Source organism: Thermoanaerobacter sp. A7A, from assembly GCF_000445185.1.
GTDB lineage: Bacteria > Bacillota > Thermoanaerobacteria > Thermoanaerobacterales > Thermoanaerobacteraceae > Thermoanaerobacter.
Window position 1 is genome coordinate 1 of sequence record NZ_AVAF01000087.1, and the last position, 57,671, is coordinate 57,671.

A 57,671-nucleotide genomic window follows, 5' to 3' on the forward strand; every position below is an offset into this window, starting at 1 on the left:
CTGGTACATTTTTACCATTAGTTATGACAGGTTTGCATCAGGGTTTGACACCTATCCATGTGCAATTAATTGAGTCGACAGGAGTTACTATATTACTTCCTATTTTAGCGATGGCGGGAGCAGGTCAAGTTGGAGCTGCATTAGCAGTATATGTGAAGACCAAGAGCAAACAACTTAAAAAAATTATAGAAGGCTCAATACTTGTTGGTATTCTCGGCATTGGAGAACCATTGATTTACGGTGTTACTTTACCACTTGGGAGACCTTTTATAGGGGCATGTATAGGAGGTGCTTTTGGTGGAGCTTTTGAAGCCCTTAAAGTAGTTGGTGCAAGAGGATTGGGTATCTCCGGTGTACCATTAGCTGTATTAATTGAGCCAAATAAAATTATTTATTATGTTTTAGGATTATTGATATCGTATACTGCAGGATTTATAGCTACCTATCTATTAGGATTTGAAGATCCAGTTGATGAAGAAATAGAAAATTCACAACCATTTACTTTTAATGTTTGATACAATTAAAAAGGGGCGTTTTGCCCCTTTTTAGGAGGAGATGATGAGGTGGCTGTTGGTATTTCGGTTTATACTACAGAAGACTTTCCACATCAAAAGAACAAGGAATATATAAAAATGGCAAAAGACAATGGGATAAATATGGTTTTTACGTCGATGCATATGCCTGAGGTTGAATATGATAAAAAATTAAATGAATTTGAAGATTTAATTGAATATATTAAATTACTAGATATGAAATTAACTATTGATATTTCGCCTGTAACAATGAATATATTAAATTCCTCAATAACAGATTTAAAACCTTTTTATGATTTGGAAGTAGATTGTTTAAGGCTTGATTATGGTTTTACTGCAGAGGAAATAGCTGAAATGACAAACAACAAATATGGAATTAAAATAGAGTTAAATGCCAGCACAATAACAAAAGAAGAAATAGAGAAATTGATAAAGCTAAAAGCTAATATAGATAATTTGACAACTTGCCACAATTATTATCCTAAACCGTATACAGGTCTTTCCTATAAGTTTTTTAAAGAAAAGACAATGATGATAAAAAATTACGGACTTAAGGTATCGGCATTTATTCCTTCTTTGGAAGGTAGGAGAGGGCCAATATATGAGGGATTGCCGACGCTTGAAATGCATAGAAACATAAAACCTTACACAGCAGCGAGACATTTAATTTATTCTGGGTTGATAGATGACATATATTTTGGGGATGCATATGCATCTATAAATGAAATAAGAGATGTTATCTCAATAAATAAAGATGTCATTGAATTAAATATCAATCTTATTATGGATATAACAGATTATGAGAAAGACATAATTTTTGCTGGTATTCATACAAATAGGTCTGATTCTTCTGAATACATTATAAGATCAGAGGAGTCAAGGGGTTATGCAAAGATAGGGAAAGCAATAAAGCCGTATAATTGCATTGAAAGAAAGAAATACAGTGTTACAATTGATAATTACGGTTTTAAAAGATATTCGGGAGAGCTTAATATTTGTTTGATTGATATGCCTCAAGATGAAAGAGTAAATGTGGTAGGACATATACCTGAAGAAGAACATATATTGGTAGATTTAATTAGACCGGGGACAAAATTTAAATTTAGAAAGGGTTGATACAATGGATTTAGATAAACTTATAACGGAAGGAAGAAACCCTGATACACTTGATATTGATAGATTAAGTACAGAAGATATGTTAAAAAAAATAAATAATGAAGATAAAAAAGTTCCAATAGCTGTTGAAAAAGAAATACCTAATATAGCAAAAGCTGTTGATATTATAGCAGAAAAATTAAAACAAGGAGGAAGGCTTATATACATTGGTGCTGGTACAAGTGGAAGGCTGGGAATTCTCGATGCATCCGAATGCCCACCAACTTTTGGAGTAGATCCAGAAATGGTGCAAGGGATTATTGCAGGTGGAGATGTTGCAATAAGAAGGTCAGTAGAAGATGCGGAAGACAAAGAAGACCTTGGTAAAGAAGATTTAAAGAAAAAGAATTTGTCAAGTAAGGATGTTGTAGTAGGTATTGCAGCCAGTGGCCGAACGCCTTATGTATTAGGAGCACTTAGATATGCTAAAGAAGTTGGTGCACATACAGTAGGGATATCCTGCAATCCGGATAGTGAGATGAAAAAAATAGTTGATATAATGATAGCGCCTGTTGTAGGGCCAGAAGTAATTATGGGTTCTACCAGAATGAAAGCAGGAACTGCACAAAAATTAGTATTAAATATGCTATCTACAGGTGCTATGATAAAACTTGGTAAAGTTTACAGCAATTTAATGGTGGATGTAAAAGCTACAAATGAAAAATTAATTAACAGAGCAAAACGCATTGTAAAATTAGCAACGGATGCAGATGAAAAAGTAATTGAAAAAATACTTAAGGAAACTAATTATAATGTTAAATTAACAATTTTAATGATATTAACAGGACTTAACCAAAATAAAGCAAAAGAACTTTTAGATAGGTCTAATGGTTATATTGCAAAGGCATTAATGCTTAATGAAAATAAGTCTTAAGAATAAATTTGAAGAGAAATTGAATTTATTAGGAAGTTTTATCTAAACTGAAAGGTGAAAGGCGGATTAGTTTCCGCCTTTTATAAAAAATTTTTCGAAATCATATTGACACTGATGAATTAAAATGCTATATTATAAATGTACAAAATATTGTATATTGTCCGGGTGATTGAATGATTAAAGATCTATTAACTAAAAATGGGATTGCCGTTACGATGTTGGCACGAGAAATGCTTTCTTTAAAATGTGGAGATAGAATTGAAACGATAGGAGAATATGCCAAAAAATTTGACCTCGGGCGTGGGACAATACAAACTGCTTTAAAGTATTTAGAAGATAATGAAGCAATTGAATTAGAGCCACGAGGGCATTTAGGTACGTATATAAACAATATTGACTACAAAAAATTATGGGAATATGCGGGACTTACTATTGTTTCAGGGGTAATGCCTCTTCCGTATTCAAAAAGATATGAAGGGTTAGCTACAGGTTTATATAAAGTATTTGAAAAGGGGAAAATACCTTTTAATATGGCATATATGAGAGGAAGCGAAAGAAGGTTAGAGGCATTGTTGAATGGAAAATATGATTTTGCCATAATGTCGATGTTGGCAGCAAAATTGTATATTGAATCTGGTAAAAATTTAAAAATAGTAGTCGATTTTGGACCAAATACGAACGTAAGTACTCATCGTATAATATTTTCAAATAATGCGAAAAATGCGATTGAAGATGGAATGAAGATTGCCATAGATCCAACTTCATTAGACCAATTTATATTGACTTACTATGAATGTGAGGGAAAGAATGTAGAGTTTATAGAATTACCGTATAATCAAATTATACCTCATATAATGGAAGGAAAAATAGATGCAGCTGTATGGAACTATGATGAAATAGTTGACAGAGGACTGTCTATTAAAAATGAACCGCTTAAAAGCGAAAAATCGAAAAAAATTAGTGAAGATAATACACGTGCTGTTTTAGTAGTTAAAAGAGATAATTGGGGTGTTGATAAAATAATAAATAGAATTGTTGATAAAGAAGAAGTTATAAAGATTCAGGAACAAGTGTTGTTGAATAAAATATTTCCAGAATATTGATTTATAATTATTCATATATTATTTTTGGAAGAGTTGAAAAATAACCTTTATATCACAGTACAAAATACTGTATAATGTTTGGAGTGATTTAAGTGAAGGATAATGTTGTAAATAGAATAGATTTGTTAGTACAAGGTAATGTGATTGATTTTGATACTGGAAAAGCTATTAAAAAGATTGATGAGGAATTAAAAGTAAATTATGAAATTTGCACTGAGGATGAACACTATGAGATGTTTATAACCCATTTAGCAATGTCTATAAAAAGATTAAAAGAAAAAGAAAAATTGGAGTCTACAATAGATGACGAACTTTTTAACGAAGTTAAAAATTCTCCTAATTACTATAGAGCACTTGGTATTTTGCAAAATATAGAAGATAGGATAGAAATAAAATTACCCGAATCCGAAAAAAGATTTGTGTTATTACATTTGTGTAATCTTTTAGAAAGGGGTAAAAGTACATGATAAGATTTGTTGTAGGTGGAGCTGTTGATAAGCAAAAAGTTGCTCAAATGATAAAGGAGATAGGAGGTGATAAAGTAAGTGTTGAAATAAAATCAGATATTGAAGCTGCAATGGCTGTGAAAAATGGAAAGGCAGATTACTATGTTGGTGCTTGTGCAACAGGAGGTGGTGGTGCTTTAGCTATGGCAATGGCTATATTAACAGCTCAAAAATGTGTAACTATCTCTATGCCTGGTAAGCCACCACAGGAAGCCGACGTAAAAAAAGCAGTAGCTGAAGGGAAAGTAGCGTTTGGATTTACTAATGACCATATTGAAAAGGCGGTACCTTACATTGTAAGCGCAATTTTAGAAAAATAGGGATTGGAGGATAAAAAATGAAGATAGTGTTAATTGCTTTAATTGGTGCTTTGGCAGCAATTCTTGCGAATGGTGGTATTGCTGTATTTAATGATGGGCTAAGACCTATAATGCCTGAATATCTAGAAGGTAGAATGAAAAAAGCAGAATTGGCTGCAACGAGTTTTGCTTTATCTTTTGGACTCGTAATCGGTTTTGGAATACCAATTTCAATTGGTGCTACCATATTACTTGTTCATAGTATTTTACTCGGGACAGATATTATAGGAACATGGTCACCAAAAGGTAAAATAGGATATGCTGTTGCTGGAACAATAGGAGCTCTGTGGGGAATAGGACTATTGGTAGGATTGCAATGGATTGTAAATGTATTCAAAAAATTACCTGTTAATGTTTTCAATTCAATGGGACAAATAGGTACACCTGTAATATTTGCTTTTGCAGCATTTCCTGCATTAGCAGTTGCATACCAATATGGTGTTAAAAATGGGCTTATTACTTTAACAATATCGGCATTAGTTAGAGCTGTAGTAGCAAGATTTTCTCCAATAGTTATTGGAACAAGCAAAATAGCTTTGAATCCAGAAGGTATGGCATTAGTTACTGGAATGATAGTTTTACTTATCTATGCTATGAGAGAAAAGAAAGAAGAAAATTCAACAAATATTGCTGCTTTATTTACTGAAAGAGTAGACAGGATAAAAAAGAATGTTTGGGTACTTGCTATAATGGGTGCTCTTGTAGCGGCAGCCACGTCTTTGCATATTTTAGCAGGCGATCCAATTTCTCTATCATTGGTTTCTAAAGGTAATTATACAGATGCTGCTTTAGTTGCATTAGCGAGAGCAATTGGTTTTGTACCTTTAGTTGCAACTACTGCTGTTGCTACCGGTGTATATGGTCCTGTTGGGATGACTTTTATATTCGCAGCAGCTTTATTTGCGAACAATCCACTGCTTGCAGCAATACTAGGATTTGTAATAATTTTTGCGGAAGTTTACCTGCTGGGAGGTATAGCGGCATTTTTGGATAAATTCCCAGGGATTAAAAAGTCTTCAGATAACATTAGGACAGCGATGGGACAATTATTGGAAGTGGCATTGTTAGTTGGCGGTGCGAATGCGTCTAATATGGCGTTGCCTGGATTAGGGATATTTATTGTAATTGGGTTATACCTTTTAAATGAAATTGCAGGAAGACCTATTGTGAGAATGGCAGTTGGACCCATTGCAGCAATATTAGTTGGTATTCTTGCTAACATATTGGCGGTTTTTGGACTGTATGTTCCACCGGTTAAATAAAGAGGGGAATTTCCCCTCTTCCATATAATAAATTTATTAGGGTGAATGTTATATATGAATGATAAAATAGTTATGCAAAAAATAAATGAGATGGCAAGACTCGCATATGCGATAAATATAGCACGTGATAATTTAGGTTATTCTGTTAGATATATTAATTATAAGGCAATAAAAAAAGCTGTAGAAGCGTTAAAAGTATATGATAAATTATACTTTTATGGAATAAAAAATACATCACAAATTAAACGCGAATATTTGCAAAAATTATCTAATGTTGGAAATTATATATGGCTTACCGTTGATGAGATGTCAAAAGGCGGTAGAGCAATTGATATTGAGAGGATAAACCCTGTTACTGGCAGGCCGATGACAGGCTCTACAAGTGCTGGTTGTATCAATGTGTTATTAGGAATAACTGATTTTGCTATTGGGACTGATGGTGGTGGTTCTGTGTTGGGGCCTGCGATGTCCTGTAATTTGTATTCTATCATGGCGAAAGGATTAGGCCTTGAAGGTAAAAAATTAAAAAAATCAACAGATGGTATAAATTTCATACCTGGTATTGGAATAATTGCAAAAGATTTATTCGTATGCAAAGATGTATTGAGTAATCTAATAGATTTGGATAATACAATAGATTTTCATAATTTGAAAGTTGGAATTCCACGAAAAGGCGACATAAATCTTCCGATTATTGGTGATGTTCGGGAAGATTTATATAATATTGAAAGAGCTTTATCAAAAGAGGGCATTACAGTAATTGATATTGATTTGAAGGATGTATTGAAAAGAGAAGATGCCATATATAAGATTAATAAAGCTTTTGAAGAGGTAGACATAGTGATAACAAAAGAAGGGCCTATTGATATTTTTGGTTTAGGTGATTCAGTCTTAGGTACGATGGGATATGTTGGAAGTTATATTCAAAATAGTTCAGGAAAATATTTGCTAAAAATTGCCAACATGGTAAATGCTACAGCTATTACTGTACCATCAGAGAATTTAGGCGTAGGGATTTTAATAATTGCGAAAGAGGAAAATAAATATGGTACAGCTGCTATTAAGCTGGCAGAGATAATTGATAGCAATATTAGCCATCCAAAACTATTTTATGAATATTTTAACACTAAAGAATATGATGATATTTTATTTGAGGTGAATTAAATGATTTTAGATAATAGTACCGGTTTTAAAGATATAGGTTATACTCTTATACATGAACATTTGACTATTGATTTATCAAGACTCAAAGAAGATGATGATGCCAAACTTGATGATGTAGATAGCTTAATTGAAGATTTAAAAGAACTCAAAAAAAGTGGTATAGATACTATAGTTGATGTTACAAACATAGGTATGGGTCGAGATATTGAAAGAATCAAGTATATTTCTGATATTTCAAATATAAACGTGATTTTGTCTACTGGATTTTATAAAGAACCTTTTTTGCCGGAAATAGTTTATAAGAGTTCTGTTAAAGAATTGGCTGATATATTTATTGATGAAATTATTAATGGAATCGATGGTACAAATTATAAAGCATCTGTGATTGGCGAGATAGGCACAAGTAAAGAAGAAATAAAAGAAGTAGAAGGGAAAATTTTTGAAGCTGCTGCTATTGCACATAATGAAACCGGAGTACCGATAATAACTCATACAACGTTAGGTCTTCTAGGATTAGAACAGATTAAAATTTTTAAAAATATGAAAGTAAATTTAGAAAAAGTAGTTATAGGGCATGTTGATTTAAACATTGATATGGATTACTATTTAACTTTACTTGATAATGGATGTTATCTTGCTTTTGACACAATTGGTAAAACTAATTATCAACCAGATGAGTTAAGAGCAATATCTATAAAAAAACTTATTGACAAAGGATTTATTAACAAAATTCTCCTTTCGTTGGATATTTCAAGAAAATCTTATCTAAAAAATTATGGTGGTTTTGGACATTCATATATAGTAGAAAAATTTATTCCTCTTTTAAAAAACAATGGGTTAACAGAAGAAGATATAAAGACTATATTATACAGAAATCCCTTGGACTTGATTGGAGGATAAAAAATGATTATGTATCCTATTAAACAGATTAGCTTAGAGGAAGCAATTAATTTGCAGTTTAAATTAGTAGATATCACCCAATCAGTTTTTCGAGGACATGAATTGCTCGAAGCTGGTGATTATGGTGTATCATTAGAGCTTGGACGACCTAAAACCACCGCGAAAGTTGAGAGAGTTCTTGCTAAATTTTTTGATGCAGAAGACTCTGCTTTAGTGAGAGGTGCTGGGACGGGGGCTATGAGACTCGTTTTTAATAGCTTATTAAAACCTCTTAATACATTACTTGTGCATGACGCACCTGTATATCCTACAACACAAAACCTTATGGATATGATGGGCCTTAAGCTTTTAAAAGTAAACATGAATAATTTAGATTCATTTGATATATTAAAAAATACAAAAGTTGATGCTGTATTAATACAACATTCAAGACAAAAACCTGATGACAGCTATGAGCTCGAAAAAGTAATAAAAGCTATTAAATCTATAACTAATGTTCCTATTATTACTGATGAAAATTATGTAGTTATGAAAGCTCCATATATAGGTGTTCAGTTGGGAGCAGATGTTTCAGTATTTTCTATGTTTAAATTGTTGGCACCGGAAGGAATTGGATGTGTAGTAGGCAAAAAATATATTATAGACGAAATTCGAAAATTAACTTATTCAGGTGGGAGCCAAGTGCAAGGACCTGAGGCAATGGAAGCTTTAAGGTCACTTGTATATACACCTGTTTCATTAGCTATCCAAGCAATGCAGGTTGATGAAATAGTAAATAGGCTTAACACTGGAGAAATAAAAGGGGTAAAAAAGGCATATGTAGCAAATGCGCAATCAAGAGTTGTATTAGTAGAATTTGAAGAACCAATTGCGGCAAAAGTATTAAAGTACGCTGAAGAGATGGGAGCAGTGCCTTATCCTGTAGGTTCTGAATCAAGATATGAAATTGGTGCTATGTTTTACAGAGTTTCAGGAACTTTTATTGAAAATAATCCAGATATAAAAAATTATGTAATTCGCATTAATCCAATGAGAGCAGGTGCTGATACTGTTATTAGAATTTTAAAAGAAGCTGTAAAAAAGAGTTTGACTTAGGAGATGAGGCAATGTTTCTTAATATGGTTATTGAAAGAAATCCACAACTTATTATAGAAGTTACCAAATTACACAGAGACGGTGTTATTGAACCAAATACTTATGTGCTAGATGTTGATAGTATTTATGAGAATGCAAGATTAATTAAAGAAACTGCTGATAAATATAATATTAGCTTATATTATATGACAAAACAGTTTGGAAGAAATCCTATTATTTCAAAAATCATTGAAAAGGCGGGAATTGATAAAGCAGTAGCTGTAGATTTTGATGAGGCAAGGGTATTGTTTGATAATAGTCTTAAAATAGGGCATATAGGACATTTAGTACAAGTCCCAAAAAATGACATTAAATTATCTTTACTCATGAAACCAGAAGTTATAACATGTTTTTCATATGAAAAAGCAAAAGAAATATCAGATAACGCAAAAGAGCTTGGAATTACGCAAGATATATTATTAAGAGTGATAGATGAAAATGATGTAATATATCCGGGTCAAGAAGGAGGTATATATCTTGGAAAGTTAAAAGAAATAGTTCATCATATATTAAAATTGAAGAATATAAAAATTGCTGGTATTACATCCTTTCCATGTTTTCTTTATGATTATGAGAAGAAAGAAATTACACCAACGCACAATGTATATACACTCTTAAAAGCAAAAGAAATATTGAATGAAATGGGGCTTGAAATCTGGCAAGTAAATGGGCCCAGTGCTACATGCCGTAATTCAATACCGCTTTTAAATAAGTATGGTATTACTCATGGAGAGCCGGGGCATGCTTTATTGGGGACGACTCCTTTACATGCATATACAAAACAGCCTGAAAAGCCAGCTATAGTATATGTGTCAGAAATATCTCATGTAAATAATGGGAAAGCTTATTGCTATGGTGGTGGATTTTATCCGAGGTCAAATGTTAAATATGCTTTGGTGTCAAATAATCCTGAAGATATTTTAGATAGAATATTTGATGTTGAAGAATTACCACCGGAATCAATAGACTATTATGGAACTGTACTTTTAAACAATAGAAAAGTTAATGTTGGGGACACTGTAATATATTCATTTAGAACACAAATATTTGTAACAAGAGCAAAAGTGGCTCTTCTTGAGGGTTTGTCTTCGGGGAAACCGAAATTGACATATATATTTGATTCAAGGGGCAATCTTTTAAAGGATTTAAAAATGATTTAAGGAAGAAGGGTAATAAATGAGAGCCATAATTCTTGTAATAGATAGTCTTGGGGTTGGTGAAATGGCTGATGTCCCTGAGGTACGTCCGCAAGATATAGGAGCAAATACTTTAAAACATGTTTCTGAATATAATAATAATTACAGATTAAATAATTTAGAATTAATGGGAGCAGGTCTTATAGTTGAGAGTAAGAATATAAAAAAGGTTAGTAATCCCATTGCAAGCTATGGATGTTCAAATTTAGAGCATGAAGGAGCGGACACTTTTCAAGGGCATCAAGAGATTGTTGGTTCAAAGCCTAAAAAGGCTTTGAGGCAACCATTTAAAGAGTGTATCTACAAAGTAAAAAGCGAATTGGAAAAGGAAGGATATACTGTAACCATACCTGATCCCAAACATCCATTTTTACTGGTAAATGGAATAGTCGTAGTAGCAGACAATATTGAAGCGGATATAGGTTTAAACTACAATGTTACTGCTCCTTTGAATTATATTTCATTTGAAGAAGAATTGAAAATCGGACAAATAATTAGAAATAATGTTAAGGTTGGAAGAGTAATTGTACTGGGTGGCAGAGGAATAACAGTTAAAGATATATTGAATGCCATCGAAGTAAAATCTGATGAAATAGTTGGAGTTAACAGTACAAAAGCTGGTGTGTATAATAAAGGTTATATGGTGAGACATCTTGGATATGGAATAGACCCAAATGTCCAAGTGACAACTATTTTGAAGAAGCATGGTTTTGATGTATCTCTTATTGGAAAGGCTGCAGATGTTATAAACTGTGATGGTGCAGATTATAATCCATGTGTTGATACAGAAACTGTATTAAATATATTATTGGACAAATTAAACAGTGTTTCTCATGGTTTAATAATGGCAAATGTACAAGAAACAGACCTTGCAGGGCATTCACAGGACGTAGAAAAATACGCCGAAAAATTAAAACTTGTAGATGATTATCTACCTAAAATTATTGATAAAATGAAGGGTGATGATATTTTATTTATAACTGGTGATCACGGTAATGACCCCACAATAGGTCACAATCACCATACAAGAGAAAAAGCGTTTCTACTAGTTTATGGCAAAAAATTAAAACCGGTAAATTTAGGAGAAAGAAAGACTTTATCAGATATAGGAGCTACTATAGCAAATTATTTTGGTGTTGAAAAAACAGAGAATGGAGAGAGCTTTTTGAATATGATGAAATAAGGAGATGTTCTATCTCCTTTCAGACTGTAGACAAACTTTCGTAAAGGATATTTTGCATAAGGAGCGACTTGTTACAAAGCGGTAACAAAACTTAACAAGACCGAGGGTGGAGGCAGGGCCGAAGCCATGGATGGCGAAGGCGGGCACCTTAAGGCATGGATGCCGATTGTGCCCGGTACCCTGCCGGAGCCCGAAGGTCGAGCTTTAGTTTTGTCGCTTTGGAACATCGGAGCAACGATGCAAAATATCTCCTTTTTCTATATTATAATTATATTATTCCACTTGAAGGGAGAAGTTTTTATGAAAATAATAGTTCCAATAAAGCAAGTACCTGAGACGAGCAATGTAAAAATGGATCCTATAACAGTGACAATGATAAGAGAAGTGTCAAATCCTATCAGTAGAAAATGGGAAAATTACAGTAAAAAGGCTTGTTGAATAAAGATATGAGGAAATTGAAATGATGCTTCCAGCAGTGTTAACAGTGGTCAAGTAAATAAGCGATTCAAGGTTGCCTACACTAAGAGGTAAATTAAGGGCAAAGAAAATGGGAATACCTTTATGGGATGTTCAAATGCTGGGGGTGAAAGAGCAGTAAAATAAAGAGTTACTGGAAGATATATAATAGGTTTAGAAGTAGTGACTCCAACAGGAGATATTGTACATCTTGGTGGTAAAGTGATGAAAGATGTTACTGGATATGACCTAATTCACCTTATAGTAGATTCTGAAGGGGCACTTGATTATTTGCCAATGGTGTTAGAACCACAGCATATAGAAATAATGAGAGCAATCAAAAAAGCACTTGACCCAAATCTAATACTTAATCCAGGGAAAATTATATAGAGATAACATACGTAATAAATTTAAGAAAGTCATAATTTTTGTGATATAATCAAATATAGAAGATTATATGAAATTACTCAAAGGAGTTGTTTTTAAATGAAAAGTATTCTATTAAAGCATGGTGAGATATATACAGAGAAGGAAATAATATACGATGGAGATGTATTGATATCAGAAGGTAAAATTGTAGAGATTGGTAAGGGTTTATATAATGTTGATGCAGAAGTAATTGATTTAAAAGGGAAAAAGGTGGTGCCTGGATTTATTGATATACACATACATGGTGGAGTAGGGCATGACACAATGGATGCTACTTATGAAGCATTAAATGCTATTTCAGTTCACCTTGCAAGGCATGGGGTTACATCTTTCTGTGCTACTACCATGACAATGGATATACCCTATATTTTAGATGCTCTCAGAAACATAGATGAGACAATGAAAAAGGGTATAGAAGGTGCGCAAGTTTTAGGCGCATATGTGGAAGGACCCTTTATAAGCAAAGAACACAAAGGGGCACAGGATGAAAAATATATAATACAACCTGATAAAAAGTTATTTGACAAATTTTTAGAAATTTCAGGAGGTAACATAAAAGTAATAGCATTAGCACCTGAAAAGGACCCGGATGGAAGTTTTGCAGAACATGTCACGAAAAAGGGTGTAAAAGTATCCTTGGGGCATACAAATGCCACTTATGAGGAGATGAAAAATGGAGTAGATCATGGTGCTACAATTGCAGTCCATACATATAACGGCATGAAAGGGTTACATCACAGAGAACCTGGTGCTTTAGGAGAAGTTTTTTTGGATGACAGATTATACAGCGAGTTGATATGTGACCTTATACATTCACATCCTGCGGCAGTAAAAATACTTTTAAAGATAAAAGGTACAGATAGAGTAGTATTAATTTCTGATGCTATGGCAGCTTGTGGTTTAGGAGATGGAGAATGCAGTCTTGGAGGGCAAAAAGTTTATGTAAAAAATGGAGAGGCAAGACTTGAGAATGGCACTTTGGCGGGAAGTACTCTGACATTGGATAAAGCTTTAGCAAATATAACGTCTCTTGGAGTACCACTTTTTGAAGCTTGCAAAATGGTTTCTTTAAATCCTGCAAAAGCAATTGGCATAGCTGACAGAAAAGGCAGTATAGCTATAGGAAAAGATGCTGATATAACCATTCTAAACAGTGATTTAACTGTAGATATGACAATGGTTAATGGGAAAATTGTGTATAAAGTAGCAAATAATAACCGCTGATTAAGTGTCAGCGGCTATTATTTTTAGCTACAATATTCTTTCAGCGAAGTGTTTTATTCTTTCAAGTGCTCTTTTTATTTTATCTATAGAATATGCATATGATACACGAATAAATCCTTCACCGCTTGGGCCAAATGCGTCTCCTGGCACTACAGCTACTTTTTCTTCTTTTAAGAGTTTTTCACAAAATTCCTGTGAAGTCATACCCGTCTTTTTTATTGACGGGAAAATATAGAAAGCTCCTTTTGGCTCAAAGCAGTCAAAGCCTATTTCGCGAAATCCGTTTACAATAAATTTCCTTCTCTTATCATATGTTTCTCTCATTTTTACTATGTCTTCTTCACATTGATATATACCCTTTATAGCTGCATATTGTGCTGTTATTGGAGCGCATATAGTTGTGTACTGATGGATTTTATTCATTGCTTCAATAAATCCGTGTTCTGCTGCAATGTATCCCAGCCTCCAACCTGTCATGGCGAAAGCTTTTGAAAAACCGTTTATAAGTATTGTCCTTTCTTTCATGCCCGGAAGTGAAGCTATGCTTATGTGTCTTCCTTCATAAGTTAATTCACTGTATATTTCATCAGAAATGACTAGTAAATCATACTCGATTATTATGTTTACAATTTCTTCTAATTCTTCTTTTTTCATGATAGCACCTGTAGGGTTATTGGGGTAAGGAAGAATTAATACCTTTGTTTTTGGGGTTATTTTTGATTTTAGGTCATCAGGGGTTATTATAAAATTGTTTTTTTCATCAGTAGGAACAAATACAGGGATGCCTCTTGTCAAAGTTACACATGGTGCGTATGATACGTAACTTGGTTCAGGTACTAAAACCTCGTCACCGTCATTTAAAAGAGCTCGCAGAGCAAGGTCAATGGCTTCACTAGCACCAATAGTTACCATTATTTCTTTTTCAGGGTCATAGGTTAAATTATAATGGGTCTTTAAAAAATAGGATATGGCGATTCTAAGTTCGGGCAAGCCTAAGTTTGAGGTGTATGTTGTGCTACCTCTATCTAGTGCGTCAATGCCTTCTTTTCTTATTTCCCATGGAGTTACAAAATCTGGTTCGCCAACTCCCAGTGATATTATGTCTTTTGAATTTGTGACAAGGTCAAAAAATTTTCTAATTCCGGACGGTGGTATGCTTTTTACTACATTAGATATATATTTGTCTGTGTTCATGGTGTTACCACCAGTCTTTTGTCATTTTGTCCTTCTTCGTAAAAAACGCCGTCCTTTTTATATCTTTTTAATACAAAATGGGTTGTAGTGCTTAAGACTCCTTCAATAGGTGCAAGTCTTTCAGCTACAAATAATGCTATTTCTTTCATGGTTTTGCCTTCTACTTCCACAGAAAGGTCATAAGTTCCGGAAATTAAGGAAACTGATTTTACTTCTTCGTACTGGCATATTCTGTGGGCTACTTTGTTAAATCCATGTCCTTGCTGGGGTGCTACTCTTACATCTATAAGGGCAGTTATAACTTCCCGGTCGGTCTTTTCCCAATCCACTAAAGTAGTGTATTTTAATAACACTTTTTTGTCTTCAAGACTTTTCATTGTATTTTTGACTTCTTCTTCACTAAGCCCTGTAATTGTTGCGATCTGTTTTTCTGTAAGACGACTGTTTTCGCACAAAAGGTCAAGGATTTCTATGGCTTTATCCATTTTTGACACCTCCTAAAAAGATATTTTATGCACATTATAATACAAAGATAGGTGTAATTCAATAATTTAATAAATTGAAGCATAAAATTTTAAATAAAAACGTTTGAAATTGAAATAATACAAGATTGTTGGGTTGACAGATACATGTAAAGAATGCTACAATTTTTATAGGGATATTGATAATTATTTTCAATTATGGAGGCTGCATATAAATGGGAGAAAATACTATTATAAATCTTATAGAATTAAAGGAAAATCATGAAGGAGAGATTGTATTAATAAAAGCAGGAAGAGCAGCTACGCAAAGGTTAAATGAAATGGGACTTGTCCCGGGGACAAAAGTTAAGTTGGTTAGAAAAGGTCCTTTAAGGGGCCCTGTGGAATTGGAGGTCAGGAATTCTCACCTTGTGATTGGATATGGTCTTGCTTCAAAAGTATATGTAAAAATCGTCTGACAGAAAGGGCGATATGCGATGAAAAAAGAAATAATTATAGCTTTAGCAGGAAATGCCAATGTGGGTAAAAGTGTCATATTTAATCAATTAACAGGATTGACTCAGATAATTGGCAACTGGCCAGGGAAAACAGTCGAGAGGGCAGAAGGGGTACTGCGGTTTAAAGGACGAACTATAAAAATTGTTGACCTTCCTGGTATTTATTCACTTTCTGCTTATTCTCAAGAGGAAATTGTTTCCCGTGAGTTTATAGCTTTTGAAAAACCGGATGTTGTAATAAACGTGGTGGATGCTTCTAATCTTGAGAGAAATTTGTTTTTTACAGTGCAACTTTTAGAGCTTCATGTGCCTATGGTTATGGCTTTAAACCAAGTGGATTATGCCCTTAAAAAGGGTATAGATATAGATGTAAAGAAGTTAGAAGAGCTTTTAGGTATTCCAGTTGTAGAAACTGTTGCTACAAAAGGCAAAGGGCTTCAGGAATTAATAAATAAAGTTTTAGAAGTTGTGGATTCGCATAAAGAAGTGGATGTAAAAAGGTATGATATAAAAGAGGAAAAAGTTCTTAAATACAGAAATGAAGTAAGTGAATCTGTAATGAAAATTTACAACATCCTTTTGAAACACAATGTAGACCTTATAAATTTATTTCATCCTCTGTGGATTTCACTAAAACTGATAGAAGAGGATAGCGATATAGTAGAAAAGTTAAAAAAAGAACCTAATGGAGAAAAAGCTTATGAAGAAATTCAAAAAGAATTAGAAGGTTTAAAGGCGAAGACAGATAATCCTCTTGCAACTTTAGTTACAGCAGACAGATATGATATTGCTTCTTTTATCGCAAACCAAACTGTATCAGAGATTCACCATAGAATTACTTGGACTGATTTAATTGACAATGTAGCTCTTCATAAGATATGGGGCTATATATCAATGTTCATTATTGTATTTATATCTTTTTATGGAATATTTAAGTTTGGAGAGTATTTCTCAGGTGTGCTGGAGGACTTTTTTGACGGTTTTAAGCCTTTAGTGTACAATTTGAATATTCCAAATATGTACAAAGATTTTCTCTGGAATGGGCTTGCTGAAGGGATTATTTCTGCTATAACTATAGTGCTTCCCTATATATTTCCTTTTTATGTGTTTTTATCAATACTTGAAAACACTGGTTATCTTGCAAGAATTGCATTTTTAATGGATGAGGTTATGCACAAAGTTGGGCTTCACGGTAAAGCTCTTATTCCAGTATTGATGGGGTTTGGGTGCAATGTCCCTGCAGTATTAGGCACCAAAATTTTAGAAACGGATAGAGAAATATTTATTGCGTCTTTTATGTCTACTCTTGTGCCTTGTTCTGCAAGAATTGTAATAATTTTGGGAACAATAGGGGTCTTCATGGGGCCACAATACGCACTCGCTGTTTTTGCCTTAGACGTTTTGGTAGTTTATATAGCGGCGTATTTTGCAAATAAAATAGCACCTGGAAAGCCTTATGATTTGATAATGGAACTTCCTGGCTACAGGATGCCTGCTTTAAAGCCTACATTGAAGCAGATATGGTTTAGAATAAAAGACTTTTTGTATGTAGCTCTTCCAATAATTGTAGTTGGCAGCTTGGTTCTGGAAATATTGAAGTACTCTGGCATATTTAAATATGTGACTTATATAATGGATCCTATTGTTGTAAAATGGTTGGGATTGCCGTCAATAGTTGGGATAGTATTGATTTTTGGGATACTCAGAAAAGAATTGACACTTATAATGCTTTTAACACTGTCTGGGACAAGTCACATAACACAGATTTTGACGCCGCGGCAGATGATTGTCTTTGGTGTTGTTACAATGCTTTATATTCCTTGTATTGCTACAATTGCGGCATTAAAAAGGACAATTGGCTGGAGAAAGACATGGTGGGTAGTTTTTGCTAATATTTTTATTGCGATACTAATAGGAGGAATATTAAATCGAATTCTTACTTTTGTATAATTGTGCTATAATGTTAATGGGTGATAAAATTATGCCTTATATAATGCCTCAAAAAGAAAAAAGATTAAAAGTGTTGAGAGATGAGTTAGAAAAAGCTATTTATTCTATTATATCTTTAAATCCCGAAAAAGTGGTATTATTTGGTTCATTGGAAAGAGAAGATGTACATTTAAGAAGCGATATAGACCTTTTGATAATTTGGAAGACTGACCTGCCGTTTTTGGAAAGATTGCAAGTGTTTTATGATGATATAAAGCCAAATGTTGCAATGGATATATTGGTTTATACTCCTGAAGAAATTGAAAAATTATATAGGAAAAATAAATTTATAGCAAAAGTATTAGATGAAGGGCGTGTATTATATGAAAAGAAGCAATGAAGAAGAAGCCAAGAGATGGCTTCAACAGGCCAAAAGAGACCTTGATGATGCGATTTTTTCAAAAGAGGGTCAGCGTTACAACTTAGCTTGCTTTTTATCGCAACAAGCAGCAAAAAAAGCAATAAAAGCTTATCTATACAGTCAAGGTGCAGAATTCGTTTGGGGGCATTCTGTTGCTGAACTAATAAATGATGCCACTCAATTTGACAAAAGTTTTGTTGAAATAAAAAAAGAAGGGGGTTCATTAGATAAGTATTATATTCCGACACGTTATCCAAATGGGCTCCCCGGTGGAATTCCTTCAGAGGCTTTTATAGAAGAGGATGCTATTTCAGCTATTAATAAGGCAACAAAAATAATAAAATTTGTAGAAGAGAAAGTAGATTAGTGATAAAACCTACTCTACATTTGTTTCATTGCTTTTTATGACATTAATTATCACATTTAGTACATTCACAACCCCCTTTTTCATTGCAGTTTCTTGTAAATAATCAAAATCTATCTCATTCCAATATATGTTTAACATGTTTTTTGTCCACATACCATTATCTTTTGAATCCCAGAACTTGTAGGCACATAAAAATTGACTTTTCGCATGCCGAACTCACCATCCTTAAGTATATTATAGCATTAAAAGTTAAAATAGTTAATGAAATCAGCGTTAAAACAAGAAATATGACAAAAATAATGCAGAAAAAATAGGGTAAATAAGATAAAAATTTTCCCCCCATTAAGGGGGATTCTTTAAATAAGATTAACTTTAAGCAGTAACTCCTCATTATTAAGAATTTCCTCAGGTTTGCCTATTGTTTCTATTGTGTGATTTTCGTTTAACACTATTATCCTGTCACAAAACTTTGCTGCCATGTCAAGGTCGTGAGTTGCAATGACTATCGTGGTGTCTTTTTTGTTTAATTCTTGTAGTTTTCCTAAAAGCCACTTTTTTGACCGTGGATCAAGGCCATTTGTAGGTTCGTCAAGAAGCAAAACTTCAGGATTTATCACCATAACTGACGCTAATGCGACTTTTTTCTTTTCTCCGCCGCTTAATCTGTGAGGGGGTCTATCTTTTAATTTTTCGAGTCCAAAAGAAATAAGAGTTTCTTCCACTATTTTTTGGACTTCGTCTTTCTTTAAGCTCATTTGAAGTGGTGCAAAGGCTACTTCATCAAAAACAGTAGTGTTAAAAAGTTGTACATCAGAATTCTGAAACACAAAGCCTACTTTTTTTCTAAATTCATATTCATCAAAAGTTTTTTTATCCCCCAGCAATTTGCCAAATGCCCATATTTCACCTTTGTCCGGATAAATTAAATTGTCCATCAATTTTAAAAGAGTGGATTTTCCACTGCCATTTGCACCGAGAAGAATTAACTTTTCTCTTTTTTTTACTTCAAAACTTATGTCAATTAAAGCAGGAACTGATTTATTGTAAGAGTAGTAGACATTTTTTAATTCAAATACTGTGCTCATTTGGTCCTCCTTATGGGTGGATATACCACAAGATGGATAAAAAAGTTATATTAAAACCTATCCATATATAATCATAAAAAGTTATTTTAAAAGTAGTTATTGTTTTGTATTCTCCTTTGTAACCCCGCGAAACCATAGCATTGTAAACATCATCACTCAGTTGTTGAGACCTTATCAAAACATTTGCCATAGCAGAAGCGACAAATTTTCTTCCTTCACTACTATCACTTTTCCCGACATTTCTGCTTTTTCTTGCGAGGAACATGTTTATAGCAATTTCTAAAAGCAAAAAGATATAACGTAAGGCCATTTCAAGTGTAGCAGTAAAAATGCGGGGAATCTTAAAAGTTCTCAATGCTTTTAAGATTTCTACCCATTTTGTTGATAGAGCTAATATATACACAAAAGATAAAGATATAAATGACCTCATCATAAAAACAATGGCACTTTTTAATCCTTCTTTTGTTATATAAAAATTTTTTGTGAAATATACTAAAGGCTGTCCTTCTTTTACTACATTAAAAAGTGAAGGTATCAGGACAATACCTGTAAAAAATATTGAGACTGCTGATACCCTCACAATATATGTTTTTAAAGGAATTTTAGAAAAATAAGCCAACAAAAGTGTATAAATAAGAAATATGGTCATAAAAGATATTGTCTTTCCAAAATTAACTATAATGAGTAATACAAAAAGAGAAATAAGTTTTATCCTCGTATCAAGAGACTGCATAATACCTTTCTTAACAGAAATTGCATCAGAATAAAACATGTCTTCAAATACACTTTGTATACTTAAGATTGTCTTTTCTAAAAAGTTATCCATTTTTTTTCTGGGGTTTTCCCATAATCCTCCCTAATATTGCAAATATCAATACAATAGCTGCGATTCCTACAACTGCTGAAAAAATATAACCTAAAGCTTGTTGAAAGAAATTAGCATCAAATCCTGGTATACTGTAATCGGGTAATATTGCTTTTATAACTTCTGAAAATCGGTTCATTCCCTCGGGTATATATCCTATCATGCTCTTTATTTCATCTAAGCCCCATTCTCCCCATGCTGAACCAGGAGCTAAAAGTCCGAGAGGAGTGAGAAGTATTATAACTATAGCTGCAATGTAGAACTTTTTCATCTATTATCACCTCTAAGCCTATATGAGAATTTATATAATATATTTTCTTCGTCTACTTTTTGTAAATAATATACTACAAGACCTGTTATAACAGCTTCTACAATACCAGCTACTGTAAGATGAGCAAACATCATTGCAGGTATTGCTACGTTTAATCCATAAGGAAAATATAGGGGTGTTCCATTTGCTGTATGAAAAAGCAATGGCTGAAGCCCAAGTTCTATTGCTGTAGCAAGAGCTGCAGCATTTATTCCTACATATCCCCCTATAGCAGATGATAAAACCTTATTTAGTTTGAGAGATAACATGAGCCTGTAAATTCCATATCCCACAAAAGGAGCTATAAATGCCATATTAAAGCTGTTTGCTCCAAGAGCTAAAATTCCTCCATCGCCAAAAAGCAATGCTTGAATAAATAAGGCTATCGTAAGAGATATACTTGCCGCCCAAGGCCCTAAAGTTATAGCAAGTAGAGTTGCGCCAATTGCGTGGGCAGTTGTACCTCCTGGTATTGGTACGTTAAACATCATTATTGTAAAGGCAAAAGCTGACCCTATTGCCATAGCAGGAACATCCTTTTTGTCAAAACTTTTGTTGACTTTTTTTGCTGCAACTGTCAACACTGGTACCATAGCAGCACCCATAACGGCACAGGTTTGGGGACTTATATATCCCTCTGGTATGTGCATAAAATTACCCCCTTTATTTATAAATTTTCCCCTGTTGTTGTCGTTACTAATTTTCCATGTTTTACCCCTTTTGTGCTTATTATTTCATCTGCAATTTTTGTAATTTCCTTTGCGGTACCTTTTACTACCATTATTTCGAGGCAGTTGTGCTTATCAAGGTGTACGTGCATTGTTGAGATTATGTTTTGATAGTGCTTATGTTGTATGTCTGTCAGTTTGTCACTTATTTCTCTCACTTCATGATTAAAAACATATGTAATTGTTCCAATAGTTTCCACATCTTCTGCTTCCCACTGATTTTCCACTATAAAATCTCTTATCAAATCTCTTATGGCTTCGGATCTGTTGTTGTAGTTTTTTCTCTTTATAAGCTCGTCAAATTGATAAAGAAGTTTTGATTCCATTGAAACTCCAAAACGTATTATTTCTTCCAGACCTATCACTCCCCTAAAATGGTGTCATCTTCTTAAAAATAATAGCACTATTTTATGGCGGAGTCAATTCAAAAAAATTAATTTTAGTTTAATTTTCAATTAATATTGCTTTAATGTTTAGGTTATAAAATGAACTTGAAAGTTGATGGTAGACCATCAACTAAAATAAAAGAAAGGGTGGTTCAAATGAACAAAAAATTAATGACTTATGTTGTTACGGGGGCAATGGCTATAGGATTACTAGGAGGAGCATCTTATCAAGGAATTGCTGAGGCTCAAACAAATGCTCCCGCTCCTTCAGCTGTGACGTCTACTGTTACTACACAATCTGACAAACAAAACATAAACGAACAGCAACCAATGTATCAAGGCACAATAAAAGTTGCAAATTCTCAAGACAATGCAAAAGACAATGAAAAGAATGTAAAAGACAATGAAGCGCAAGAAAGCGCGAAGTTGGCTTCCCTTGCAAAGATAACTCTAGATCAAGCAAAGACAGCAGCATTGAAAGTTGTACCAGGTACAGTGACAAAAGTAAGTCTTGACAACGAAAATGGATATCTTGTATACAGCGTGGAAATAAGGACAAACACAGGTTTAGTTGATGTAAAAGTTGATGCAGGAAATGGGGCAGTATTAGCGCAAGACAAAGGTCAAGACAATGAAAAATCTAAAGAAAAGGTTAGCGAAGGCGAAAAAACAAATGCTACTGACAACGACACTGTACAACTTGAACAACAAGGAGAAAACTAAATAAATCTAAGAAAGGAGGCGTTTTGCCTCTTTTCTTAGTTGAATATGTTAACGATTTAATATATAATGGAACATAAAAGGGGAGTAGCTTGCCACACATTGTGGTTTGACCTGTCGTCAGCACGAGAGATTTTCTCCGGCAGGTCAAAAACTCCATGCGGAGTTTGAGCGAGACCTTTATAGTGTTTACCACTATAAGGGTCTTTTTTGTTTATATTTACAAAAGAAGGGAGTATATATACAATGAATGCTTTTATAGAAGGTATATTAAATCTTACATTAGGTCATATTATAATGTTTATCATTGGAGGTATCCTTATATATCTTGCGATAAAAAAAGAATACGAGCCAATGTTACTTTTGCCTATAGGATTTGGTATAATACTTGCGAATATCCCGCTTTCATCTGCTATAGGTGAAAATGGTTTTCTTACAATTCTATACAATGCTGGAATAAGTACAGAACTTTTTCCTATTCTCATTTTTATTGCAGTTGGGGCAATGGTAGATTTTTCACCACTTCTTAAGCAACCGTTAATGATATTTTTTGGCGCAGCAGCGCAGTTAGGAATATTTTTAACTATAATTTTTGCGCACATGCTGGACTTTAATTTAAAAGAAGCAGCTGCTATAGGCATAATTGGCGCTGCAGATGGCCCTACATCTATTTATGTAGCTAATTTGTTTGCACCAAAGCTTTTGGGTGCTATATCAGTTGCAGCTTATTCGTATATGGCATTAGTTCCAATAATCCAGCCCTTTGTGATAAAAATGCTTACCAGTGAAGAAGAACGAAAAATTAGAATGGATTTGCGCATGAATGAAGTTTCAAAAACAGCTAAAATACTTTTTCCAATAGCAGTGACATTTGTAGCAGGAATTTTAGTACCAACTAGTGTTCCTCTTGTAGGTTCTTTGATGTTTGGTAACCTCATAAGAGAAGGTGGGGTAGTAGAACGGCTTTCAAAAGCTGCACAAAATGAACTTGCCAATCTTGTGACACTTTTACTTGGGATAACAATAGGTTCTACTATGACTGCCGACAAATTTTTGACACCTACGACTCTTTTGATATTTGGAATGGGACTTATAGCATTTATATTTGATACAGCAGGAGGAGTATTGTTTGCAAAGTTTTTAAATTTGTTTTTAAAAAATAAAGTCAATCCAATGGTAGGAGCTGCTGGAATCTCAGCCTTTCCAATGTCATCTCGTGTCATACAGAAAATAGCCCAAAAAGAAGACCCTACAAATTTTATTTTAATGCAGGCTGTAGGAGCAAATGTTGCAGGTCAGTTAGGTTCTATCATAGCAGGAGGTATTGTAATAGCACTTGTAAGTTCTGTTATGTAATTGAAAGTTATGCAATTAAAAGTGTAGAGTTTGGATTACAGGAAAGAGGTTTTTAGATACTTTCATTAGAGGAGCTAAAATTTGAAAGAGGTGAACAAAATGGACTTACTTAATGTATTTAAAATTGCTATTGTGGGAATAGGAATGACTTTTTTGATGTTAGTAATATTTTTTGTGTTGATTAAAGTTTTAGTGAAAATATTTAAACCGGAAAATGTTAAAAAAGGAGAATAAGAGAAAGGACAGCCTGTTCAGTTGAGTGCCGGGAAACTTAGCGAGGCCGAAAGACGAAAATTATTTACCTACTAATTTTTTAATTATATACTCCTTGTGATATAATAAAATTGTAAAGTTGTTACTGCATGGAGGTTTTGGTGATGCCACTTAATGTAGTACTTGTTGAACCTGAAATACCACAAAACACAGGGAATATTGCAAGAACTTGTGTGCTTACAGGCAGCAGGCTTCATCTTGTAAAACCTTTAGGTTTCAGTATAGACGAAAAATACGTAAAAAGAGCTGGCTTAGATTACTGGCCTCTTTTAGACCTTACTGTTTACGATAATCTCGAACAATTTCTTAAACAAAACAAAGGTAAAAAGTTTTATCTTGCTACCACAAAGGCTAAAAAGTATTATCATGAAGTAAAATATAAAGACAATTCTTATATACTTTTTGGCAAAGAGACTGCAGGACTTCCTAAGTGGTTGATTGAAAAATACTACGAAGACTGTATACGGATACCAATGCATGAAGTGATATCTACAAGGTCTTTAAATTTGTCCAACTCTGTAGCTATAGTACTATATGAGGCCTTGAGACAACTGGGTTTTCCTAATATGAAATAAAAAAATTGAGGGATGATTATGAAGAGGAAGATTATCCATGTTGACATGGATGCTTTTTTTGCATCTGTAGAACAACATGATAATCCAGAATATAGAGGAAAACCTGTTATTATAGGTGGTTTGTCGGAACGAGGAGTAGTTTCAACTTGCTCCTATGAGGCAAGAAAGTACGGAATATATTCTGCAATGCCGATGTACATGGCGAAGAAGCTATGTCCACACGGTATTTTTCTTTCTGTAAGGAGAAAAAGATATGAAGAGGTTTCAGCTCAAATTTTTGACATCCTGTACAGTATAACTCCTTTAGTCGAACCTGTGTCTATTGATGAAGCCTATCTTGATGTTACAGATATTGACAAAAATCCAGAGATTATTGCCCTGGAAATAAAAAAGAAAGTGAAAGAGACGACGGGACTTACCATTTCTGCAGGAGTTTCCTATAACAAATTTCTTGCAAAGCTTGCTTCTGATTGGAATAAGCCAGATGGATTTATGGTCATAACAGAAGACATGATTCCCGACATTTTAAAACCACTTTCCGTTTCCAAAGTTTATGGGATAGGAGAAAAATCAGAAGGAAAACTTAAATCTATGGGAATAAATACAATTGGTGACCTTTTAAAATTGTCACAGGAGAATCTTGTCGAAATTTTTGGTAGGGTAGGTGTGGAAATATATTTAAGAATTCGTGGCATTGATGAGAGGCCTGTTGAAACAATGAGGGAGATTAAATCTATAGGAAAGGAAAAAACACTGGAAAAGGATACAAAGGACAAAAAGCTTTTACTTTATTATGTGAAATTATTTTCCGACATAATATCGGAAGAATTAGTTAGAGAGAGACTTTATGCCAGAACGGTTACTGTTAAGATAAAGACACCAGATTTTGCAGTTCACACCAAAAGCAAGACATTAAATAAATATATACGATTAGGTGAGGACATATACGATGTAGCCTACGAAATTATTGAAAGTCTAAAATTAGACCAATATATAAGGCTTATTGGTCTATCTGTTTCTAACTTGAGTGCAGTAAAATATGAGCAATTGTCCTTTTTGGATAAAAGGGTTATTAAATTTATTAAGGCAGAAAATGTAGTTAGAGAAATAAATAAAAAGATGGGGCAGGAAGTAGTGAAAAAAGCAAGTGAACTTTTAAATGAGGAAACGAAGCAACGGAGGGATTAAATTGGAGGCAAAAGAGAGGCATAAGCGCAATGTTGCTAAAGAAATTATAGAATTGGCTTGGCCTTCTATAACAGAACAAATGCTTATAATGACAGTTGGAATGGTGTCAACTATATTTGTAGGTCGAATAAGTGCCAGTGCAATTGCGGCTGTTGGGATGATTAATTCCCTTATTTTTTTCTTTCAAGCAATTTTTTCAGGGCTTGCCACTGGTTCCACAGTAATTGTAGCAAGGCTTATTGGCGAAGAAGACGAAGAAGGGGCTCGCCTTGCAGTTATGCAGTCACTTATTATGAGTATTGCTATTTTTATAGGACTCACTACTTTGGGCTATATTTTTGCAGTACCTATTGTTAAAACCTTCTTTGGAAGTGTATCCACTGATGTTTTTAAATTGGCTTTAATGTACTATAGAATAGTGCTTTTTGGGCTACCTTTTGTGATAATTGATATCATCATAGGCGGGGCTTTAAGAGGTGCAGGGGATACCAAAACCCCAATGTACATAACTGCTACAGTAAATGTGATAAATCTTTTGTTAAATAGCACACTTGTATTTGGAGTGACTTATCACGGTAGATATTTAATACCTCCTTTAGGAGTAAAAGGTTCTGCACTTTCTGCTACAATTTCAAGAATAATAGGAGGTTTTTTGCAATTATATGTTTTATATTTTGGCAAAAGGCGAATTAATCTTGATATAAAAGAAAAGATTCGACTTGACTTTAACATGATGATGAGGATTATACGAGTAGGAATACCAGCTTCTTTAGAGCAGGTAATAATGCAAGGTGGTTTCCTTGTAATGCAAGTGATCGTTTCCACAATGGGGACTATTGCAATTGCTGTATATCAAATAGGTATGAATGCTAATAGTCTTGCTTTTATGCCTATATTTGGATTTTCAATAGCGGCAACCAGTTTAGTGGGACGGAGTCTCGGTGCAAAACATTTTATGTTAGCGGAAATATACGCAAAAGTTTCAAGAAACATTGCTGTTGCTGTAATTTCTGTCATAGGTGTTTTTATGTTTATATTTTCAAAGCAGCTTGCAGCGCTTTATACTACTGATCCTATTGTAATAAAAATAGCTTCTGATATTATAAAGATTTTTGCTGTTGTGGAACCTTTGCTTGCTATATTAAATGTCATGGCAGGAGTATTAAGGGCTGCAGGCGATATTCCTTATATTGTTCTCACGGCTTTTATTGGATTATGGCTCTTTAGAGTGACTATTGGATATATTCTTGGTAAAGTGTTTGGTATGGGAGTATATGGAATATGGATTGGTATATGTATCGACTTTGTTGTAAGGTCAGTAATGTATAGCTATAGATTTAAAGCGGGCAGGTGGAAATATATTAAAGTGTAAACTACATAAATTCATCACATATTCTTAATTTTTGTATAACATTTTTCTGCTATTTTAATTATAACATCAATTTTTAGAAGAGGTGGATTTATGAAGAGGAAATATTTATATGTAATTGTTGCAGTATTAATCATTGGAATTGTCACTTTTTACTTTGTAAACAGGGCAAAATCATCACAATCCCAGCAGCTTTCGTATGTTACAGTTACTCGCGGTAATATTTCTATGAAAGTCACTGGGACAGGAAACTTAAGTGGTGATGTAAGAGCAATTACGCTAAAAGGCAGTGGAACAGTAAAGAAAGTGCATTTTAAGGTAGGAGACACTGTAAAGAAAGGAGACCTATTATACGAAATTGAAGATGACGATTTAAACAATCAGCTGGAACAAGCAAAAATAAACCTTAACTTAGCTGAGCAGCAACTAAATCAAGACACACAGAACTACAATAGTAGCATTGCAAATTTAAACATAACTTCTCCTTCTGGCGGGATTATAGACAGTATACTTGTAAAAGAAGGACAGAATGTTACACCTGGGACACCTGTTGCAACCGTTGCAGATTACTCCCATGTTACTGTAAAAGTTCCTTTCAATGGTGTTCAAATAAAGAATATAAAAGTTGGGCAAAAGGCGGATATTTTTTTATACGACTCATTTACAACTGTAACAGGTACTGTTGAATACGTTTCAGAGCAGCCGGTTCCTAATAATACAGTGCAATACTACTATGTGACAGTAGGGCTTGACAATCCGGGGGCATTAAGCGATGGAATGAGGGTACAAGTATCAATACACACAGATAACGGAATAGAAACAGCATTAGAAGATGGCACGTTAACTGCCAAAAACACAGTCAATGTCACAGCGCAAACATCAGGTACGGTAGATAAAATATATATTTCTCAAGGGCAAAGTGTAAAGAAAGGACAGCTTTTAATAAAACTTTCATCAGACAACATAAGCAATCTGCAGATGCAGATAGAAAATGACAAATTAAAAGTTATGGAAGCAGAAAACAATTATGATCAGATTTTACAACAAATTAACAACTTAAAGATATACTCTCCTATAGATGGGAAAATACTGAGTCAGAATATCAAAGAGGGAGATATATTAGGTAGTTCTGCTGTTAACTCTAACATGAATGGTTCAAGTGTTCAATCGCAGCAAGCAGGTTTTATACCCGTTTTAGATATAACGCAATTATCTACTTATGAGAGTCAACCAGAAACTGCGGTAATAGCAAACAACAACAAATACATCATTAACCTTTCAGTGGACGAAACAGACATAAAGCACATAAAAGTAGGGCAACAAGCACAAATTACAACAGATGACTTACCAGACAAAACATTTACAGGTACTGTTTCAGAAGTGTCACAACTTCCAACAATACAAAATGGAGTTTCTTCTTACAACGTAATTATTGAAGTCGATCCAAGCGAAGGATTAATGTTAGGCATGTCAATGAATGTTTCAATAATTGTTGCAGAAAAACAAGATGCTTTAATACTTCCAATACAAGCCGTTCAGACAAACGGAAATAGAAAATACGTAATACTCTATACAGACGATTTAAAAAATCAAAATATCAATAGCACTAACAATAGCACTAATAACGAGAACTTTTTCAGGAACAACATAAGATTTGTGGAAACAGGTATTTACAACGACAATTTTATAGAAATTGTGAGCGGTTTACAGGAAGGAGACAAAGTATTAATTCCAATACTTAATTCCTCAACAAACGCAAATAACCGTAATCCAAGTGCTTTTGGCATAATGGGTGGCTTTAGGCCAGAAGGCAATTTCAACAGGAATATTACTCATCAAGGTGCTAACAGGACATGGCAAAATAACACTTCCACAGGGAGGTAAATGATGGATAACATTTTAATAAAAATAAGGAATTTAACAAAGATTTACAAAATGGGAGAAAATGAAGTAAGAGCGTTAGATGGTATAAACCTTGACATTGAAAAAGGAGAATTTGTATCAATTGTCGGTCAATCAGGTTCAGGTAAAACTACTTTAATGAATATAATAGGGTGCTTAGATGTAAAAACTTCTGGAGAATACTTTTTAAATGGCATAGACACAAGCAAACTTTCTGACAATCAATTAGCAGATTTAAGATGTAGCGAAATAGGGTTTGTTTTTCAAAATTTCAATTTGCTTCAAAAAATGACGGCTTTAGAAAACGTGGAATTGCCTATGATATACAAAGGTGTACCTACGAAAGAAAGGCGGCAAAGAGCAGAGATGCTTTTAGAGATGGTAGGACTTAAGGAAAGGATGCACCATAGACCTAATGAATTATCAGGAGGTCAGCAGCAAAGAGTAGCAATAGCAAGGGCGCTAGCAAACAATCCCCATCTAATATTAGCAGATGAGCCGACGGGAAACTTAGACTCAAAAAGTGGTAGTGAGATAATGAAAATAATAAAAGAGTTAAACGAGAGAGGGAATACAGTAGTACTTATAACTCATGACCCTAATATAGCTGCACAAGCCAAAAGAATAGTAAGAATAAAAGATGGGCGTATTTTAGAAAACGAGGTGGTAACACCGTGAGATATGTAGAAGCTTTGAAAATAGCTATACGCAGTATTTTAAGCAATAAAATGAGGTCTTTTCTCACCATGTTGGGGATTATAATAGGTGTCACAGCTGTTATAGCCTTAGTAAGTATAGGCCAGGGCTCTACAAGAAGTGTTACTTCTCAGATACAGAGTATGGGTTCAAACCTCATAATGGTAAACGTAATGGGGAGAGGGGGAGAAAGCTCTTTAACTTATGACCAAGCCATTGTTTTAAAAGACTCAAACTTTATAGCTGCTATCTCTCCGGTCATATCTACCAGTGTAACGGCTATGTACGGAAATAATTCAGTGGACAACACAACGGTAAATGGAGTAAATGGAGATTATCAATCAATACGCGATATACAAGTAGCAGCTGGCAGATTCATTTTGCCAATGGATGATGAAGGAAGGAACAAGGTAGCAGTTCTTGGCAGCAATGTAGCGAGAGAGCTTTTTGGCTTTACTGATCCTATTGGCAAGACTATAAAATTAAATGGCCAAAACTTCACGGTAGTAGGTATTTTGTCACAAAAAGGTTCTTCAATTGCAGGTTCTGATGATGATTCAATATTTATACCCCTTAAAACAATGTTCTACTTTGCGAAAAATAGAGAGATAAGACAAATATATATAGAAGCTACAAGCCCAGATACCGTTGAATTCGCTAAAAACGAAATAAACAGCAAACTGCTAACTATATTTAAAGGCGATGCAAATGCCTTTAGAATAATTGATCAATCACAAATTTTATCTACAGTAAATAGTGTTACTGCTACATTGAGCTTGCTCCTTGGAGGAATTGCAGGAATATCCCTTTTAGTCGGTGGAATAGGCATAATGAACATAATGCTTGTATCTGTTATTGAAAGGACGAGAGAGATAGGGATAAGAAAAGCATTAGGAGCCAAAAAGAAAGATATATTACTTCAGTTTATAATTGAATCATTAACTTTAAGCGGATTAGGAGGAATAGTGGGAATTATAGTAGGATACGTATTGTCGATGGTACTAGGCTCAGCTATGAATATAAATGCTAAGCCTTCTCTCTCTACAGTATTAATATCCTTTTCCTTCTCAGTAATTGTGGGATTGTTCTTTGGTGTATATCCTGCAAATAAAGCTGCCAATTTAAATCCAATTGAAGCTCTAAGGTACGAGTAAAATACAAAAAAGGACAAATTTCTTAGTTTTACTTAAGAGTTTGTCCTTTTTAATATTGTTTTTTTGACGATAAAAGTTTATAATGTAGTTAATGATAAAATCGGGAGGAGAGAGTAATTGAAGTGGACTGAATCTTTATCAGTTGGAAATGAACTCATTGACAGTCAACATAAAGAGTTAATAAAAAAAGTAAATGATGTTCTGGACGCTTGCAATCAGAAAAAAGGAAAAGAAAAAATTGAAGAAGTGATGAAATTTTTAAAAGATTATACTATAGAACATTTTAGCGCTGAAGAAGACCTCATGAAAAAATATCAATACCCTTCTTATGAAGAACACAAAAAAATTCATGAAGATTTCATTAAAAAAGTAGAGGAATTAGACAAAAAAATAAAGAAAGAAGGCATAAACTTATCAATCATAATGCTTGTCAATAAAACGTTGGTGGATTGGCTTATAAATCACATAAGCAAAGAGGACAAAAAGGTAGGAGAACACATAAGAAAAGCAAAGGGGGATTTTTAAAATGAAGTGGACGGAGTCTTTGTCTGTAGGATATGATTATATTGATGAGCAGCACAAAGAGTGGATAAGAAGAATCAATGACCTTTTAGAGGCATACAATCAAAAAAGAGGCAAGGAAAAAGTTGAGGAAGCAATGGAATTTGTAAAAGAGTACACTGTAACGCATTTTAGCGCCGAACAAGAGCTGATGAGAAAGTATAAATATCCTGAGTATGAAATACATAAACAAATTCATGACAATTTTATTAAAGAAGTCAATGAACTAGATGAAAAAATAAAAAAAGAAGGTCCTACGCTCACTAATTTGATGACTGTTAATAGAACTTTAGTAGATTGGGTGCTAAATCATATAAGCAAAGTAGATAAAAAATTAGGAGAGTACATAAAAAGTCAAATGTAATTGAGCCTGTAAATGCAGGCTACAGACTGTAGACAAACTTTCGAAAATAGGATATTTTGCATAAGGAACGACTTGTGACAAAGCGGCAACAAAACTTAGCGAGACCAAGGGTGGAGGCAGGGCCGTAGCCATGGATGGCGAAGGCGGGCACTAAGACAAAGAGGTCGAATGTGCCCGATACCCTGCCGGAGCCTGAAGGTCGAGTTTAGTTTTGTCGCTTTGGAACATCGGAGCAACGATGCAAAATATCCTATTTAAAAATTTTTGACTTTGTCAACAAGCTGGAGCCTGTAAATACAGGCTATTTTTTAATCATAGGTTATGTGGTAAAATATTTTTAAATCTAAAAATTTGAGGGGGTTTTATTGTGAGGCTTGTGAGAATAGATAAAGCGTTGAATGAATATGGAATAATTGAAGGGGATAAAGTTATTGCATTTGGAAGTGAAGGCTTTTATTCTTACAACTTGGAGGAAGTAAAGCTTTTGCCTCCTTGCCTGCCTACAAAAGCTATATGTGTAGGGTTAAATTATAGGGATCATATAGAGGAAATGGGGGACAAAGAGCCGGAGGAACCGACATTATTCATAAAACCTTCAACAGCAGTTATTGGCCCTGATGATTTTATAGTTATTCCTAAGATGTCAGAGAGGGTTGACTATGAGGGGGAATTGGCTGTTGTAATAGGCAAAAGAGCGAAAAATGTGTCTGAAAAAGATGCGTTAGATTATGTCCTTGGCTATACGATAGCTAACGATGTAACAGCAAGAGATTTGCAGGCAAAAGATGGTCAATGGACAAGAGCGAAGTCTTTTGATACCTTTTTGCCCATAGGCCCTTGGATTGTGACAGACTTAGACCCATCTTCTTTGGACATAATTACATATGTAAATGATGAAGTAAAGCAAAAAAGTAACACCAGACATCTCATATTTGGCGTTTATAAACTTGTGAGTTTTATATCTCACATAATGACGCTAAACCCTGGCGATGTCATATTGACGGGAACACCCTCTGGCGTTGGCCCTTTAAAACCTGGAGACGTTGTAACTATTGAAATAGAGGGAATAGGTAAATTAACAAATAGAGTAAAATAGAATCAGACTACAAAATGAATGATAAAATATATAACTAAACCAATTAAAGATAGAGGAATTCCTACCAAAGCCCATTCACGGCTTTTTATATTCAGCTTTCCTGCTGATATGATATTAGGTATGTTTCCTGGAATCAACATGCCGCCACTTATTAGAAGCCCCATCAATATTGCTTGGATTTGTTCTGTTGTCATGTGAGGAGAAATTTCGGCTGCTGCCAGTGTTGCGTTGTCAAGAACTGCAGATAGCATGTTTATCCAGTATAAAAGTCGGCTATCAAGATGAATTATATAATTATCAATAATAGGTTTGAATCCTGCACCTAAAAGTTCCAATGCCAGAATAAAAACAAAAATTTTAAATGCTTGAATAAAGATAAATTGAAATCTTTCAATTTTTTTAATTTCTTCTGCTTCTTTCACATAATTTTCTTCTATAATGAGACTACTTTTCTCTAATTTATTAATATAAAGTAAACCCAAAAAGCCCAAAGCCAATACAGCTGGTATGATGTAAATGCCTAAGGTAGTAAAAAGGTAAAGGAAGCTTTCATTTAATTTTGAGGTTACTATTGTGGCTAAGGGCTCGCCAATTGGTGTTAGTGCAGCACCCATGCCTATTGAAAGAGAGGCAATGACAGTAATCACCACTTTGTCTTTGTGTTTTAAGGGCAACGAGTGAATTATTTCCACTAATATTATTGAGGCTATGATGGCTGTAATTATACTGGCTGTCAAGCCAAGGATAATAATTACTAAAAATACAAATATTTTAAGCGGAATATGAGTTACTACTGTTCCTATAAATTTTTTAAATTTATTTTTAAATATCTCAAATAAAAGTCCTGATAAAAATACGGCTGCTGTTATTAAATACAAAAGATGATTTTTAAATATGTGAGCTATCAGGTCATAAGAAAATACTCCTGATACAAATGCTGCAGCAACTCCCATTGCAAAAAGAAAATATTCGATGTTGTGTTCTATATGCCTATTTACAAGAGGCAAAATTAGGATCATTAATAATATTACTAAGAGTGCAACAATGACCACAATCCATCCTCCTTTTACATTATTATTTGTATTATTTTGTAAAATAAAAGGTGGAAAAACTCACCTTTAAGATGAGCTTCCCACCCAAGAAGCCGAAAGTTCTTGAACAAGTCATAAGACTTGCCAACCGTAAAAACTTTATTTACTTTATTAAAATTATAACATACAGGTATTTATATAAGCAACAGAGATGAAGATATAAATTAATGGAGTACAGTGATTAAAAATATTCCGTATAATACTCCTCCAAACATCAACACAAAAGGATTAACTGACTTTCTCATATTTATCCACATTAAATTTAAAATAGCTGAAGTTAAAGCTAACATGGCACTTAAAAAAGCTATTCCTGTGATGTTCCATGGCGTAAACAGTATACCAATAGTAACTGGTATGGAAGGCTGAAACACCATCGCCCCCGTTATATTTCCAAGTGCAAGAGTATCCTTTTTTTGTCCTACCCACACAATAGAATTGAGCTTTTCAGGCAGTTCTGTTGCAATAGGCGTTATGACAATTGAGAGTATTAAAGGTGAAATTCCCATCATGTGAGACAAATCTTTTACATATCCTACAAACAAGTGAGCGCCAAAAATTATTCCTAAAAGAGATAGAATTAATTGGCTGGTTATCCAGAGTAAATTAGTTTTTACTCCTAAAAACTTTGAAAAGTATAGAGTTCCTATATTTTCATCCAATTGCTGTTCATCTGAAAAAGTACGTTTTACATAAAAAGCGTATGCTAAAAGTACCAATATAACTGCAGATATTCTAATTTCGTTAACTTGATTAAAGATAGAAGCGAAAATTGCTATTGCGTATACTAAGATAAAATATGTCAAATCTCTTTGAAACACTTTTTTATTTGCATTCATTTTCAACGTTCTTTTTCCAAAAAGGGAATAAATTATGATGGCAGCACCTGTTATCAAAAATCCTAAGGTAGAAAGCATAAAGGGAGCTCCTAAAATAGCACCTGTGGCTATTTGACTTGCCTCTCTTCCTCCATAAAAAAGTATAGCGATAATTGGTATAATTGTTTCAGGAAGTGCGGTGCCTACAGCAGCTAAAATACTTCCCACTACTCCCTGACTTAAGTTTAACTTTTTTCCAAACCATTCTACTGAGTTTGTAAATAAGATACAGGAAAGAAGTATAAAGGCGAGACTAAAAAGCAACATCACTATATCTTGTGTCAACTTCTACAACTCCTTTGTGGGTAGTGTTTTAGGTCATTTACAGTAATGTATTGTACCACAAAACGAGAAAATAATTCAATAGTTTGAGTCTCTTCACCAAACATCAATAATGTGGTAACATTTATATTAGATGTCCTTTCGCTTAAAGGAGTGGACGATATGAGCATAAGATTTATATATGGAAGAGCAGGTACAGGCAAGACTGCCTTTTGCCTTAATGATATAAAGAGAAAATTGAATGATGGAAAATCCCACCCTCTTATACTACTTATCCCCGAACAATTTACCTTTGAGGCAGAAAAATATCTTTTAAATACAATTGAAAAAGATGAAAAGATAAGGGCACAAGTTTTGAGTTTTAAGACTTTGGCAAATAGGGTATTTACAGAAGTTGGAGGCCTTACCCGTCAGCACATGAAATCTTGTGGGAGGTCAATGCTTATTTATAAAATAATAGAAGACATACAAAAATACCTTAAGGTTTATTCTAAAGCCTCCAGGCAGCAGGGTTTTATCAAAAAAGTTTCAGAAGTTATAACAGAGCTTAAAAGATTTGAAGTGACTCCTGAAAAGTTATTAGAGATAACTGAAACAATAGATAATTTAGGATTAAGAGAAAAACTAAAAGACATAAGTTTAATATATTCTAAATTTGAAGAGAGTTTACACCAAAATTATATAGACCAAGAGGATGAGTTGACTCTTTTGGCAGAGAAACTGGAATATTCTTCTCAATTTGAAGGAGCGGAATTTTGGATAGACGGCTTTACGGGTTTTACGCCAAAGCAGTACAGGGTAATAGAAAAGCTTTTAAAGAAAGCTTCAAGAGTAAATGTCACCCTCTGTATGGATACATCACACAACTCTTATGAAATTGATACTACAGACCTTTTTTACACTACTAAAAAGACAGAAGACAAACTTTTAGAAATATGCCAAAGAAATAATATATCCTATGAAAAACCAGTGAATTTGAATATAGGGATTCCACAGAGATTTAAAGAAAGTGAAGAACTAAGTTTTATAGAAAAACATCTCTTTTCCTACCCTTACAAAGTATATCTAAAAGAAACAGAGGATATAAGCATATTTAAGGCTGTCAATGTCTATAGCGAAGTTGAAGAGACTGCAAGAGATATCATAAGATTAGTGAGAGATGAGGGGTTTAGGTATTCTGACATTGTGGTAGCTACTCGCGATTTAAATAGATATCATAAACTCATAAAAGCTATATTTTCTCAATATGGAATTCCCTATTTTATAGACCTAAAGATAGAAATAAAAAACAACCCTATCATCGTTTTTATAACCTCCCTTTTTGACATTCATTTAAAAAGATGGTCTTATGAGTCTGTTTTTAGATACCTAAAGACAGGTTTTGCAGATTTAGAAAAAGAGGACATAAACCTTATTGAGAATTATGTTTTAGCTAATGGTATAAAAGGAGATAAATGGAAAGAGAAAGTTTGGAATTACAGGTTAAATTACAGATTTGATAGACTTTCAATAGAGGAAGATGAAAAAGAGATAATAGAGAGAGTGAATGAGATAAAAGGAAAAATCGCAACTCCTTTACAGTATTTTTATAAAAAATTTTCTAAATCAAAGAATATTAAAGAAGCTTGTGGCACTTTGTATGACTTTTTAGTTGAAATGAAATTGCCTCAAAAGATTGAAAAATTGATTGAAAAGTTTAAACAAGAGAAGGAATTTGACACGGCAAATCAATACGCACAGGTTTGGGATATTGTTGTAGATGTTTTAGACCAAATGGTAGAAGTGATGGGGGAAGAGAAAGTTACAGTAGAACAGTTTGCGAAGATACTCAGCATAGGATTTGATGAATATCAAATTGGAAGTATTCCTCCTGCACTTGATGAAGTGTTAGTTACTAGTGTTGATAGGATGAAAAGTCACAATGCAAAAGCCCTTTACATAATCGGCGTAAATGATGGTATATTTCCTGCTTCTCTTTTTGAGGAAGGAATTTTGACAGATGGGGATAGGGAAATTTTAGCTTCCCACAATGTGGAGTTAGACAGAGATACAAAGACTAAAATATTTGAAGAGCAATTTTTAGTCTACACTGCTCTGACTTCCACAAGTAAATTTTTAAGGATAAGCTATCCCATTGCTGACCATGAAGGGAAAAGCTTAAGACCCTCTATAATAATTTCCCGCTTGAAAAAGATTTTTCCTAAAATAAAGCAGTTTAGCAACGTGGTAGAGATGGATACAGCAGAGGAAAATTTAAATCGCGTATCAACACCTTCACCTACTTTTAATGAAATGGTAAGTGCAGTTAAAAAATGGGATATTACAAATAAAATGCATCCTCTGTGGTTGGATGTGTATAAATGGTATGCTAAAAGTGAATCATGGAAGCCGAAATTGACAAGGGCTTTAGAAGGACTTTATTACACTAATCAGGTTGAAAAAGTACCTGCCCACAAGGTAAAAAAGTTGTATGGGGATGAAATGTATTTTAGCGTATCCAGACTTGAAAAATACGCAGCTTGTCCTTTTGCTTATTTTGTCCAATACGGGCTTAAAGCGAAAGAAAGGAAAATATTTAGTTTCGAGCCTCCTGATTTAGGGACCTTTATGCACAATGTCCTTGACAGATTTTCAAAGGCATTGGAGGAAGAAGGACTTACTTGGCAGGATATTGACAGAGAGTGGTGCGATGAGGCTGTGGCTATTATTGTGGATGACATGATACAAAAAATACCAGGATATATTTTAAACAGCAGTCCCAGATACAAATATCTTGCTGAAAGGTTAAAAAGAGTGCTTTCTAATGCGGTATGGGTGGTATCTGAGCATATAAAGAGAAGTTCTTTTGTGCCTTTAGACCATGAGGTTGCTTTTGGCGATAACCAAAAGTATCCTCCTATAAAGATTGTGCTGTCAAACGGTGAGGAGATAAATCTCATAGGGAGGATAGACAGGGTTGATATATTTGAAAAAGAGGATGAAGCCTATATAAGGATAATAGATTACAAGTCTGGCAACAAAACTTTAGACCTTTCAGATGTGTTTTATGGTTTAGAACTTCAGCTTTTGATATATTTAGATGCTATATTAGAAAGTGCAATAAAGGGAAACACAAATTTAAATCCGGCTGGCATATTCTACTTTAAAATAGATGACCCGATTATAAAGGCAGATAAAGATATATCAGATGAAGAGTTGCAAATGCAAATTTTTAAAAAGTTGAGATTGGAAGGGCTTGTTTTAAATGATGCTCAAATCATAAAAGAGATGGACAAATCAATTGAAGGTACTTCTTATATAATTCCAGCAACAATCAATAAAGACGGGAGTGTAGGCAAAAACACCAAAGGAGCCACAAAAGAGCAGTTTGAATTGTTGAGAAGGCACGTCAAAAAGACCATACAACGTCTCAGCGAACAGATGTTAGAGGGAAACATTTCAATTTCTCCATATAAAAAAGATAAAGAAACTCCTTGTAAATATTGCCCTTACTCTTCTGTCTGCCAATTTGAAACGAATTTTAAAGGGAATGAGTACAGGGTTATAAAGAGTAAAGATGTTGAGGAGATATGGAGTATATTGGAACAGGAAGTGAAGTCAGATGGAAACCAAATGGACTTATGAACAACAGCTGGCTATAAATACAAGGGGCAGTAATCTCTTGGTGGCAGCAGGTGCAGGCTCTGGCAAAACGGCTGTCTTAGTTGAAAGAATCATAAAACTTGTCACGGATGACAAAAATCCTGTAGATATTGATAAACTTTTAGTTGTTACTTTTACAAATGCTGCCGCTTCTGAGATGAGAGAAAGGATAGCAGAAGCGTTGATTTCTAAGTTAGACCAAAATCTGGAAGACAGGCGGCTTAGCAATCAGCTAACATTACTTAACAAAGCTACAATCACCACAATTCACTCCTTCTGCTTGGAAGTAGTGAGAAATAACTTTTTTCTCATAGATTTAGACCCTAACTTTAGAATAGGGGATGATACAGAAACTTTACTTTTAAAATTAGAGGCGGTAGAGGAGCTTTTTGAGGAATTATATCAAAAAGAGGATAATGAAGATTTTTTGACATTGGTTGAAAGTTATGGAGGCACAAAGGACGATAAACCCCTTGTAGATATTCTTTTAAAATTGTACGATTTTGTAAAATCACTTCCCTGGCCTGAAAAATGGCTTAGAGATGTGTTATTAAGCTTTGAAGTTAAAGAGGATTTTCATTTTGAAAATTCACAATGGGCGGCAGTAATATTAGACAGTTTAAAAGTAGAAATGTCAGGGCTTTTAAATGGAATGTATGTGGCAATTGCTAAGATTCATGGTGAAAATGGGCTACAAAGCTATCTTGATAATTTTGAAATAGAGGCGGAAAGCTTGGAAAAACTTCTAGACTGTGAAAATTGGGAGGAATTTAGAAAACAGATAAATGCCATAGAGTTTGATAGACTTCCCAGAGCAGGTAAAGATGCAGACCCTAAAGTAAAAGATGAAGTGACAAAAATAAGAAATGAGGTTAAAGCTAAAATTAAGGAGATAAGAAATAAGTTTTTTTCAGATGACATAGAAAAAATTGAAGAAGAAATTAAAGCTTTGTACCCTATCATGAAGGCTTTAGTGGATTTGATTCTACTTTTTGATAAAAAATATACTGATAAAAAAAGGGAAAAAGGCATTATAGACTTTAATGACATTGAACATTTTGCACTACAAATTTTGACAGAAGTCGATGAAAACGGGAATGTGAAGCCTTCAGAGGCAGCTTTGATGTATAGAGAAAAATTCCAAGAAATTTTTGTGGATGAATATCAAGATTCTAATTTAATACAGGAAGTTATACTAAGCACTATAGCCCGAGAAGACACACCTAACAGGTTTATGGTAGGAGATGTAAAACAGAGCATATACAGGTTTAGGCAGGCAAATCCTCATATATTTTTTGAAAAGTACAATACTTATTCTTCAAAAGAGGAAGATAAAAATAAAAAGATACTGCTTTATAAAAATTTCAGAAGCAGACCCCAAATCATAGATGCGGTAAATTTCATTTTCAAAAAAATAATGTCTAAGAATGTAGGGGAGATAGATTATACAGAGGAAGAGAAGTTAAATTGTGGAGCAGATTTTGGAACACCTCCTCTTGATGCCATTGTAGGTGGACCTGTGGAAATACATTTGATAGAGAAAAATGATGAAACTCCTGAAGAGGAAGAATTAGAGGTTTATGGGGAAGAAGAGGAAGAGATTATTGACAACATACAAGTAGAAGCAAGGGTGGTAGCTCAAAGGATAAAGGAATTAGTTACACAAAATGAGAAAAATACCTTTATGGTTTATGATAAAAACCTCAAAAATTACAGGTCTTTAGAGTATAGGGATATAGTAATACTTTTGAGGGCTACAGAAAGATGGGCACCTGTATTTTTAGAAGAATTTATAAATGTCGGTATTCCTGCTTTTGTGGACACAGGAACGGGATACTTTGAAACAACGGAGATAAAGACTATAATATCTCTCCTTCAGGTGATAGACAACCCAATGCAAGATATTCCGTTGTTGGCAGTTTTGAGGTCTCCTATTTTTTCCTTTACCCCAGAAGAATTAATTGACATAAGGTTAGAAGAGCCTAATAGAGCTATATATGAAGCACTTAAAAAGGTATCACAAAGGGAGGATGAATTAGGGCAAAAAGCTAAAAGTTTCTTAGAATCATTGAAAAAGTGGCAAGAGAAAGCCATTTATATGCCGGTGGATGAGTTTTTGTGGTATTTATATCAAGACACTGGTTATTATGCCTATGTAGGGGCAATGCCTCAAGGAGTGCAGAGGCAGGCAAACTTGAGGATTTTGTTTGAAAGGGCAAAGCAGTACGAGGAAACAAGTTTTAAAGGGCTGTTTAACTTTATCAATTTTATAAACCGCCTCAAAGTCAGCAGTGGCGATATGGGAAGTGCTAAAATAGTAGGAGAAAATGAAAATGTAGTCAGGATAATGAGTATACACAAAAGTAAAGGTCTTGAATTCCCGGTAGTTATAGTTGCAGGCTTAGGTAAACAGTTTAATTTAAAGGATTTAAGTCAAAGCGTATTGTACCATCATTTATTAGGATTAGGCCCTGAGTTTGTGGACTTCAAAAGAAGAATTTCTTATCCCAGCATTGTGAAAGAGGCAATAAAAAATAAAATAAAGTTAGAAAGCCTTTCTGAAGAGATGAGAGTTTTGTACGTTGCTTTGACAAGGGCAAAAGAAAAGTTAATATTAGTTGGAAGTGTTAAAGACATAAAGGAAAAAGTGAAAAAATGGTGCAATATTGCTATGTTGGAGAGTAAGGTGCCTGAGTATGAAATTTTAAAAGGTAAAAGTTATATAGATTGGATAGGTCCTGCTGTTATAAAGCATGCGGATTTAAAACCTTTAAGGGATTTTGCACAGGTACAATATGTGGCTGTGGAAGAGGATAGCTCACAGTGGCAGGTAAGGATTTGGAATAAAAAAGATGTGATTTTTGATAAAAAACAGGTTGAGGAAGAGACAAACTTATTGCAAAGGCTTGAAAACTTAGATTTAGATAGCCCTAGCAGTGAATTTTATGATGAAGTGACAAGGCGTTTAAATTATGTATATCTTTATGAAAAAGCCTGCCATTTGCCTGCGAAACTTTCTGTTACAGAAATTAAAAGAATTTTAAACGAAGAAGTAATAGATGAGGACACTACTTCAATATTTGAAAAAACAGTCCTTAAAATCCCTGCCTTTTTAGAAAAGAAAAAAGGACTTACTGCAGCCGAAAAAGGTATAGCTATGCACCTTGTCATGCAAAAATTAGATTTAAATGGGGATTTGAGTGTAGAAGGCATAAAGAAGCAAATTAAGAATATGGTGGATAGAGAGATTTTGACAGAAGCACAGTCTAAAGAGATAGACATAAGAAGAATTGAAGAATTTTTTAGAGCTTCTCTTGGAAGGAGAATGTTAAGTTCTCAAAATGTAAAAAGGGAAGTGCCTTTCCATATAAAAATTAAAAGTACAGAAGTTTACAAAGATTTGCCTGAAGAATACGAAAATGAATTTATAGCTGTGCAAGGCATTATTGACTGCTTTTTTGAAGAAGAGGGAGAAATAATCCTTATTGATTACAAGACGGATTATGTGACAGAGGAAATGATGGAGGAAATAAAAGAAAAATATAAAGTGCAGATAGATCTTTATGCAAAGGCTTTAGAAAAGATTACTGGCAAAAGAGTCAAAGAAAAATATATTTACCTCTTCTTTAATGGAATGATTCTGGAATATTAAGGGTGATAAAATGAGGATTTTACATACTTCAGACTGGCATTTGGGAAAAAGCCTTGAAAATTTTTCAAGGATTGAAGAGCAGGAGAAATTTTTAGAGGATTTTGTGCAGATGGTGGAGGAAAATAATGTAGACCTGGTCATAATTGCCGGGGATATATACGATTCTTCAAACCCTCCTGCAAGGGCGGAAATGCTTTTTTACACAACTTTAAAAAAACTTTCCAACGGGGAAAGAGTGATTTTGGTCATAGCAGGAAATCATGATAATCCAGAGAGGCTTTCAGCTGCAAGCCCCCTTGCATATGAACATGGAGTGATACTTTTAGGTACTCCTAAAAGTATTGCTCCTAAAGGAGATTTTGGAAAGTTTAAAATTTTAGATTCGGGAGAAGGTTTTTTAGAAATTGAGATAAAAGGTGAAAAAGCTGTAATTATAGCTCTTCCTTATCCCAGTGAAAAAAGGCTAAATGAAATTTTTACATCAGAATTGGAGGAAGAGAAAAGGCAGAAAAGTTACTCTGAAAGAGTTGGTGAAATTTTTAATGACCTTTCGAAAAAATACAGAAAAGATACTATAAACATTGCGGTATCTCATATTTTTGTTGCAGGAGGAGAGGAGTCAGGTTCAGAAAGGCCTATTCAGTTAGGAGGAAGTTTTACAGTAGAAATTTCTCACCTACCACAAAAGGCGCAGTACATAGCTCTCGGACACCTTCACAAACCTCAGAGAATTTCTTCTACTCTTCCTGCTTATTATTCTGGTTCCCCTCTTCAGTACAGCAAAAGTGAGATGAACCATTCTAAATGTGCTTATTTAGTAGATTTAAAGGCAGGAGAACCTGTGACTGTGAAGGAAATATATTTTAAAAATTACAAGCCTATTGAAGTGTTTAGGTGTAATGGTATAGAGGAAGCTTTAGAGATTTGCAATGAATACAGGGATAAAGATATATGGGCATATTTCGAGATTAAAACTGAGTCTTTCCTGCCTTCTTCAAAGATAAAAGAAATGAAGAGCATATTACCGGATATAGTTGAAATAAAGCCAATTTTGCCAGAGGATGAGATGGAAATTGAAGACTATGAGATAGATGATAAAAGTGTAAAGGAACTTTTTGAAGAATTTTATTTAAAGGAAAACAAAGTTCCTCCAACAGAGGAGGTTTTAGAACTTTTTATGAGTATAGTAAAGGAAGAGGATGAAGAAGATGAGACCTCTGAAGCTTAAAATTGCTGGGCTTAATAGTTTTGTAGAAGAACAAATTATTGATTTTGAAGTCCTAACAGAAAAAGGACTTTTTGGCATATTTGGTCCCACAGGAAGTGGAAAATCCACTATTATAGATGCAATTACTCTTTCAATGTACGGGAAAATTCCCAGAAATAGCAAGGATTTTATAAATACTCAATCTACATCTATGTCTTTGACATACCAGTTTGAAATAGGTGTTGATGGGGCAAGAAAAAGGTATATAGTTGAGAGAAATGTAAAAAGGGACGAAAAAAGCGGTGGTTATAAAACTACATTAGCAAGACTGCGGGAGATAGGGGAAAGTGGAGAAAGAGTTTTGGCAGAAAAAGATAGGGAAGTTCAGCAAAAAATAGTGGATTTAATTGGACTTACAGCAGAGGATTTTACTCGTTCTGTAGTGCTGCCACAAGGGAAATTTAGTGAATTTTTAAAGCTAACAGGCAAAGAAAGAAGGGACATGTTAGAGAGGATTTTTGGCTTAGAAAAGTATGGAAGCAGATTGCTTATTAAAATAAGAGATGTAAAGAGAGAAAAAAATAATTCCTTGAATGAGGTAATTGCGAAGTTGAGTCAGCACGAAGGTGTTACTAAAGAAGCATTGGAAGATTTAAAGAAAAAGTTTGAGATTTTAAAAGAAGAAGAGAAAACTTTAAAAGAACAAAAGGATAAATTAGATAAAGAAAGGGAAAAACTTAAAGGGGTATGGGAAAAACAGCAGGAGTTAAATCAATTTTTGCAGAAGAAGGAACTCTTAGACCGTAAGTTAAAAGAAATAGAAGATAAAAAGGAAAAGTTAAAAAAAGCGGAAAAGGCATTATCAGTAAAACCGTATATAGACTCTTTAGTGGAGACAGAGAAAAAACTCATTTTAAATCAAAAGGATGTGGAAAAATATTCTAAAGAGTTGGAGGAGGCTTTACAATTACTTGAGAAGGTAGAAAAAGAATATGAGGCTTCATTAAAAGAAAAGGAAGAAAAAATTCCTCTCATAATTGAAAAGGAAGAAAGGCTTAAAAGGGCTTTTAAACTGAGAGACGAGATAAAAAAGATTAATAGTGAAAGGGAGAAACTTGTAAAGGAGTATAAAGATTTAAAAAAGCAGATAGATGGGATAGAAAGAGAAATAAAAGCCCTGTCCGATTCTATAGATATAGCAAAAAAAAGCTTAAGTGAGAAGGAAAAAAGAATTAATGAAATTAAAGTTGATTCGAATAAAAGGGAAAAAATTTTTGCTGCTTTTGAAATTCAGAAAGAGTTTGAAAGAAAAGATAAAGAGAAAAAAGAAAAGGAGAAAAGAATTTTAGAATTAAAAGAGCTAATAGGTAAGCAACAGAAAGATATTGAAAAAATAGATAATTTATTGAAACGAAAAGAAAAAGAAATACAAGAGGTTGACAATAATATAAAAAAACTTGAAATGCAAAAGCCTCCCACAAATGAAGACCTTTTGGACCTGCAAAAAAGTTTAGAAAGAAAAAGAGTAGAAATTTTAGAATTGAAAGAAAAAGAAAAGTTAAAAAATGAGGCGGAAAATAATTTAAAAGAAATTTTAAAAATAAAAGAAGAAATAAATAATGAGATAAAAGAGATTGAAGAGAAATTAAAAAATAAAAATAATAGTTTGGAAGAAGTAAAAAAAGATATAGAGGAACTTGTAAAAAACAACATGGCAGGTGAACTGGCAGAGGGATTAAAAGAAGGTGTTCCCTGTCCTGTTTGTGGTTCGATTCATCATGTAAGATTGGCACAAAAGGTAGAGGAAGACTTAATAAAAGAAAAGCAGGAAATAAAGGCAAACTTAGAAAAGGATATAATGGACTATCAAAGTAAGCTTTTTAAGTTAAAAGGTGAATTATCAGGAATAGAAGTCAAAGAAGAGATGTATAAAAAAGAATATGATAAACTGTGGGATATACTAAAAGACATTAACCTTTTAAAGTTAGAAGAAGAATTAAATAAGATGGAGTCTTTATTTATACAGTGGAAAGAAAAATTAGAAAAATGGAATAAGAGTAAGGAAGAATTAGAGACCTTAATTAAAAAATTAAAGGAGGAAAAAGCAAGTTTAGATTTAGAACATACAAGATTAAAAGAAGGTATAAATAAAGATATTAGCCTTTTGAAAGAGTTTGAGTCTTCTCTTGAGGCTATTAGTATAACTTACAGTGAATTAGAAGGTCAGTTAAGAATATCAAGGGAAGAATTGGGGATTTCAGATTTTAAAGAAAAAGTGGAGGAAATAAATCAAAAAGAGAGGGAAATAGAAGGGCTGAGGAATGAAATAGAGAATTTTAAAAATACGATTGAAGAATTGACAAATAAAAAGGAAACCCTTTCAAACAATCTCAATGCTCTTTCAATAAGGAAAGGACAGATAGAGGAAATAGGTAAGGAAAAAAGTAAAAACCTTCGAGAGAGGCAGCAGGAGTTTGATTCTTTATCAGAAGGTAGAGACATAGAAGAATATTTAAAAGAGATTCAGTATAATAAAGAAAAAATTATAAAAATGGAGAGTGTTTTAAAAGAAACTTTAGAAAAGGCAAGAAAGGATAAACAAAATATAGAAAGTAAAAAGATATCTGCCTGTAAGAGTCGGGACCTTTTAAATAATATGTTTAGGGAACAAAGTGAAAAATTAGAAAATGCTCTATTAGAAAAGGGATTTAAGGATAAAAAAGAGGCTTTGGAGTATTTATTAGACAGTGAAAATATTAAAAAAATTGAGGAAGAAATTAAGAATTTTGAAAATGAATATGTATCTGTAAACAAAAGTATAGACAGACTGATGGAGATATTAAAGGGGCAGAAAATTAATGAAGAAGAATGGAATCAATTAGAAGAAAGCATTAAAGGGTTGGAACAGGTCTTAAACGAAAAAAGGAAGGAAATAGGCGCTACAGAAAAGGCTATTTCAGATATGCAAGAGAATTTGCAAAAAGTAGAAGAATTTACAAAGCAGAAAAAGGAATTAGAGCGTGTAGTGGATATATTAAATGAATTGGACAATCTTTTTCAGGGAAATAAATTTGTAGATTTTATTGCCGCAAGACAGCTTAAATATATAACCTTTTTTGCATCAAAAAGGCTTAAGGAAATAAGCAGGGGAAGGTATGCCCTTGAGATTGATTCAGACAACAATTTTGTAATGAGAGATGACTTCAATGGCGGAGTAAGAAGGTCTGTAGATACTTTATCTGGCGGTGAAACTTTTTTGACATCCCTTTCTTTGGCTTTGGCTCTTTCTTCTCATATACAATTAAAGGGAAGAGCACCTTTAGAATTCTTTTTCTTAGATGAAGGTTTTGGAAGTCTTGATGCGGAACTTTTGGATATAGTGATGACCTCTTTAGAAAGGCTTAAAAAAGACAAAATGGTAGTGGGCATAATAAGCCATGTAGATGAATTAAAAGGCAGAGTACCTGTAAAACTAATTGTTACACCACCTGCCGTCTCTGGCGAAGGGAGTAAGGTGAGAATAGAATATACATAGAGAGAAGGGGATACCTTCTCTCTAAAACTGTCTTACAATTTTCTCAATTGCATCGAGAGTTTTTTCAATCTCTTTTTTACTTATGTAATAATGAGTTACAAATCTTACTGCAAAATCATTCCCGCCGTTTATTAAAATTCCATGCTCTTTTAGTCTTAAGGATAGTTCCTTACCTGTCATTCCTGTGCCTGAAATGTCTGTCATTACAATATTAGTCTGCACTGTTTCCAGGTCGAGGTTTATTCCCGGTATATTTTTTAATCCTTCTGCTAAAAATCTTGCATTGTCATGGTCTTCCTGTAGCCTTTTTGTCATTTTTTCAAGTGCTACAATGCCAGCAGCTGCAATAAAACCTGCTTGTCTCATTCCACCACCTAACATTTTGCGGTATTTTCTTGCTTTTTCAATGAAATCTTTTGTGCCGACGACTACCGACCCAATAGGGGCGCATAAGCCTTTGGAGAGGCAAAACATTACACTATCTGCATATTTGGCTATTTCTCTTACATCTACTTTAAGATAAGTAGCGGCATTGAATATTCTCGCACCATCTAAATGAACAGGTATATTATGTTTTTGAGCTATTTCGTATATTTCCTTCATAATTTCAATTGGAGTTACAGTGCCACCAGCTCTGTTATGAGTATTTTCAAGGCAGATAAGACTTGTGACGGGGTAATGTATGTCCTTTGGCCTTATGGCCTTTTCTACATCGGCAGGATTTAAGACACCTTTGTTGCTTTTCAAAGCTTTTGTCTGTACGCCTGCAAGGTATCCCACTCCTCCAACTTCATAAGTTATGATATGGCAGTTTTCTTCTACAATAATTTCTTCTCCTGGATGAGTGTGAGTCATTATTGAGACTTGGTTACCTTGTGTACCGCTTGTTACTAGCATTGCTGCTTCTTTTCCCAACATTTCTGCTGCCATTTCTTCAAGTTTTCTCACTGTAGGTTCTTCGCCGTAGACGTCATCACCTACTTCAGCCTTGTACATGGCTTCCCTCATTTCTTCAGTGGGCACTGTTACAGTGTCACTTCTTAAATCAATATATTGCATTTGTAATCCCCTCTCGCCAATATGATTCATAAAAATTTCTTTTGTTCTCATTATACCATATAATACCTGAAATTTTTAATAATTTATTCTCATTTATAGTATGGTATCAAAATATTTTAAACAAAGAAATTTAGTATAGAAATAAAACGTTTAACATGATAAAATATATGTGTGTGGTAGACATTAAGTTAAAAGGTAGGAGAGTTGATATGAAATACAATTTTGATGAAATAGTAGATAGGAGAAATACAGATTCAATTAAATGGGGAAATTTAAAAGAGACTTTTGGTGAGGAAGACATTTTGCCAATGTGGGTTGCGGATATGGATTTTAAAGCCCCTACTGAAGTTATAGAAGCATTTAAGGAAAGAGTCCAACATGGAGTATTTGGATATACATGGATACAAGATTCTTTTTACGATGCGATTATAAATTGGGTCAAAAGAAGGTTTAATTGGGATATAAAAAAAGAATGGATTTTATTTATTCCTGGAGTGATTCCAGGGCTTAGTATTGGAGTTAGAGAATTGACAAATGAAGGAGAAAAAGTTTTAATACAGCCGCCAGTATATCCACCATTTTATGAAGTTATCAACAATAATAACAGAGTTATAAATAAAAATCCTTTAAAACATAATGGGAAAAAGTTTGTTATGGATTATGAAGATTTGGAAAAGAAAATAGATGAAGAAACAAAATTAATGATACTTTGCAATCCTCATAATCCTGTCGGAAGGGTGTGGACAAAAGAAGAACTTGAAATATTAGGATATATATGTGTCAAAAATGATTTAACAATTATATGCGATGAGATACACAGTGATTTTATTCTAAAAGGTTATAAACATACACCTCTTGCGACAATTTCCAAAGAATTAGAACAAAGGACTATAACTCTTATGGCCCCCAGCAAAACTTTTAATATTCCGGGACTTGCTACAGCATTTGCCATCATTCCAAATCCAGATTTAAGAAATAAATATCAAAAGGCTATTAAAGCCTTGAGAATAGATAATATAACTATTTTTGGAGCTTTGGGATTAGAGACGGCATACAATAAAGGGGAAGAATGGTTGGAAGAGTTGCTAAGATATATTGAATATAATATAGATTTTGCTATAGATTATATCCATAAGAATATACCTGAGGTGGAAGTAGATAGACCAGAAGGCACGTACTTACTTTGGCTTAATTTTAAAAAATTAAATAAAACTTCTGATGAGATATACAAAGCTTTAATAGAAGTAGGTAAAGTAGCATTAAATGATGGAAGGCAATACGGAGAAGAAGGAGATGGATTTTTTAGGCTTAATATAGGTTGTCCAAAGGCTACGTTAGAAGAAGGTTTAAAAAGAATAGAAAAAGCAGTAAAAAGCTTATAAATTTAAGCGGGTCTATTAAAAGACCCGCTTTGTCGAAAAGAAGGGATATTTTATGGGTGACCTTTATTTCAAAGGCTTGTGTACAAACCACCAGTCAAAAGCTTCAATTTCTTTTGATTTAATTTTTTCTTTTCTTTCATTTGCAGAAGCTTCATTAGTGGATGGTGGGACTATTACATGGTCTTTAATTAAGTAGTTGTTTGGCCATTTCTCAGGGAGTGCCACGCCGTATTGGTCTGCTGTTTGCAATGCTTTTAATGCTCTTAATATTTCATCTACATTTCTTCCAACTTCTTGTGGATAATACATTATAAGTCTTATTGTTCCTTTGTCGTCTACTATAAATACTGCTCTTACAGTATTGGTACCTTTGCCTGGATGAATCATTCCTAATTGGTTAGAGACTTTTCCTAAGTCATCAGCTATAACTGGGAAAGGAATAGCTATGTTTGTGTTGTCCTTTATCCACTCTACCCATTTTATGTGGGAGAAAACTTGGTCAACTGATAGACCTATTAATTCAGTGTTTAATTCTTTAAAGTCATTAGCTTTCCTTGCAAATTCTACAAATTCTGTTGTGCAAACTGGTGTAAAGTCTGCTGGGTGGCTAAAAAGCACAAACCATTTTCCCGCGTAATCCTCAGGCAGTCTCTTTACTCCGTGAGTGGTCACTACCTCCATAGATGGGAATTTTTCTCCTAACAATTTCATTCTAATTTCCTCCATTTTTAAACCTCCTTATTTTTCTCATTACATTTTTTGCATATGCCATAAACATTTATGTCAACATTTCTAATTACAAAGCCTTTTAATTCTTCTACATTTATAATTTCCTCTGATACGGGAAAATCATATACGTTGCCACATATTTCACATTTAAGGTGTCCGTGAAAGTAAGTGTTTATATCATATCGCAATTCTTTTTCTTTCAAAGATAAAGCATTTACAACTCCTTTTTCCATAAACAATTCCAATGTGTTGTAAACACTGGTTTTTGAAAGGGTTGGTATTTCGCCTATCAAGTATTGATAAATGTCATCAGCTGTTGGGTGTATTCTATTGTTTAAAAGGTATTCTAATACTTTTATCCTTATGGTAGAAGGCTTTATATCATGTCTCTTTAAATAATCTTTTAATTGCTCTATTGTATAAGTCATTTTCATTACTTCTTTCTCACGATTATTTTGCTGCGTAGTAGCATCTTTTGGGAGACATTATCAAGTCCTCTTTTTTTAGCTCTTTTATAGCTTTGTCTACTTCTTTTTTGTCTAAATTAGCTTTTTGAGCAATATCTCCTGGTCTTAAAGGTTCAGAGGATTCTTTTAAAGTTTTTAGTACCAACTCTTTTACTTCCATTTATCCCACCTCGTTTGTATTAAATTTAATTTTGTATTAATTTCAATTTTATTATAATATTAATTTTTAGTTTTGTCAACAGTTTTTTGTTTTATTTTTTCCTTCATGAGGAGAAATTATTAAAAAATGAATTAGTAATCTTCAAAAAAACATTGACAATTTTAAAGGAAAAGTATATTATAATAGTAGAATGCATTCGGTTGCATAAAAGTTTTAGCATTTCTCCCCGATTTGATTAATTTTCATAATTAATCAAATTCTTTTTTTAATGTATGATGCATCCGATTGCATTTACTAAAAAGAATAGGAGAGGTCTTATAAAATGTCCGAAATAAGATATGACCTTATAACTGGTAAAATGGTAGTTATAGCTACAGAGCGAAGTAAAAGACCTCATGATTTTAACATAACTCATGGGGAAAAGAAAAATAATAATACTTGCCCTTTTTGCCCCGGGAATGAAGAGATGACTCCTCCTACTTTAGTTGAAATTAAGGATAAAAAAGGGAACTGGTTAGTGAGAGGATTTGAAAATAAATTTGCAGCCGTGAATAGGGATTTAAAGAGTTTTGAGGTACCATCCCTTTATAAATCGGAATATGGCTATGGTGTAGCGGAAGTGATAGTAGAGTCACCAGAACACGATGTAACTTTTGGAAGTTTATCTTTAGGGCAAATGCAAAAAGTTTTTATGGCAATAATTGAGCGTTATAAAAAAATTGCTCAAGACGATAAAATAAAATACATTCAGGTGTTCAAAAATTTTGGAGCAAGAGGAGGAGCTTCCTTAGAACACGGGCATTGGCAGATTATAGCTACTTCTTTTATTCCAGATGTAGTAGAAAAAGAGGTAACAGGTATACAAGAATATATTAAGAAGAAGGGCAAATGTCCTTATTGTGAAATTGTCAAATGTGAAAAAGAAGAAGGTAAAAGGATAATAGGTGAAAATGAGAATTTCATTGTTATCGCTCCTTATGCATCTCAATATCCTTATGAGTCATGGATAATACCCAAAGAGCATCAAGAGCGATTTGAAGAGTTAAAAGAAGAAAATATTGCAAATTTGACCGAAATTTTGAAGCCTCTTATAGAAAAGTACGAGAGAGAATTTAACTTTCCGCCATATAATATTGTGGTTCATACAGTACCAATTTCTGATATAAGAAATTATCATTGGCATATTGAAACTATTCCAAGGCTTACTGTGGCAGCTGGTTTCGAGTTAGGGACAGGAGTTTATATAAATCCTGTGCCACCAGAATTGGCAGCATCAGTTTTAAGAATAGAATGAAATTCTATTGAAAGAAGTGGTCAAATGTATATTGGTAAAACCTTCAACTTTGAAGATATACCTACAAAACTGAAAGATATAATTAAAAATATAGATAAAGACAATTTTAAAAAGTTTAGGTGGTTTCAGGAGAAGGCTTATAATATTTTAGATATATTTTTATTTGATTATGCAATATTGTCTAAAAAGGAAGCTGAGATTATAATTGCAGCTATTATAGCTTTTGTGGTGAAAGCTCCAACGAGTAAGAAAGAGATTACTTTGCTTTATTATGTGCCTTTAATTATAACTCCTTATTTTAGGAATAATGATTTAATAGATATTATTGAGAGTCCAAATTTAAAAGCTTTTATATACGATGGAATTGACGATATAAATTATGCTAAGTTTTTAAATAAAGCGTTAAGTGAAGAAACAGTTATAAAATTTGAGTCTGGTGCCCAATTAATTCCTTATAATCTTAAAAAAGACGATATATACAGTTCACGAAGGCTGAGCAATAAGTCCAGTAATAGTTTAACATTTTTACAAAAAGATGAAATAATAAAGACTTATAGAAAATTTGTAAAAGGAGTTAATCCTGACCTTGAAATGACTTTTGAACTTAAAAATGCAGGTTTTGGAAATGTTCAAGATATAAGAGGTTATTTTTTATATGAAGACAGTAGCGGAGATAGGTATACTGTTGCTATAATAGTGGAACACATTAAAAACATGGGAGACATGTGGCAATATACGCAAGAGTATCTGTCTTCTGTAATTTCTACTTTATCCGATTATGAGGAAATTGAAGAAAGTTACGTAGAAGGATACTTGAGCAATTACTTTGAAGAGGTAAGAGAGATAGCAAGGATAATTGCCGATATGCATATTAAATTGTCTTATATTGATAAAGAAGATTTTGCTAAAAGAAATGTTGAAATATCAGATGTTGAAGAAGTGTTGAAGAGCATAAAAAATAATTTCGCTAAACTTTTAAATTTTATAAAATTGTCTACTTTTGATGAACAAATAACTTCAATGATAGAAGAGATTGTAAAGCAACAAGAGTTTTTAATGAGCAAATTAGAAGAATTTAAAGATACTGCTGTTTTTGGCAAATATATAAGATGTCATGGAGACCTACACTTAGAGCAAATTTTAAAGACTGAAGAGGGATATGTGATAATAGATTTTGAAGGGGAACCGACAAAACCTATTGAGGTGAGGAGAAAAAAAATATTTCCCTTAAAAGATGTGGCAGGCATGGTACGTTCTTTTAGTTATGCTGCTTATGCTGCTTATTTTAATTATCTTAATGCAAAAGGTAAGTTGCAGGATGAAAAAATAGAAAAAGTGCTGTCAGTGTGGGAAGAAGCTGTCACGGAGACTTTTGTAGAAAACTATTTGGAATTGGTGACAAGTGAAGCACCAGACATTATACCAGAAGGTGAAAATTTCGATAAGGCTTTAGCTATTTTTAAATTAGATAAAGCTCTTTTTGAAGGAATTTATGAGGTAAATAATAGACCTTCTTGGTTTAAAATACCTTTAAAAGGTATTTTAGGGTGTATTGAGGATTTGAAATTAGAAAAACACGGATCGGAGGTAAACTATGGATAAGTTAAAAGTTACAATGTTTACAAATGAATACCCTCCTAATATTTACGGTGGAGCTGGTGTTCATGTAGATTATCTTGTTAGGGAACTGTCTAAACTGATGGAAGTAGACGTGAGATGCTTTGGTGACCAAGATTATACGGCTGATAATCTAAAAGTCCGTGGATATAAAGAATGGGATAAGTTAAAGGAAAATTCAGATCCAAGATATCAGAAAGTTTTGGGGCCTTTTTCCATTGATTTAGCAATGGTGAAGGATGAGATAGACTCAGATATTTTACACTGCCATACCTGGTATACTTTCATGGCGGGCTTTTTAGCTAAAAAATTGTATGATAAACCCCTTGTAGTTACAGTTCACAGCCTTGAGCCTTTAAGGCCATGGAAAGAGGAACAGTTAGGTAATGGATATAAATTAAGTTCTTGGATGGAAAGAACAGGGATTGAAGCCGCCGATAGGGTTATAGCAGTATCACAAGGTTCGAAAGAAGATATATTGAAGTATTACAATATTCCAGAAGAAAAAGTTGAAGTTATATATAACGGCATAGATTTGAACCAATACCAGAAAACAGATAGAAATATTGCTCGCCAAAAATATGGAATTGAGGGTAAATACATTCTCTTTGTAGGAAGAATATCAAGGCAAAAGGGCATTACTCATTTAATAGATGCAGTAAAGTATCTACCTAAGGATATAAAGGTTGTACTATGTGCTAGTTCTCCGGATACACAAGAGGTTTTAGAAGAAGTAGAGCAAAAAGTTAAACTTTACGACAATATTATTTGGATAAATAAAATGGTGGAAAAAGAAGAAATTATAGAGTTATACAGCAATGCGGAAGTTTTTGCATGCCCTTCTGTTTATGAGCCTTTTGGCATAATAAACTTAGAAGCAATGGCTTGTAAAACTCCTGTTGTGGCAAGTGCTACAGGAGGAATTAAAGAGGTTGTAGTTCATGAAGAGACAGGATTCCTTGTAGAACCAGGCAATCCTGAAGAATTAGCAAAATATATAAACATACTTTTAAATAACAAAGATTTAGCTATAAAGTTTGGAGAAAATGGGAGAAAACGTGTTGAAGAGATGTTTAGTTGGGAAAGCATTGCTAAAAAAACTTATGAGATGTACAAGGATGTAATAGAGAAATATAAAAAATAAATGCGCTAAGGCAGGGGTGACAATTGCCCTGCTTTGTTTATTTGTGCTATAATAAATTTAAAAATAATGGATGGTGTGGCCATGGAAGGACAATCTTTTCTTTATAATGCAATAATAAATTATGGATATATAGCGCTTTTTATAGGGCTTATGATTGAAGGAACGGGAATGCCAGGCCCTGTAGAAATATTATTTTTTGCGGCAGCGTATTTAGTCACAAAAGGGGATATGAACCTTTTTTATGTTATAGTCATCGCTGCTTTAGGAAATGTGACAGGAAATGTGATAGCTTATTTGGTAGGCTATTATAAAGGTAGGCCTGTTGTTGAAAAATACGGTAAATATTTAAAAATAACAGTAAAAGACCTTGAAGCTATGGATAAATGGTTTGCTAAATATGGAGGATTTACGGTTTTATTAGGTAGGCTTGTAGGTCTTCCAAGGACGCCGGCTATTTGGGCTTCAGGTATAACCCGTATGAATTTTACTGTGTATGTGATATTTTCTGCTATTGCTGATTTTATATGGTCTACTTTTTGGGCAGTAGTGTCTTATCTTGCTGCTATGCAATTGATTAAAATAAACTTTTTTGCGAAAAGTCAACCGCCTTGGGTATATTTTGCTTCTACAATAGGCTTTATGATATTTTTATATATAGTTTGGAGGGTACTTCTTTGGATGAAAGAAAAGTATCTAACGTAATTTTTGAGAAGATAACAAATGTTTCTGACCTTTTAGATATAGAGGATATATGGCATGAGTTAGAGAATGTGGCGGAAATTTATCCTTTTAATACTTTTGAATGGGTGTTAAACTGGTGGAAACATTTTGGATATGGTAAAAAAATGTTGGTATTACTGGTTTATGAAGAAAATATGCCCATTGGAATTGCGCCTTTTATGATAACATATTTTGAAAAAGGACTTTTGGTTAAAAGGATAAAATTTATAGGTTCTAACAATAGTGATTATCTTGATTTTATCGTGAGAAAAGGACATGAAAATGAATTTTATACAAGCTTAGTAAATTTTTTGGAAAGATATATAGATGCTTTTACTGTTTTAGATTTGGAACATATTCCTGAAAAGAGTGAGTTTTTCCCCTATATAATGGGTAGTAACCTTTATTACGATTATGATGTGCAAGATGTATGTCCTTATGTGGAATTACCTCAAAGCTGGGAAGAATATTTAAATAGTTTAGATGGAAAATTTAGACGAAATCTCAATTATGAAATCAGAAGGTTTTTTAAGGAATATGACGGAAGTTTTTCAATGGTGAAGGATATAGAATCGATAGATAGAGCAATTGATAATTTAATAGTTCTTCATCAAAGGCGATGGAGACAAAGGCACATGCCTGGAGCTTTTTATTCTAAGAGGATAAGGGAGTTCCACAAGGATGTGGCAAAAGACATGTTATCAAAAGGAGAATTGAGTCTTTTTGAATTAAAAGACGGGGGAAAAACAGTTGCTAGTCTTTTAAGTTATCATGTAGGGGGTAAAAGGTATTATTATATAAGCGGTTATGATTTGGATTATAGCAAAAGAAGTGTTGGCACTATAACTTTAGGTCTTGCTATAAAGCAGTCTATTGAAGAAGGAGATAGAATATTTGACTTTTTAAGAGGAGACGAAGAGTACAAAAAAAACTGGACTTCTTCAAAAAAGCGAAATATGCGATTTGTGGCGGCAAGGCCCACAATGGCAGGTAAATTTTTCTGCTACTACATAATTGCGGAAAACAAAATTATCAAAAAAATTAAAGACAGGTTTAGTGAATAGAACCTGTCTTTCCTATATTAAGAAGGTAAGAGGGTTTAGGGAGTCACAGGTTTAGCGTAAAAGAATTTAATAGGGTCACTGTATTTAGGCACTACTATTTTATCAGAAGTTTGTATATCTACTTTGATACCGTAAAATCTTAAAGTATCTACTATTCCGCCTTTTAAATTAAGGGCTGCTTGTAATGTGTCAGGGTCTCCTATTGCTTTTATTACGTAAGGAGGAGCGTACCTTGTAGAGTTTATGTTTATTGTGGGGCCTACACATCGTATCTCAGACATTGCAATTATTCTTTGGTCATTTATAGCTATTGCTTCAGCACCACCCGCTTTCAATTCATTTACAATATTTAATAAATCTTCATCATGGACTAAGTACAAATTAGGGTCTTCGCCGTCTCGAGGCTGTAAGTCGCTGTCATTTACCGTTACTATAACTCCTGGGCCTACCATATCTGTAAGTCCTGCTAAAATTTTATATTTTTCAACATCCTGCTGTAGATTTTTTAAAGCGGCATCATCTTTTGATGCAGCATCTTCGTACTCTTTAAATCTTTTAGTGAGTTCTTCTAATTGCTGTTCTAGATTTGCCTTTTCTTCTTGAGCTTTTTTGAGCTCCTGAGTAAGTTCTTCTAATCTTGCATAATTTGTAGCTGAAATAGAAGTAGGAGGTCTATTACCACCTTGTACAGTTTTAAATTGCATAGAAATCATGAGACCCATTGCAATAAATACAAGCATCAAGGATAAAGTTTG

The 57,671-nt window shown here is 33.7% G+C and carries 56 protein-coding genes and 1 other annotated feature (1 of these 57 running past the window's edge); of the genes, 41 read left to right on the forward strand and 15 right to left on the reverse strand.

Annotated elements, in window-relative coordinates:
* The 15 genes from M663_RS0105170 to nagA all read left to right on the forward strand — a co-directional run.
* The coding region (locus M663_RS0105170) for a PTS transporter subunit EIIC (RefSeq protein WP_029688190.1) at window positions 1-515 on the forward strand (515 nt) is incomplete at its 5' end.
* A gap of 48 nt (window positions 516-563) precedes the next feature.
* On the forward strand, window positions 564-1,649 hold the full coding sequence (locus M663_RS0105175; RefSeq protein WP_009051940.1) for a MupG family TIM beta-alpha barrel fold protein: 1,086 nt from the start codon (window positions 564-566) through the stop codon (window positions 1,647-1,649).
* A 4-nt stretch (window positions 1,650-1,653) separates the two neighbouring features.
* Window positions 1,654-2,562 (forward strand): N-acetylmuramic acid 6-phosphate etherase, encoded by a 909-nt coding sequence (gene murQ, locus M663_RS0105180; RefSeq protein ID WP_009051939.1) that lies wholly within the window; start codon window positions 1,654-1,656, stop codon window positions 2,560-2,562.
* A gap of 173 nt (window positions 2,563-2,735) precedes the next feature.
* A complete protein-coding gene (gene yhfZ / locus M663_RS0105185; protein WP_004400342.1) occupies window positions 2,736-3,665 on the forward strand; it encodes a GntR family transcriptional regulator YhfZ in 930 nt (309 codons plus the stop codon).
* Window positions 3,666-3,757: 92 nt separating this feature from the next.
* Entirely contained in the window at window positions 3,758-4,132 is a 375-nt protein-coding gene (locus M663_RS0105190; RefSeq protein WP_029688191.1) for a PRD domain-containing protein, read from the forward strand.
* Window positions 4,129-4,491 carry a DUF2620 family protein gene (locus tag M663_RS0105195; protein ID WP_029688192.1) on the forward strand — a complete coding sequence of 121 codons (363 nt, stop codon included), beginning with the start codon at window positions 4,129-4,131 and terminating at the stop codon, window positions 4,489-4,491. Before M663_RS0105190 ends, M663_RS0105195 begins: the two co-directional genes overlap by 4 nt.
* A gap of 17 nt (window positions 4,492-4,508) precedes the next feature.
* Window positions 4,509-5,792 carry a YhfT family protein gene (locus M663_RS0105200; protein ID WP_029688193.1) on the forward strand — a complete coding sequence of 428 codons (1,284 nt, stop codon included), beginning with the start codon at window positions 4,509-4,511 and terminating at the stop codon, window positions 5,790-5,792.
* 54 nt (window positions 5,793-5,846) lie between these two features.
* Entirely contained in the window at window positions 5,847-6,956 is a 1,110-nt protein-coding gene (locus M663_RS0105205) for an amidase family protein (RefSeq protein ID WP_029688194.1), read from the forward strand.
* Complete coding sequence (locus tag M663_RS0105210) at window positions 6,957-7,856, forward strand: phosphotriesterase-related protein (RefSeq protein WP_029688195.1); 900 nt, start codon at window positions 6,957-6,959, stop codon at window positions 7,854-7,856. It abuts the gene before it with no gap.
* A 3-nt stretch (window positions 7,857-7,859) separates the two neighbouring features.
* A complete protein-coding gene (locus tag M663_RS0105215) occupies window positions 7,860-8,951 on the forward strand; it encodes an aminotransferase class V-fold PLP-dependent enzyme (protein WP_029688196.1) in 1,092 nt (363 codons plus the stop codon).
* A gap of 11 nt (window positions 8,952-8,962) precedes the next feature.
* A complete protein-coding gene (locus M663_RS0105220) occupies window positions 8,963-10,150 on the forward strand; it encodes a YhfX family PLP-dependent enzyme (RefSeq protein WP_029688197.1) in 1,188 nt (395 codons plus the stop codon).
* Between the two features lie 16 nt (window positions 10,151-10,166).
* Window positions 10,167-11,369 (forward strand): phosphopentomutase, encoded by a 1,203-nt coding sequence (locus tag M663_RS0105225; protein ID WP_029688198.1) that lies wholly within the window; start codon window positions 10,167-10,169, stop codon window positions 11,367-11,369.
* Window positions 11,370-11,669: 300 nt separating this feature from the next.
* Complete coding sequence (locus M663_RS15280) at window positions 11,670-11,807, forward strand: hypothetical protein (protein ID WP_273702641.1); 138 nt, start codon at window positions 11,670-11,672, stop codon at window positions 11,805-11,807.
* 243 nt (window positions 11,808-12,050) lie between these two features.
* Entirely contained in the window at window positions 12,051-12,215 is a 165-nt protein-coding gene (locus tag M663_RS15285; RefSeq protein WP_273702642.1) for an FAD-linked oxidase C-terminal domain-containing protein, read from the forward strand.
* 96 nt (window positions 12,216-12,311) lie between these two features.
* Window positions 12,312-13,478: an N-acetylglucosamine-6-phosphate deacetylase gene (gene nagA, locus M663_RS0105240; protein WP_029688199.1), complete on the forward strand. Its 1,167-nt coding sequence runs from the start codon at window positions 12,312-12,314 to the stop codon at window positions 13,476-13,478.
* 27 nt (window positions 13,479-13,505) lie between these two features.
* Here the strand turns inward: nagA and M663_RS0105245 are convergent, their stop codons facing one another.
* Both M663_RS0105245 and M663_RS0105250 read right to left on the reverse strand, forming a co-directional pair.
* Window positions 13,506-14,672, reverse strand: coding sequence for an aminotransferase class I/II-fold pyridoxal phosphate-dependent enzyme (locus M663_RS0105245; protein WP_029688200.1), 1,167 nt, complete (start codon window positions 14,670-14,672; stop codon window positions 13,506-13,508).
* Window positions 14,669-15,157: an Lrp/AsnC family transcriptional regulator gene (locus M663_RS0105250; protein WP_029688201.1), complete on the reverse strand. Its 489-nt coding sequence runs from the start codon at window positions 15,155-15,157 to the stop codon at window positions 14,669-14,671. Before M663_RS0105250 ends, M663_RS0105245 begins: the two co-directional genes overlap by 4 nt.
* 212 nt (window positions 15,158-15,369) lie before the next feature.
* On the opposite strand from M663_RS0105250, the gene M663_RS0105255 reads away from it, so the two are divergent.
* From M663_RS0105255 to M663_RS0105270, 4 genes are read left to right on the forward strand one after another with little or no spacing between them, the layout of a single operon-like run.
* Window positions 15,370-15,612: a FeoA family protein gene (locus M663_RS0105255; protein ID WP_029688202.1), complete on the forward strand. Its 243-nt coding sequence runs from the start codon at window positions 15,370-15,372 to the stop codon at window positions 15,610-15,612.
* Window positions 15,613-15,630: 18 nt separating this feature from the next.
* On the forward strand, window positions 15,631-17,601 hold the full coding sequence (feoB, locus tag M663_RS0105260) for a ferrous iron transport protein B (protein ID WP_029688203.1): 1,971 nt from the start codon (window positions 15,631-15,633) through the stop codon (window positions 17,599-17,601).
* A gap of 31 nt (window positions 17,602-17,632) precedes the next feature.
* Window positions 17,633-17,980, forward strand: coding sequence for a nucleotidyltransferase domain-containing protein (locus tag M663_RS0105265; protein WP_029688204.1), 348 nt, complete (start codon window positions 17,633-17,635; stop codon window positions 17,978-17,980).
* Window positions 17,964-18,368 carry a HEPN domain-containing protein gene (locus M663_RS0105270; RefSeq protein WP_029688205.1) on the forward strand — a complete coding sequence of 135 codons (405 nt, stop codon included), beginning with the start codon at window positions 17,964-17,966 and terminating at the stop codon, window positions 18,366-18,368. Before M663_RS0105265 ends, M663_RS0105270 begins: the two co-directional genes overlap by 17 nt.
* Window positions 18,369-18,377: 9 nt before the next feature.
* On the opposite strand, the gene M663_RS15290 is transcribed toward M663_RS0105270, so the two are convergent.
* The 6 genes from M663_RS15290 to nikR form a co-directional block, all read right to left on the reverse strand.
* The gene (locus M663_RS15290) at window positions 18,378-18,506 is read right to left on the reverse strand and encodes a hypothetical protein (protein WP_273702643.1); all 129 of its coding nucleotides are present in this window, start codon (window positions 18,504-18,506) and stop codon (window positions 18,378-18,380) included.
* Window positions 18,507-18,724: 218 nt separating this feature from the next.
* The gene (locus M663_RS0105280) at window positions 18,725-19,453 is read right to left on the reverse strand and encodes an ABC transporter ATP-binding protein (protein WP_029688206.1); all 729 of its coding nucleotides are present in this window, start codon (window positions 19,451-19,453) and stop codon (window positions 18,725-18,727) included.
* A 10-nt stretch (window positions 19,454-19,463) separates the two neighbouring features.
* Window positions 19,464-20,279, reverse strand: coding sequence for a cobalt ECF transporter T component CbiQ (cbiQ, locus tag M663_RS0105285; RefSeq protein ID WP_029688207.1), 816 nt, complete (start codon window positions 20,277-20,279; stop codon window positions 19,464-19,466).
* Entirely contained in the window at window positions 20,272-20,589 is a 318-nt protein-coding gene (locus M663_RS0105290) for a PDGLE domain-containing protein (protein ID WP_029688208.1), read from the reverse strand. The genes cbiQ and M663_RS0105290 overlap by 8 nt, the downstream gene beginning before the upstream one ends.
* Complete coding sequence (cbiM, locus tag M663_RS0105295; RefSeq protein ID WP_029688209.1) at window positions 20,586-21,278, reverse strand: cobalt transporter CbiM; 693 nt, start codon at window positions 21,276-21,278, stop codon at window positions 20,586-20,588. Before cbiM ends, M663_RS0105290 begins: the two co-directional genes overlap by 4 nt.
* 17 nt (window positions 21,279-21,295) lie before the next feature.
* Window positions 21,296-21,721: a nickel-responsive transcriptional regulator NikR gene (nikR, locus tag M663_RS0105300; RefSeq protein ID WP_082990403.1), complete on the reverse strand. Its 426-nt coding sequence runs from the start codon at window positions 21,719-21,721 to the stop codon at window positions 21,296-21,298.
* A 177-nt stretch (window positions 21,722-21,898) separates the two neighbouring features.
* Here nikR and M663_RS0105305 point away from each other — a divergent pair, with 177 nt between their 5' ends.
* The 12 genes from M663_RS0105305 to M663_RS0105360 all read left to right on the forward strand — a co-directional run bounded on the left by M663_RS0105305 (window position 21,899) and on the right by M663_RS0105360 (window position 32,996).
* Window positions 21,899-22,465, forward strand: a complete 567-nt coding sequence (locus M663_RS0105305; protein WP_273702644.1) for a PepSY domain-containing protein — start codon at window positions 21,899-21,901, stop codon at window positions 22,463-22,465.
* A 243-nt stretch (window positions 22,466-22,708) separates the two neighbouring features.
* On the forward strand, window positions 22,709-23,818 hold the full coding sequence (locus M663_RS0105310) for a sodium ion-translocating decarboxylase subunit beta (protein ID WP_029688212.1): 1,110 nt from the start codon (window positions 22,709-22,711) through the stop codon (window positions 23,816-23,818).
* Window positions 23,819-23,917: 99 nt separating this feature from the next.
* Window positions 23,918-24,052, forward strand: a complete 135-nt coding sequence (locus M663_RS15295; RefSeq protein WP_268807530.1) for an OadG-related small transporter subunit — start codon at window positions 23,918-23,920, stop codon at window positions 24,050-24,052.
* Between the two features lie 143 nt (window positions 24,053-24,195).
* A complete protein-coding gene (trmL, locus tag M663_RS0105320) occupies window positions 24,196-24,666 on the forward strand; it encodes a tRNA (uridine(34)/cytosine(34)/5-carboxymethylaminomethyluridine(34)-2'-O)-methyltransferase TrmL (protein ID WP_029688213.1) in 471 nt (156 codons plus the stop codon).
* Window positions 24,667-24,684: 18 nt separating this feature from the next.
* Entirely contained in the window at window positions 24,685-25,854 is a 1,170-nt protein-coding gene (locus M663_RS0105325; RefSeq protein ID WP_029688214.1) for a DNA polymerase IV, read from the forward strand.
* Window position 25,855: 1 nt separating this feature from the next.
* Window positions 25,856-27,226 carry an MATE family efflux transporter gene (locus M663_RS0105330; RefSeq protein ID WP_029688215.1) on the forward strand — a complete coding sequence of 457 codons (1,371 nt, stop codon included), beginning with the start codon at window positions 25,856-25,858 and terminating at the stop codon, window positions 27,224-27,226.
* A gap of 90 nt (window positions 27,227-27,316) precedes the next feature.
* Window positions 27,317-29,107 carry an HlyD family efflux transporter periplasmic adaptor subunit gene (locus tag M663_RS0105335; protein ID WP_029688216.1) on the forward strand — a complete coding sequence of 597 codons (1,791 nt, stop codon included), beginning with the start codon at window positions 27,317-27,319 and terminating at the stop codon, window positions 29,105-29,107.
* A 3-nt stretch (window positions 29,108-29,110) separates the two neighbouring features.
* Window positions 29,111-29,803 (forward strand): ABC transporter ATP-binding protein, encoded by a 693-nt coding sequence (locus M663_RS0105340; protein WP_003869075.1) that lies wholly within the window; start codon window positions 29,111-29,113, stop codon window positions 29,801-29,803.
* Window positions 29,800-30,975, forward strand: coding sequence for an ABC transporter permease (locus M663_RS0105345; RefSeq protein ID WP_029688217.1), 1,176 nt, complete (start codon window positions 29,800-29,802; stop codon window positions 30,973-30,975). The genes M663_RS0105340 and M663_RS0105345 overlap by 4 nt, the downstream gene beginning before the upstream one ends.
* A gap of 117 nt (window positions 30,976-31,092) precedes the next feature.
* Window positions 31,093-31,500: a bacteriohemerythrin gene (locus M663_RS0105350; protein ID WP_029688218.1), complete on the forward strand. Its 408-nt coding sequence runs from the start codon at window positions 31,093-31,095 to the stop codon at window positions 31,498-31,500.
* Between the two features lies 1 nt (window position 31,501).
* Window positions 31,502-31,900: a bacteriohemerythrin gene (locus tag M663_RS0105355; RefSeq protein ID WP_029688219.1), complete on the forward strand. Its 399-nt coding sequence runs from the start codon at window positions 31,502-31,504 to the stop codon at window positions 31,898-31,900.
* Between the two features lie 367 nt (window positions 31,901-32,267).
* On the forward strand, window positions 32,268-32,996 hold the full coding sequence (locus M663_RS0105360; RefSeq protein ID WP_029688220.1) for a fumarylacetoacetate hydrolase family protein: 729 nt from the start codon (window positions 32,268-32,270) through the stop codon (window positions 32,994-32,996).
* Between the two features lie 2 nt (window positions 32,997-32,998).
* Here the strand turns inward: M663_RS0105360 and M663_RS0105365 are convergent, their stop codons facing one another.
* Both M663_RS0105365 and M663_RS0105370 read right to left on the reverse strand, forming a co-directional pair.
* The gene (locus M663_RS0105365) at window positions 32,999-34,048 is read right to left on the reverse strand and encodes a DUF1646 family protein (protein WP_273702645.1); all 1,050 of its coding nucleotides are present in this window, start codon (window positions 34,046-34,048) and stop codon (window positions 32,999-33,001) included.
* Window positions 34,049-34,122: 74 nt separating this feature from the next.
* Window positions 34,123-34,177: a sequence feature (sodium ion sensor (DUF1646 type); this cis-regulatory element may regulate processes involved in with the transportation of sodium ions), on the reverse strand.
* A gap of 74 nt (window positions 34,178-34,251) precedes the next feature.
* A complete protein-coding gene (locus M663_RS0105370; RefSeq protein WP_273702646.1) occupies window positions 34,252-35,247 on the reverse strand; it encodes a sodium:calcium antiporter in 996 nt (331 codons plus the stop codon).
* A gap of 159 nt (window positions 35,248-35,406) precedes the next feature.
* On the opposite strand from M663_RS0105370, the gene addB reads away from it, so the two are divergent.
* The 4 genes from addB to M663_RS0105390 are packed head-to-tail and all read left to right on the forward strand — an operon-like array spanning window position 35,407 to window position 47,280.
* A complete protein-coding gene (gene addB / locus M663_RS0105375) occupies window positions 35,407-38,868 on the forward strand; it encodes a helicase-exonuclease AddAB subunit AddB (RefSeq protein WP_029688223.1) in 3,462 nt (1,153 codons plus the stop codon).
* Entirely contained in the window at window positions 38,846-42,538 is a 3,693-nt protein-coding gene (gene addA / locus M663_RS0105380) for a helicase-exonuclease AddAB subunit AddA (RefSeq protein ID WP_029688224.1), read from the forward strand. Before addB ends, addA begins: the two co-directional genes overlap by 23 nt.
* A gap of 10 nt (window positions 42,539-42,548) precedes the next feature.
* Window positions 42,549-43,766 (forward strand): exonuclease SbcCD subunit D, encoded by a 1,218-nt coding sequence (locus M663_RS0105385; RefSeq protein ID WP_029688225.1) that lies wholly within the window; start codon window positions 42,549-42,551, stop codon window positions 43,764-43,766.
* The gene (locus tag M663_RS0105390; protein WP_029688226.1) at window positions 43,747-47,280 is read left to right on the forward strand and encodes an AAA family ATPase; all 3,534 of its coding nucleotides are present in this window, start codon (window positions 43,747-43,749) and stop codon (window positions 47,278-47,280) included. Before M663_RS0105385 ends, M663_RS0105390 begins: the two co-directional genes overlap by 20 nt.
* Window positions 47,281-47,301: 21 nt before the next feature.
* Here the strand turns inward: M663_RS0105390 and ltaE are convergent, their stop codons facing one another.
* Entirely contained in the window at window positions 47,302-48,339 is a 1,038-nt protein-coding gene (gene ltaE / locus M663_RS0105395; RefSeq protein WP_029688227.1) for a low-specificity L-threonine aldolase, read from the reverse strand.
* 209 nt (window positions 48,340-48,548) lie between these two features.
* Here ltaE and M663_RS0105400 point away from each other — a divergent pair, with 209 nt between their 5' ends.
* Window positions 48,549-49,721 (forward strand): MalY/PatB family protein, encoded by a 1,173-nt coding sequence (locus tag M663_RS0105400; RefSeq protein WP_004400280.1) that lies wholly within the window; start codon window positions 48,549-48,551, stop codon window positions 49,719-49,721.
* Window positions 49,722-49,784: 63 nt separating this feature from the next.
* Here M663_RS0105400 and M663_RS0105405 read toward each other — a convergent pair whose 3' ends face one another.
* From M663_RS0105405 to M663_RS0105415, 3 genes are read right to left on the reverse strand one after another with little or no spacing between them, the layout of a single operon-like run.
* The gene (locus M663_RS0105405; protein WP_004400278.1) at window positions 49,785-50,447 is read right to left on the reverse strand and encodes a peroxiredoxin; all 663 of its coding nucleotides are present in this window, start codon (window positions 50,445-50,447) and stop codon (window positions 49,785-49,787) included.
* 2 nt (window positions 50,448-50,449) lie between these two features.
* A complete protein-coding gene (locus M663_RS0105410; RefSeq protein ID WP_004400275.1) occupies window positions 50,450-50,884 on the reverse strand; it encodes a Fur family transcriptional regulator in 435 nt (144 codons plus the stop codon).
* A gap of 16 nt (window positions 50,885-50,900) precedes the next feature.
* Window positions 50,901-51,077, reverse strand: coding sequence for a MarR family transcriptional regulator (locus M663_RS0105415; RefSeq protein WP_003867080.1), 177 nt, complete (start codon window positions 51,075-51,077; stop codon window positions 50,901-50,903).
* Window positions 51,078-51,399: 322 nt separating this feature from the next.
* On the opposite strand from M663_RS0105415, the gene galT reads away from it, so the two are divergent.
* The 5 genes from galT to M663_RS0105440 all read left to right on the forward strand — a co-directional run bounded on the left by galT (window position 51,400) and on the right by M663_RS0105440 (window position 56,916).
* Window positions 51,400-52,371, forward strand: a complete 972-nt coding sequence (gene galT, locus M663_RS0105420; RefSeq protein WP_029688228.1) for a galactose-1-phosphate uridylyltransferase — start codon at window positions 51,400-51,402, stop codon at window positions 52,369-52,371.
* Window positions 52,372-52,395: 24 nt separating this feature from the next.
* On the forward strand, window positions 52,396-53,973 hold the full coding sequence (locus tag M663_RS0105425; protein ID WP_029688229.1) for a hypothetical protein: 1,578 nt from the start codon (window positions 52,396-52,398) through the stop codon (window positions 53,971-53,973).
* Complete coding sequence (gene glgA, locus M663_RS0105430) at window positions 53,966-55,132, forward strand: glycogen synthase (protein WP_004400270.1); 1,167 nt, start codon at window positions 53,966-53,968, stop codon at window positions 55,130-55,132. The genes M663_RS0105425 and glgA overlap by 8 nt, the downstream gene beginning before the upstream one ends.
* 81 nt (window positions 55,133-55,213) lie before the next feature.
* Entirely contained in the window at window positions 55,214-55,834 is a 621-nt protein-coding gene (locus M663_RS0105435; RefSeq protein ID WP_004400268.1) for a DedA family protein, read from the forward strand.
* On the forward strand, window positions 55,807-56,916 hold the full coding sequence (locus M663_RS0105440) for a GNAT family N-acetyltransferase (RefSeq protein ID WP_004400267.1): 1,110 nt from the start codon (window positions 55,807-55,809) through the stop codon (window positions 56,914-56,916). Before M663_RS0105435 ends, M663_RS0105440 begins: the two co-directional genes overlap by 28 nt.
* A 35-nt stretch (window positions 56,917-56,951) precedes the next feature.
* On the opposite strand, the gene M663_RS0105445 is transcribed toward M663_RS0105440, so the two are convergent.
* Window positions 56,952-57,671 carry the 3' portion of a DUF881 domain-containing protein gene (locus M663_RS0105445; protein WP_273702648.1) on the reverse strand. The gene runs 27 nt beyond the window's last position, so 720 of the gene's 747 nt are visible here — the last part of the coding sequence; its start codon lies beyond the right edge, outside the window; it ends in the stop codon at window positions 56,952-56,954.

Excerpts from the sequence above, each read along its gene's own strand:
- murQ (WP_009051939.1), top strand. The coding sequence starts at position 1,654 with ATGGATTTAGATAAACTTATAACGGAAGGAAGAAACCCTGATACACTT.
- yhfZ (WP_004400342.1), top strand. The coding sequence starts at position 2,736 with ATGATTAAAGATCTATTAACTAAAAATGGGATTGCCGTTACGATGTTG.
- M663_RS0105195 (WP_029688192.1), top strand. The coding sequence starts at position 4,129 with ATGATAAGATTTGTTGTAGGTGGAGCTGTTGATAAGCAAAAAGTTGCT.
- M663_RS0105200 (WP_029688193.1), top strand. The coding sequence starts at position 4,509 with ATGAAGATAGTGTTAATTGCTTTAATTGGTGCTTTGGCAGCAATTCTT.
- M663_RS0105205 (WP_029688194.1), top strand. The coding sequence starts at position 5,847 with ATGAATGATAAAATAGTTATGCAAAAAATAAATGAGATGGCAAGACTC.
- M663_RS0105210 (WP_029688195.1), top strand. The coding sequence starts at position 6,957 with ATGATTTTAGATAATAGTACCGGTTTTAAAGATATAGGTTATACTCTT.
- M663_RS0105215 (WP_029688196.1), top strand. The coding sequence starts at position 7,860 with ATGATTATGTATCCTATTAAACAGATTAGCTTAGAGGAAGCAATTAAT.
- M663_RS0105220 (WP_029688197.1), top strand. The coding sequence starts at position 8,963 with ATGTTTCTTAATATGGTTATTGAAAGAAATCCACAACTTATTATAGAA.
- M663_RS0105225 (WP_029688198.1), top strand. The coding sequence starts at position 10,167 with ATGAGAGCCATAATTCTTGTAATAGATAGTCTTGGGGTTGGTGAAATG.
- M663_RS15280 (WP_273702641.1), top strand. The coding sequence starts at position 11,670 with ATGAAAATAATAGTTCCAATAAAGCAAGTACCTGAGACGAGCAATGTA.
- M663_RS15285 (WP_273702642.1), top strand. The coding sequence starts at position 12,051 with ATGAAAGATGTTACTGGATATGACCTAATTCACCTTATAGTAGATTCT.
- nagA (WP_029688199.1), top strand. The coding sequence starts at position 12,312 with ATGAAAAGTATTCTATTAAAGCATGGTGAGATATATACAGAGAAGGAA.
- M663_RS0105245 (WP_029688200.1), bottom strand. The coding sequence starts at position 14,672 with ATGAACACAGACAAATATATATCTAATGTAGTAAAAAGCATACCACCG.
- M663_RS0105250 (WP_029688201.1), bottom strand. The coding sequence starts at position 15,157 with ATGGATAAAGCCATAGAAATCCTTGACCTTTTGTGCGAAAACAGTCGT.
- M663_RS0105255 (WP_029688202.1), top strand. The coding sequence starts at position 15,370 with ATGGGAGAAAATACTATTATAAATCTTATAGAATTAAAGGAAAATCAT.
- feoB (WP_029688203.1), top strand. The coding sequence starts at position 15,631 with ATGAAAAAAGAAATAATTATAGCTTTAGCAGGAAATGCCAATGTGGGT.
- M663_RS0105265 (WP_029688204.1), top strand. The coding sequence starts at position 17,633 with ATGCCTTATATAATGCCTCAAAAAGAAAAAAGATTAAAAGTGTTGAGA.
- M663_RS0105270 (WP_029688205.1), top strand. The coding sequence starts at position 17,964 with ATGAAAAGAAGCAATGAAGAAGAAGCCAAGAGATGGCTTCAACAGGCC.
- M663_RS15290 (WP_273702643.1), bottom strand. The coding sequence starts at position 18,506 with ATGTTAAACATATATTGGAATGAGATAGATTTTGATTATTTACAAGAA.
- M663_RS0105280 (WP_029688206.1), bottom strand. The coding sequence starts at position 19,453 with ATGAGCACAGTATTTGAATTAAAAAATGTCTACTACTCTTACAATAAA.
- cbiQ (WP_029688207.1), bottom strand. The coding sequence starts at position 20,279 with ATGGATAACTTTTTAGAAAAGACAATCTTAAGTATACAAAGTGTATTT.
- M663_RS0105290 (WP_029688208.1), bottom strand. The coding sequence starts at position 20,589 with ATGAAAAAGTTCTACATTGCAGCTATAGTTATAATACTTCTCACTCCT.
- cbiM (WP_029688209.1), bottom strand. The coding sequence starts at position 21,278 with ATGCACATACCAGAGGGATATATAAGTCCCCAAACCTGTGCCGTTATG.
- M663_RS0105305 (WP_273702644.1), top strand. The coding sequence starts at position 21,899 with ATGAACAAAAAATTAATGACTTATGTTGTTACGGGGGCAATGGCTATA.
- M663_RS0105310 (WP_029688212.1), top strand. The coding sequence starts at position 22,709 with ATGAATGCTTTTATAGAAGGTATATTAAATCTTACATTAGGTCATATT.
- M663_RS15295 (WP_268807530.1), top strand. The coding sequence starts at position 23,918 with ATGGACTTACTTAATGTATTTAAAATTGCTATTGTGGGAATAGGAATG.
- trmL (WP_029688213.1), top strand. The coding sequence starts at position 24,196 with ATGCCACTTAATGTAGTACTTGTTGAACCTGAAATACCACAAAACACA.
- M663_RS0105325 (WP_029688214.1), top strand. The coding sequence starts at position 24,685 with ATGAAGAGGAAGATTATCCATGTTGACATGGATGCTTTTTTTGCATCT.
- M663_RS0105335 (WP_029688216.1), top strand. The coding sequence starts at position 27,317 with ATGAAGAGGAAATATTTATATGTAATTGTTGCAGTATTAATCATTGGA.
- M663_RS0105340 (WP_003869075.1), top strand. The coding sequence starts at position 29,111 with ATGGATAACATTTTAATAAAAATAAGGAATTTAACAAAGATTTACAAA.
- M663_RS0105355 (WP_029688219.1), top strand. The coding sequence starts at position 31,502 with ATGAAGTGGACGGAGTCTTTGTCTGTAGGATATGATTATATTGATGAG.
- addB (WP_029688223.1), top strand. The coding sequence starts at position 35,407 with ATGAGCATAAGATTTATATATGGAAGAGCAGGTACAGGCAAGACTGCC.
- addA (WP_029688224.1), top strand. The coding sequence starts at position 38,846 with ATGGAAACCAAATGGACTTATGAACAACAGCTGGCTATAAATACAAGG.
- M663_RS0105385 (WP_029688225.1), top strand. The coding sequence starts at position 42,549 with ATGAGGATTTTACATACTTCAGACTGGCATTTGGGAAAAAGCCTTGAA.
- M663_RS0105390 (WP_029688226.1), top strand. The coding sequence starts at position 43,747 with ATGAGACCTCTGAAGCTTAAAATTGCTGGGCTTAATAGTTTTGTAGAA.
- ltaE (WP_029688227.1), bottom strand. The coding sequence starts at position 48,339 with ATGCAATATATTGATTTAAGAAGTGACACTGTAACAGTGCCCACTGAA.
- M663_RS0105400 (WP_004400280.1), top strand. The coding sequence starts at position 48,549 with ATGAAATACAATTTTGATGAAATAGTAGATAGGAGAAATACAGATTCA.
- M663_RS0105405 (WP_004400278.1), bottom strand. The coding sequence starts at position 50,447 with ATGGAGGAAATTAGAATGAAATTGTTAGGAGAAAAATTCCCATCTATG.
- M663_RS0105410 (WP_004400275.1), bottom strand. The coding sequence starts at position 50,884 with ATGAAAATGACTTATACAATAGAGCAATTAAAAGATTATTTAAAGAGA.
- M663_RS0105415 (WP_003867080.1), bottom strand. The coding sequence starts at position 51,077 with ATGGAAGTAAAAGAGTTGGTACTAAAAACTTTAAAAGAATCCTCTGAA.
- galT (WP_029688228.1), top strand. The coding sequence starts at position 51,400 with ATGTCCGAAATAAGATATGACCTTATAACTGGTAAAATGGTAGTTATA.
- M663_RS0105425 (WP_029688229.1), top strand. The coding sequence starts at position 52,396 with ATGTATATTGGTAAAACCTTCAACTTTGAAGATATACCTACAAAACTG.
- glgA (WP_004400270.1), top strand. The coding sequence starts at position 53,966 with ATGGATAAGTTAAAAGTTACAATGTTTACAAATGAATACCCTCCTAAT.
- M663_RS0105435 (WP_004400268.1), top strand. The coding sequence starts at position 55,214 with ATGGAAGGACAATCTTTTCTTTATAATGCAATAATAAATTATGGATAT.